The organism is Falsiroseomonas bella (assembly GCF_003173615.1).
GTDB lineage: Bacteria > Pseudomonadota > Alphaproteobacteria > Acetobacterales > Acetobacteraceae > Falsiroseomonas > Falsiroseomonas bella.
Window position 1 is genome coordinate 220,602 of sequence record NZ_QGNA01000004.1, and the last position, 53,635, is coordinate 274,236.

Consider the following 53,635-nt stretch of genomic DNA (forward strand, 5'->3'; position numbering starts at 1 on the left):
TTCCTCGACGCCGCCAACCCGGGCGCGGCGGAGACCGCGCGGCTTGCTGCGGCGCTGCTGGTGGTGGCCGGGCTGTTCCAACTGGCCGACGGCGTGCAGGCCGTGGCCTCCGGCGCGCTGCGTGGGCTGAAGGATACGCGCGTACCGATGCTGCTGGCCGGCTTCGGCTATTGGGTGGCGGGCCTGCCGCTCGGGCTGCTGCTCGCCTTTCCGGGCGGGCTCGGGCCGGTCGGCGTCTGGATCGGCCTGGCGGTCGGGCTGTTCCTGGTCGCGGGGCTCATGACCTGGCGCTGGCGCGGTCTTTCGCGCGGCGACCGCTTGACGGCGCGCCGCCGGCCCGCGTGACTGGCGCCATGACGGCGATCTGGCAGCGACAGGTAGACCTCGAGGCGATCAATGCGCGGCTCCAGCGCGGCGCGGCGGGCGTCTTCGGCATCACGGTGACGGCGCTGCTGCCCGATGCGCTCGAGGCCACGATGCCGGTGGAGGCGCGGCACCTGCAGCCGATGGGCGCGCTGCATGGCGGCGTCTCGGTGGTGCTGGCGGAGACGCTGGGCACGCTTGGCTGCATCCTGGCGCTGCCGGAGGATCGCCGCGCCGTCGGCCTGGAGGTGAACGCAAACCACATGGCGAGCGTCGCGCCCGGCCAGGTGGTGACCGCGCTCTGCCGGCCGCTGCATCTGGGCCGCACGACACAGGTCTGGCAGACGGAGATCCGGCGCGCGGACGGCAAGCTGGCCTGTGTCTCGCGCCTGACCTGCGCGGTGATCGAGGGGAGCATCACGTGAGCGGCATGTGCAAACCGAAAGTCGCGGTCATCGGCACCGGCGGCACCATCGCGTCCCAGGGCCGCGGGCCGCTGGACACGCAGGACTACGCCTCCTCCGGGCGGCCGATCCTGACGGCGGCGGAACTCGTCGCCGGCGTGCCGGCGCTGGCCGAGGTGGCGGATGTCGTGCCCGTGCCCTTCGCCAACATCCCCTCCACCGCGATCGGCTGGACGGAATGGCGCGCGCTGCTGGCCTGCATCGCCGAGACCAAGGCCGCGCATCCCGACCTCGCCGGCATCGTCGTCACTCACGGCACGGCGACGCTGGAGGAGACGGCCTATTTCCTCTCGCTGACCCTGCCCGACGAGATGCCGGTGGTGATCACCGGCGCGCAGCGGCCCTTCACCGCGCTCTCCTCCGACGCGCCGATGAACCTGGTGGATGCGGTGCGCGTCGCGGCCGATCCCCAATCGCGCGGCCTCGGTGTGCTGGTGGTGCTGAACGACGAGGTGCATGCGGCGCGCGAGGTGACCAAGACCTCGACCGGTCGCCTGCAGACCTTCCGCAGCCCCGATCTCGGCGCGCTCGGCCATGTGGATGCCGACCGCGTCAGCCTGTGGCGCCGCCCGGCGCGGCTGCTGCCGATGGCCGAGCATTTCGACGTGCGCGGGATCGAGACGCCGCCGCGGGTGGACGTGACCTATTCGGTCGCGGGCGGCGACGGGCTCGCGGTGCGCGCCTTCCTCGATGCCGGCGCGCAGGGCATCGTGGCGGCGGCCTTCGCGCCCGGCTTCACCACGCCGGCGGAGCGCGACGCGCTCGGCGTTGCCATCGCCGCGGGCTGCGTCGTGGTGCTGTCCTCCCGCGCCGGATCAGGCCGCGCCTTCCCGACGCGCCGCTATGGCGAGCAGGGCTTCGTCAGCGCCGACAACCTCAACCCGCAGAAGGCGCGCGTGCTGCTGATGCTGGCGCTGACCCGCACCCGCGACCGCGCGGCGATCGCGGAGCTGTTTGCGCGCGCTTGAGCGGCTTCCTCAGCAGCCGCCGGACAACGGCTGCAGTTCCAGCAGCTGGCCGGTGACGGAGAATTCGCCGAAATCCATCACGATCTCGTCCGCCACGCCGTTCTCGAAATACCGCAGCCCGACCTCGTATTCCGGCTGGCTCGCGCCACTGCCGGCGGCGCCGCGCTCGAAGAAGGCGATGCGGATGCGCGCGGAGGACAGATCCGCGAGCATCGGGAAGCGCGGCTGGCCCTGCGGCGGGCTCCAGGCGGAGATGATCGTCGTCGTGTCCTGCGCGCCTTCGTCCGTCGTGCCGTCGAACAGCGGCGCCGTCAGGATGCGACGGCCGGCGCGTGCCGTCTCGATCGAGAGCACGGTGTGGCGCGTCGGCAGGATGGTGCCGGCGGGCAGCTCCTCGGTGCGGCCGCTGGGCTCTGTGAAGGTGACGCGGCCGCTGCCGTCGGGCTGCAGCGACGCCTCGCCCGCGACGCGCTGGCTCACCGCGCCTTCCGTCGTCTGCGTCAGGGAGAAGCGCAGGGAGGAATTGTCCTTCGCCTCATAGGTCGCGTAGTCCGAGACGGTCTCGATCTCGCGCCCGTCGCGATCCACGATGGTCATCGTCATGCGCTGGCGCGTCGCCCAGCCCTCGCAGGCGTCCTGCACGTCGAACACCATCGCGCCGCGCACGCCGGTGATGCCGGAGTTGCGCGCCTCCCCGAGATCGAGGCGATAGGCGGCGCGATGCGCGGCCATCCGCTTGATGCCCGCCTCCATCGCCTCCGCGCCGACGCCATGGCTCGGCCCCGCCGCCTCCGTCGGCGTGGCGAGCAGGGCGAGGGCGGCGGCGGCGGCGATCACGGCGTGGCGTGCGGACATGGCGGCTCCTTCGGCTGCAGCGAGACTTAGGAAGCCTTCGGGCCGGCTGCACCCTTGGCGGGGGGAAGATCGATGCGGATGGAGAGTTCCTTGAGGCGCGCCGGCTCCACGGTGGAGGGCGAGCCCATCATCAGTTCCTCGCCCTGCTGATTCATCGGGAACAGGTTCACCTCGCGCAGGTTCGGCTCCTCGGCCAGCAGCATCACGATGCGGTCGATGCCGGCCGCCATGCCGCCGTGCGGCGGGGCGCCGTAGCGGAAGGCGTTCAGCATGCCGCCGAAGCGCTCCTCGACGGCCTCGGGCGGGTAGCCGGCGATGCCGAAGGCCTTCACCATGATCTCGGCCTTGTGGTTCCGGATGGCGCCGGAGGCCATCTCGTAGCCGTTGCAGACCACGTCGTACTGATAGGCCGGGATGGTCAGCGGATCCTTCGTCTCCAGCGCCTCCATCTCGCCCTGCGGCATCGAGAAGGGGTTGTGGCTGAAATCCACCTGGCCCGTCTCCTCGTTCAGTTCGTAGAACGGGAAGTCGGTGATCCAGCAGAAGCGGAAGGCGTCCTTCTCGGTCAGGCCGAGCTCGTTGCCGAGGCGCAGGCGCGTCTGGCCGGCGAATTTCGCTGCGTCGGCCTCCTTTCCGGCGGCGAAGAACACCGCGTCGCCGGCCTTCAGGCCGCAGGCGGCGCGGATCGCCTCGGCGCGGTTGGCTTCCAGGTTGCGCGCGATGGGGCCCTTCGGGCCCTCGGCGTCGAAGGTGATGTAGCCGAGGCCGCCGGCGCCCTGCTCGCGCGCCCATTCGTTCAGCTTGTCGAAGAAGCTGCGCGGGTTGCCGCCGGCGCCGGGCGCGGGGATGGCCCGCACCACGCCGCCCGAGGCCGCGATCTTCGCGAACAACCCGAAGCCCGAGCCGGCGAAATGCGGCGTCACGTCGCGGATCACCAGCGGGTTGCGCAGGTCCGGCTTGTCCGAGCCGTAGTCCAGCATCGCCTGGGCATAGGGGATGCGGCGCCAGGGGGTGCCGTCGGCGCCGTCCACCGCGCGGTGGCCCGCGAATTCCTCGAAGCAGCCCCGCATCACCGGCTCCATCGTGCGGAACACGTCGTCCTGGGTGACGAAGCTCATCTCCACGTCGAGCTGGTAGAACATCAGCGTCCGGTCGGCGCGGCCGGCCTCGTCGCGGAAGCAGGGGGCGATCTGGAAGTAGCGGTCGAAGCCCGCCACCATGGTCAGCTGCTTGTACTGCTGCGGCGCCTGGGGCAGGGCGTAGAACTTCCCCGGATGCAGGCGGGCCGGCACCAGGAAGTCGCGCGCGCCCTCCGGGCTGCTCACCGTCAGGATCGGGGTCTGGAACTCGTTGAAGCCGGCCGCGATCATGCGCCGGCGGATGCTGTCGATGATCTGCGCGCGCAGGATCATGTTGCGCTGCAGCCTCTCCCGCCGCAGGTCCAGGAAGCGGTAGCGCAGGCGCAGCTCCTCCGGCGCCTCCTGCTCCTGCGCCACCTGGAAGGGCAGGATTTCGGCCGCGGATTGCAGGACCAGTTCCTTCACGCGCAACTCGACGGCACCGGTCGGCAGCTTCTCGTTCACCGTGCCGGGCTCGCGGTCCACCACCTCGCCGGTCACGGTGATCACGCTTTCCGGGCGGAGCCGGTCGGCCGCGTCGAACACCGGGGAGCCCGAGGGGATCACGCATTGCGTGATCCCATAGTGGTCGCGCAGGTCGATGAAGAGCAGGCCGCCATGGTCCCGCTTGCGGTGCACCCAGCCGGAAAGCCGGGCGGTCTGGCCGGCATCGGCGGCGCGGAGCGCGCCGCAGGTATGGGTGCGGTAGGCGTGCATGGATCGGTCCGGGGTGCCTGGAATATCGGCGGAAACCGCACCAGCCCGTGCGGGAAGTCAAGCCGCGCGGCTTCCCGGCCCGCCCCCCGGGGCGTAAACCCCCGTCCATGAGCCGCCGCCCGCCGGCATATGCCGACCTCGTGCCCAGCCTGGTCACCGACACCGCCACGCTCGCCGCCCTGTGCGAACGGCTCCGGCAGGAGCCCTTCGTCACGGTCGACACCGAATTCATGCGGGAGCGGACCTATTGGCCCGAGCTCTGCGTGGTCCAGCTCGGCGGCGAGGACGAGGTGGCGGTGGTGGACGCCCTGGCGCCGGGGCTCGACCTCGGCCCGCTCGGCGCCCTGCTGGCGGATGACCAGGTGGTGAAGGTCTTCCACGCCGCCCGGCAGGATGTGGAGATCTTCCTTCTCAAGTTCGGGGCGGTGCCGACGCCGCTCTACGACACCCAGATCGCGGCCATGGTGGCGGGCTTCGGCGACCAGGTGAGCTACGACGCACTGGCCCGGGCGCTGGCCGGGGCGCAGATCGACAAGGCGCACCGCTTCTCGGACTGGACGGCGCGGCCGCTGTCGCCTGCGCAGATCGCCTATGCGGCCGCCGACGTGACCCATCTGCGCCGCATCTACACCGGCCTGACCGCCCGGCTGGAGCGGGAGGGCCGCACCGCCTGGGTGGCGGAGGAGATGGCCGCGCTCGCCGACCCCGCCACCTACATGCCGGACCCGGAGACGCAGTGGGAGCGGCTGCGCCCGCGCAGTCACAACCGACGCTTCCTCGGCATGCTGCGCGCCGCCTGCGCCTGGCGGGAGCGGGAAGCGCAGCGGGTGAACATCCCCCGCGGCCGGCTGGTGAAGGACGAGACCCTGCTGGAGATCGCCGCCACCGCACCCGCCACCCCGGCGGAGCTCGGCCGGGCGCGGGGCATCTCGGAGGGCTTCGCCAAGGGCAAGACCGGCGCCGCCCTGCTCGCCGTGCTGGCCGAGGCGCGGGACCTGCCCGAGGACGCGCTGCCCGAGGCCCCGCGCGAGCGCAACGGCCCGCCCGCCTCCCCGGCGCTGGTGTCGCTGCTGAAAGTGCTGCTGTCCGCGCAGAGCGAGGCGCATCACGTCGCGCCCAAGCTGCTGGCGAATGCCGAGGAGCTGGAACGGCTGGCGGCAGGCGAAGCCGACCTGCCCTGCCTGCATGGCTGGCGGCGCGAGGTTTTTGGTGAGTCGGCGCTGGCCCTGAAGGACGGGCGAGTGGCGCTGGGCGTGGACGGGAAGAAAGTGAAGCTGATCCCGGCGGGGTAGGGCGATCGCTCAGCGCCGTCCGCGGCGGCCCGTCTTGCGCTTGGCCGGTGCCTTGAACCGCTTTGCCGCCGGGGCGACGGGCATGGGCTGGGCCAGGGGGATGCCGTCCGTTCCGGTATAGCGCTGGAGCGTCGCGCCGGCTGCGAGGTGCGGATAGGCCTGCGGGCCTTTCGACCAGGTCCTCGCGAAGGCGGCGACTTCGGCGTGATCGTGTCCGCGGATGGTCTGGACCAGGGAAAACGCCGCCTGGGCCGGCCGCAACCGCTGTTCGCGCAGCAGGTGCAGGAGCCGTTCGCGGGCCCGCAGGGGACACCAGTCCACCAGGGCTTCCTGCAGGGCCCGGCGCACCTCGGCGGGCAGTTCCTCATACGCGCGGTAGGGATCGCCCTTCAGCTTGCTGTAGGGCCTGGTCGCCATGCTGTTGTCCATCGCCGGCTTCTACCGACGGGAAGAGTTTCGGGAAACCGTAGCGAACCGCCTGCTGACCGCCCTACGCCCCTCGAACAGAGGGGCCCGGGGACGATGATGGTCCTCGGCCGGGAGCGCCAGGGGCGGCGCCCCTCGCCCATGCCATTCGTCAGCCCTTGAAGTGGCGCCGCGTTGCGCCGAGGGCAACGAGGCCGAAGGCGAACAGGCCGAGCGCGCCCGGCGCGGGGACCACCGCCGGCGGGAAGCTGGGACCGGTGGTGCCCGTGGAGCCTGTGGAGCCGGTGGACCCGGTTGACCCCCCCGAGCCCGTGGGGCCGCTGGGACTGGTCGGATCGCTCGGGCCGTTCGGGTCACCGGGCGGCGGGGTGATGGGGGGCAGGCTGCCCATCTGGAAGTAGCCCGCGGGGATCGGCGTGCCGCTGGCGTCCACGAAGTTCAGGTCGGCCGAGGCGCCCTTGATGAAATATTGCTGGTTCGCCCGGTCGTTCGCCGTGGAGGTCAGGTTCAGGAAGTAGGTCTTGTAGGCGTCGAGCGTCGCCGGCGTGCCGAACAGGAAGTCGATCTCGTTGAACGACTGGCACTGGGCGACCTGCGCGCAGAAGGCGGCGTTGGTCAGCTCCAGGCTGGCGACCAGGGTGCCGGTGAAGTTCGTCCCTTCATAGACCGTGAGCTTGACCGGCGCGGTGGTGTTGGAGCCTTCCTTCATGGTGAAGGTGCCGCCGCCGAAGGACCAGGCCGCGCCGGTCGAGATCGTCCAGGTCGTGGAATGGGCCGCGTCGATCTGGGTCTGCGCACCCGTGATGTCGGTCTGGATGGCGAAGTAGACCGGGCTGGCCAGGGCGGCCGCCGGGCTGAGGGCGAGCATGCCGAACAGGCCCGAGATGACGAAGCGCATGTCTCATTATCCGTGCAAGTGCGAGGCTTATGGCACGGACGACTGCGAGACGGTCGTGCGGAACTGTCGTGCAGTGGGAGGATTTGCGCGCCGCATTGTCCTGCGGCACGCGACGTGGCCCGCATGACGAGACCCGGTCAGGCCGCCGTGACCTCAACGGTCGCGGGCAGGCCGGTAGCGGCGGCCAGCGCGTCCAGACGGCGCTGCACGCTCTCGCCGGCGAAGACGCCGCTGCCTTCGCGCAGCACAAGGCGCAGCTCGCCGCCGACCCGGCGGAGCTCGGTGCCGCCGAGCAGGGTCGGCGTGCCGCCCGAGAGGGTGAAGGCCAGGCGCAGCGCGGCGCCCAGGATCTCCGCCTGCTTCACCGCGGCGGCGTCGAGCAGCGCGCGTGCCGCGGCAAGGAACGGCGCGTCGTTCCCGGTCTCGTAGCGCAGCGCGACCACGAGGGCGAGGAAGGCGCGCTGGTGGTGGTCCACGCCGACGCCGGGCTGGCGCAGCACGCGGTAGAAGGCATGCTCGCCGCGATAGTCGGGATGGTCGTGGCTGCCGATGTCGGCGATCCAGCACGCGGCCTCGCGCAGCAGCGCGGCGTCCGGCGTCTCGGCGGGAAACAGCGTGTCGGTCCAGGCGCGCAGCGCCGGGGCGAGGTCGGTGTCGCGGCCGAATCGCGCGGCCAGGTCGCGCCCGGCGGCAAGCAGCGGGTCCTCCTCCCGCAGGCCGGGCGGCAGCAGGCGGGCGTACCAGCCCTCCCGCAGGCCGTTGGCGCTGAACACCACGCGGCGGGCGCCGGTGGCGCGCAGCAGGCGGCGCAGCACCACGGCGGCGAAGGGCATGTCCTGCAGGCGCTTGGCCGGCGCGCCGGGCATGCGCTCCAGCGCCTTGCGGTTCGCCTGCGCCACCACGCCGGCGAGGTCGCGCGCTTCCTCCCGCGTGATGACGTAGTGATGCACGATGGAGAGCGGGTAGCTGGTCTGCATCATGTGGATGCGCGCCAGTGCGCGCCAGGCACCGCCCACCAGATACAGGTCGCGGCCCTCGCCGCGCTTCAGCCAGGGCACGCGGGCGAGGTCTGCTTCCACGATGGCGCGCGCCTTCACCGGATCCGCCCCCGCGCGGTCGGCCAGCCGGATGGCGCCGAGCGGCAGCGATTCGATGCCGCGTGGCTGGCCGCGGTCGAGTTCCACCAGTTCGAGCGAGCCGCCGCCGAGATCGCCGAGCACGCCGTCGGCGCCGGAGAAGCCGAGCAGCACGCCATCGGCCGAGAGCGCGCCTTCCTCGGTGCCCGAGAGGATGTGGATCGGGATGTCGGGCAGGCGGGCCTTGATGGCGGCGATGAAGTCCGGGCCGTTCTCGGCGTCGCGCGCGGCGGCGGTGGCGAGGATCTCCACCGGGTCGGCATCCATCGCGGCGGCGATGGCGGCGTAGCGGGCGAGGACGGTGATGGCCGGCGCGATCGCCGCCTCGTTCAGCCGCCCGGTCTGCTGCAGTCCGCGGCCGAGCCCGAGCACCGCCTTCTCGTTGAAGACGGTGAGCGGGTTGCGCGACGCGCCCTCGAACACCACGAGGCGGACGGAGTTGGAGCCGAGATCCACCACGCCGAAACGGCGCGGCCTGTCGCGCCGCCGGCGGGAGGCGCGCGGCGGCGTGAGCGTGAAGCTGTCCATGCCGCCGTTCAGTCCTGCGCCACGCGGTCCTGCCTTCCCTGCCGGGTGAGGGGGACGCCGGCCGCATGCCGCGTGCCGCGCGTCCGCGGTCGCAACGCGCTGCCGCGGCCGGAGAGGGAGGGGTTGGTCATGAAGTATTCGTGCGCGGAAACCGGCTTCTCGCCCGGCGCGGTGCGGCGATAGACGGCGTCCGCGCCGAGCTCCCAGCTCTGCATCGTGTCCTGCAGGTTCACCATCATCACCTGGTCGAGGATCTGGGTGTGCACGGTCGGGTTCTCGATCGGCACCATCGTCTCCACGCGCCAGTCCATGTTGCGCGCCATCCAGTCGGCGGATGAGATGAAGACGCGCGCGCGCCGCGAGGGCAGCTTCTGGCCATTGCCGAAGACATAGATGCGGCTGTGCTCCAGGAAGCGGCCGACGATGGACTTCACGCGGATGTTCTCCGACAGGCCGGGCACGCCCGGGCGCAGGCAGCAGATGCCGCGCACCACGCACTCCACCTGCACGCCCGCCTCGCTCGCACGGTAGAGCGCGTCGATCAACAGCTCGTCCACCAGGGAATTCATCTTGAGCCAGATCGTCGCGGGCTTGTCTTCGCGCGCGAAGGCGATCTCGCGCTCGATCAGGCCAAGCAGCGCGGGTCGGATGGTCAGCGGGGCGAAGGCCAGCGCCTCCATCGTCTCGGGGCGCGCATAGCCGGTCATGTAGTTGAACAGCTTCTGGGCGTCGCGCGTCAGCGCCGGGTCGGCGGTGAAGAAGGACAGGTCGGTGTAGATGCGCGCGGTCACGGGATGATAGTTGCCGGTGCCGAAATGCGCGTAGCTGCGCAGTCCCTCGCGCTCGCGCCGGACGACGAGCGAAACCTTCGCGTGCGTCTTCAGCTCGACGAAGCCGAACACCACCTGCACGCCGGCGGCTTCCAGCTCGCGCGCCAGCGCGATGTTCCGCTCCTCGTCGAAGCGCGCCTTGATCTCGACGATGCCGGTGACGGATTTCCCCGACTCCGCCGCCTCGATCAGCGCCTTGACGATCGGGCTGTCGCGGCTGGTTCGGTACAGCGTCTGCTTGATGGCGACCACGTTCGGGTCGCGCGCCGCCTGGCGCAGGAACTGCACCACCACGTCGAAGGATTCGTAGGGGTGGTGGACGACGATGTCCTTCGCCGCGATCGCCGCGAAGCAGTCGCCGCCGAAATCCAGGATGCGCTCGGGGAAGCGCGGCGTGTAGGGCGTGAAGAGCAGGTCGGGCCGGTCGTCCACGATCAGCTGGCGCAGGTCGGCGACGCCGAGCAGGCCCTCCATCTTCAGGACGCCCTGCGGATCGGCGTCGAGCTCCTCGACCACCAGGTCCACCATGTCGGGCGGCATGCGGCCATCCACGGTCAGCAGGATGGCGCGGCCGCGGCGGCGGCGCTTCAGCGCGGTCTCATAGCTGCGGACGAGGTCCTCGGCCTCTTCCTCGAACTCGACGTCGGTGTCGCGGATCAGGCGGAACAGGCCGCTTTCCGCCGGCAGGAATCCGGGGAAGAGGCGGTCGAGGAAGAGGCCGATCAGGTCCTCCAGCATGACGAAGCGGATCGTCATGCGGTCGCCCTTCACGCCCGGCTCGCCGGGCAGGCGGATGAAGCGCTCGACCTGCGGCGGCAGCGGCAGCAGCGCGCGCATCGTTCCGCCGTCCTCGAGCCGCACGAGCTTCAGCACCATGCAGAGCGCGAGGTTGGCGATGAAGGGGAAGGGATGCGCCGGGTCCACCGCCAGCGGCGTCAGCACCGGGAAGATCCGGTCCATGAAGTAGCCTTCGAGCCAGCTGCGCTCGGCCGCGGTCAGCGTGCCGGGCTCGCAGACCAGCAGCCCGGCCTCGTCCAGCAGGCAGCGCAGCTCCCGCCAGGCCTGCTGCTGGCCGACGATCAGGTCCTGCGCGCGGGCATGGATGGCGACCAGCGCCTGGGCCGGCGTCAGCCCGTCGGCGGAGGTGGTGGCGATGCCCGCGCGTTCCTGCCCGATCAGCCCGGCGACGCGCACAGAGTAGAACTCGTCGAGGTTGGAGGCCGAGATCGCAACGAAGCGCAGCCGTTCCAGCAGCGGGTGGCGCGGATTGGCCGCTTCCTCCAGCACGCGGGTGTTGAAGGCCAGCCAGGAGAGCTCGCGGTTGATGAAGCGGGCGCTGTCGGCAGGGCCGACTTTGGCGGGCGGCTGGGGGGTTGGCAGGTCGGGGGCCAGCGTGTCCATGGCCCCGAGCCTAACCCATGCCGCCCGGCGGGGGCGAGGCGGCAGGTGGTTCGGCAACCGAACCGTCATCATCCCCGAACAGCCGTGCCAGCACGGCGCGGGCCAGCGGGCGGGTGATCGCCCCGCCGCCGGCCAGCGCCGCGGCATCCAGCGCGGCGACCGTGGTGGCGATGGCGGCGGCCTCGCGCGGGATGCGGGCGAGCAGCCAGGCATGCACCTCCGGCGCCACGCGCAGCTGCCGGTCGGCCAGATGCTTGGCCAACAGCGCGCCGAGCAGCGCCTCGGTCGGCGCGGCGATGCCGACGGCGAGCGTGGCGCGCAGGCGGGAGGCGAGGTCGGGCAGCGCCACCGGCCAGCGGGCGGGCGCCTCGCGCGCGGCCAGCAGCAGCGGCGCGCCCGCCTCCGCGCTGCGGTTGATCAGGTGGAACAGGGCGGGCTCGGGCGCGGCCTCGGCCTCGTCCAGCGCGGTGCCGGGGGCCTCGGCCAGGGCGAGGGCCTCGGTCAGCTCGGTCCCGCGCAGCAGCCGCCAGCCATGGTCGGACGCGGCGGCGCGCAGCATGTGCGACTTGCCGGTGCCGGGCGGCCCGAACAGCGCGAGGCGGTGCAGCGGCCAGTCGCCGGGCCGGTCGAGCCAGGCCAGCGCCGCGGCGTTGGAGGCGTCCGCCACCAGGTCGGCCCGCGCGGCGGAGGGCGCGACGGGCAGGGGGAGGGGCAGCTGGGCGGCTCGGTCGCGCTCGGTCACGGCAGGTTGCATAGCGCGTCGGCGTTGCGCCCGCCCAGGGCAGCGCGTGTCAGCGCGGGCTGCTGCGGCTGCGTTCCGAGTTGAAGGTGTCGGCGGCGGCGAGCGCGCTCGGCACCCGCGGTGGCGCGCTCAGGCGCTGCACCGTGCCGGCGGGGCCGGCGGTGAAGACCTCCTGTGGCAAAGCCCGGTCCAGTGCCGCGCGGTCGTTCGCCGCCAGCGCCTGCGAGGCGGCGGCCAGTCCGTTGATCACCTCCTGCGGCGGGGCGTCCCGCGGGATGGCCAGCGCGTCGCGCGCCTGGTTGCGGGCCAGGGCCAGCTGCTGCAGCCCCTGCCCGCCCAGTGAGGACCAGTTCTGCGCGTTGGGCACGGCCGTCGCCAACCATTCGAGCTCCGCGAAGGCCCGCGCGGCGGCGGCCGGCTGGTTGGGCGGGTTGCTGCGGAAGAAGCTGCCCGCGCTCTGGCCAACCATCACGATCGGATCGCGTCCCGGCGCGTTCGGCGCGATGGAGGCCGGCAGCGTCGCCTCCTGCGGCGGCCGCGGCAGGGGCTCGACGGCGGTGCAGGCCGCCAGCAGCGGCAGGATCAGCAGCAGCCGGGTGCGCATCAGGGATCTCCGGGCAGTCGGTTTGCCGCGTGATGCTACGCCCGGATCGGTGCTTGGGCGACGTGATTCGGCGCCCTCAGGACCCGGTGCGCGGCGGGTCGAGGTAGAGCGGGCTCTCCAGGTAGCGCCGCAGCCAATAGCGCGCGACCACGCCGATCGCGGCCGCCATCGGCACGGCCAGCAGCACGCCGAGGAAGCCGAAGGCGACGCCGCCGGCGAAGAGGGCGAAGATCACCCAGACCGCGTGCAGCTCCACCCGGTCGCCGAGCAGCCGCGGATAGATGAAGTAGCCCTCCAGGATCTGGCCGGCGACGAAGACCGCCACGACCAGGGCGATGCCCTGCCAGCTGCCGAACTGCGCCGCCGCCAGCAGCACCGCCGTGACGAAGCCGGTCAGCGAGCCGACATAGGGGATGAAGGAGAGCACGCCGGCCATCAGCCCGACGATCAGGCCGAGCTCCAGACCGACCAGCTGCAGGCCCCCGGCGTAGAACAGCCCGAGGATCAGGCAGCACAGCAGCTGCCCGCGCAGCCAGGCGGACAGCACGCGGTCCGTGTCGCGCGCCAGCTGGCGCAGCGTGTGGGCGGAGCGGCGCGGCAGCCAGCTGTCCACCCGCGCGATGATGCGTGGCCAGTCCCGCAACAGGTAGAAGGCCACGATCGGCGTGACGACCACCAGGGTGAAGACGTTGAACAGGGCCACGCCGCCGCCGATCAGCCGACCGACCGCGGTGCCGAGGAAGGTCACCATCGCACCAGCCTGGCGCACGGCGAGGTCGCGCAGCTGCGCGTCCACCACCTCGGGCCCGAAGGCTTCCTGCGCCCGCTCCAGCGCCTGCTGCACGAGGGTGCTGATGCCGGTGACATAGGCGGGCAGTCGCTGGATCAGGATGCCGATCTGCGCGATCAGCAGAGGATAGAGCAGCAGCACCGCCAGCAGGCACAGCGCGGCAAGGCCCAGAACCAGCAGGAAGGCCGCGAGGCCGCGCGGCACGCCGATCCGCCGCATGCGCGTCACCGGGGGATCGAGGAAATAGGCGACGCAGATCGCCAGCACGAAGGGCGTCAGGATCGCCGAGAACAGCCACAGCGCGAACAGGATGGCGGCCAGCGCGCCGAGCACCAGCGCCATGCGCTGCGAACGCGTGGCCGCGCGCGGGATGGCCGGCGCGGGCCAGGCGGGCGGGGGCTGCGTCGGCACGGCGGCGCCGCGCGGCGGCGGGACGGGCAGCGGCGGGCGCGGCTCCTCCGGCCTCATCGCGGGCGCCTCGCCGCCTGCCAGACATAGACGGCGCCCGAGGCGAAGGTGCTGGCCGCGACCAGCCAGACCAGCAGCGCCACCAGCTTCTGCCCTGGCAGGCCGAAGCCGGCGACGAGCAGCGCCAGTGCGGCCAGTGCGATCTGCAGCACCGTGTTCGCCTTGGAAAGCAGGATGGGCTGGATCGCCGGCGGCTGCCCCGCGAGGTAGAGCACGATGACGCCGCCGACGATCACGAGGTCGCGGAACACGACGAGGATCGCGAGCCAGTCCGGCAGCACGCCGATCGCCGCGAGGGTGACGTAGATGGAGACCAGCAGCGCCTTGTCGGCCACCGGGTCGAGGATGGCGCCAAGGCGCGAGCGGGCGTTGCGCACCCGCGCGAGCCAGCCATCCACGCCGTCGGAGATGCCCGCCGCGAGGAACATCCAGAAGGCGAGGTCGAGCCGATGCTGCAGCACCAGCCAGACCGTCGCCGGCACGGCGCAGAGGCGGGCGAAGGTGATCGCGTTCGGCAGCGTGAAGACCAGCGCCTCCGGGCCCGCGGCACCCGGGTCCGGAGGTCGCGCCGCCGGCGCCCCATGCCCGGGCGGCGGCTTCGGCTCAGCGTCCGCCGGCAAGGCCGAGGCGCCAGCCCTCGCTGCCTGGCGTCGCCTGGCCCGGCACCGGCTGGACCGGGGCGACCTGCAGCCCGGCGGCGGCGAGGTCCGCCGCGGCCTGCGGCGGCACGCTGCGGAGCGCGAGGCGCAGCCGTGCCATGTCGCCGGCGATGCCCAGCACCTCGACTCGCGCGACCGCCGGCGCGGCGCCGAGGCGGCGCTTGATCTCGAGATATTCGGGGAACGAACGGTAGAGCGCCGTCGCCTCGACGCTCGTGACCGCCGGGCCGCCCTGCACAGCCGGTCCTTCCGGTGTGGCGTGCGACGCTTCCGCCGACTGGCCGCCCTGGCCCGGATCGCGGAAATTCACCGTGATGCGGGCGCTGTAGCCGCGCTGCGTGACTCGCTCGCTCTCGATCACCAGGGAGGCGACGAGGGCCTCGATCTGCTGGTCGGAGAGGTTGGTCGGCAGCCCGAGCTCGGACGCCATGCGGCCATAGGCGATGCGCTGGCCCGAGACGAGCGCCCGGTCGCGCGCCACCACCGCATTCTCCGCCGTGGCCTCGGCCGGGACGTTGCTCTGCACGCGCGGATTGCCCTGCGCCAGGGCGCCCGAGAACGGCGCCAGCGCCAGGGCGAGCAACAGGAACAGCGCGGCGATTGCGCCCCGCGCGCCGCCGTGGTTGTTTCCCGCCCCCGCGCGGCCGGCAAGCCTGTCGCGCAATCCGGTGCCGTGCCGGGTGCGGTCGCCGTGTTGGGTGCGGTGCTGGCCGAACGGCATCCTGCCCATCCTGTCCCGACCCGCAGCGCATAGCCGATCGAGGGCCCTCATGACCAGCCTGACCTACCGTGATGCCGGCGTGGACATCGAGGCGGGGGACGCGCTGGTGGAGGCGATCAAGCCGCTGGCGAAGGCGACCGACCGCAGCGGCACGATGGGCGGGCTCGGCGGGTTCGGCGCACTGTTCGACCTGAAGGCTGCCGGTTTCCGCGACCCGGTGCTGGTCTCCTCCACGGACGGCGTCGGCACCAAGCTGAAGCTCGCGATCGACTCCGGCATCCACGGCACGGTGGGGCAGGACCTGGTCGCGATGTGCGTCAACGACCTGGTGGTGCAGGGCGCCGAGCCGCTGTTCTTCCTCGACTACTTCGCGACCGGCAGGCTCGAGGTCGCGCAGGCGCGGCAGGTGATCGCCGGCATCGCGGAGGGCTGCCGCATCGCCGGCTGTGCGCTCGTGGGCGGCGAGACGGCGGAGATGCCGGGCCTCTACAAGGGCGGCGACTACGACCTGGCCGGCTTCTCCGTGGGGGCCGCGGAGCGCGGCGCGCTGCTGCCGCGCGGCGATGTCGGGCCGGGGGACGTGCTGCTCGGCCTCGCCAGTTCCGGCGTGCATTCCAACGGCTTCTCCCTGGTGCGGCGGGTGATCGAGGCGGCCGGGCTCGCGCTGTCCGCGCCCGCCCCCTTCGCCGCGGGGCAGAGCCTGGCGGAGGCGCTGCTGGCGCCGACCCGGATCTATGTGAAGCCGCTGCTGGCGGCGCATCGCGCGGGGCTGGTGAAGGCGGCGGCGCACATCACCGGCGGCGGGCTGCCGGGCAACCTGCCGCGCGTGCTGCCGAAGGGCGTGGCCGCGGCGCTGGATGCGCGCGCCTGGCCGGTGCCGCCGGTCTTCGGCTGGCTCGCCCGCGCCGGCGGCATCGCGCCGGAGGAGATGCTGCGCGTCTTCAACTGCGGCGTCGGCATGGTGGTGGTGGTGCCGCCCGACCGGGCGGAGGCGGCGATCGCGCTGTTTGCCGCGGAGGGCGAGACGGCGCGGCGCATCGGCGTGCTGGAGGCGGCCGAGGGCGCGGCTTCGGTGCGGGTGGACCATCTCGGGGCGGGCTGGCCCGGCTGATGCCCCGGCCGGCCCGACGCCTGCGCACGGCGGTCCTGATCTCGGGCCGCGGCAGCAACATGGCCGCGCTGCTGGAGGCGGCGGCGAACCCGGACTACCCGGCCGAGATCGCGCTGGTCCTGTCGAACCGGGAGGATGCGGCGGGGCTCGATCATGCCCGGTCGCGCGGCGTGCCGACGGCGGTGGTGGAAAGCCGCGTCTTCGGTCGCGACCGCGACGCCTTCGAGCGCGCGCTGGAGGGCGAGGTCCGCGGGCATGGCGTGGAGCTGCTGGCGCTGGCCGGCTTCATGCGGGTGCTGACCGCCGGCTTCGTGGCCCGCTGGCAGGACCGGCTGGTGAACATCCATCCCTCGCTGCTGCCGGCCTTTCCGGGGCTCGACACCCATGCCCGCGCGCTCGCCGCGGGGGTGAAGCTGCACGGCTGCACGGTGCATCTGGTGCGCGCCGGGGTGGATGACGGGCCGATCCTGGCCCAGGCCGCCGTGCCGGTGCTGCCGGACGACACCGAGGCCGACCTCGCCGCCCGGGTGCTGGCGGAGGAGCACCGGCTCTACCCGGCGGCGCTGGCCTGGCTGGCCGCCGGGCTGGTGCAGGTGGAGGAAGCGGTGGCGCGGATCGCGGCGCCCTCGGCCTCCGGCGCGCTCGCCAACCCATTGCCCGACCCCTTGCCCGAGTGGGGCGGCGTTCCTAAAAGCGGCGCAGGAAGCTGAGCCTGCGGGGAACGACAATGGCCGACCATGGCCCGACGACGATGGAGCTTGTCGAGGTGAAGGCCGATGACATCATCGGCGAGCGCCGCTCCTTCTACGAGCATTTCCTCACCGGCACGACCTGGGCGGTGGCCGCGACGATCGTCGTGCTGCTGCTGATGTGGATCTTCCTGGTCTAGCCGACCGGCGCCGCCCGCCGGCCCTGCGCGCATGGCCGACATCGCCTTCCGCCGCGCCACGGAGGCCGACCTGCCGGCCATCGTGGCCATGCTGGCCGACGATGCGCTCGGGCGGCAGCGCGAGGATGCTGGGCTGCCGCTGAACGGCGCCTATCTCGGCGCATTCGCGGCGATCGCGGCCGATCCCAACCAGTTCCTGATGGTGGCCGAGGATGCGCAGGGCATCGCGGGCACGCTGCAGCTGACCTTCATCCCGGGCCTGTCGCACAAGGGCGCCTGGCGCGGGCAGATCGAATCCGTGCGCGTCGCCTCCGACCGCCGCGGATCCGGGCTGGGGCAGCGGATGATTGGATGGGCGGTGGAGCAGTGCCGCGCGAGGGGCTGCACGATGGTGCAACTCACCACGAACAAGTCGCGCGCCGACGCGCAGCGCTTCTATGACCGCCTCGGCTTCCGGGCGACCCATGAAGGCTACAAGCTGAGCCTGTAGCCGCGCGCTGGCCTCTCGCGGGGTGCCATGCCATAGGGGCGGGCATGCCGCTCAGCACACCCGCCGCACGCAAGCCCCTGCATCGCCGCCTGATCGAGATGCATGGCTACCAGCGCGAGGACGGGCTCTACGACATCGAGGCCTGGCTCGCCGACACCAAGACCTACGCCTTCGACAACCTGGACCGCGGCACGGTGCAGCCGGGCGAGCCGCTGCACGGCATGTGGGTGCGCCTGACGGTGGGCGAGGACATGGTGATCCGCGCCTGCGAGGCGGCGAGCGACTTCACGCCCTATGCGATCTGCCCGCAGGCCGCGCCCAACTTCTCGCGGCTGGCGGGCGTCTCGATCGGGCCGGGCTTCAACCGCGCCGTGAAGGAGCGCGTGGGCGGCGCGATGGGCTGCACCCATCTGCGGGAGGTGCTGGCGCAGATGGCGACCGTCGCCTTCCAGACCATCGGCCCGATGCGCTGGCGCAAGGCGCGGGAGGAGCGCGCGGCGGCGATCGCCCGCGGCGAGACGCCCCCGCCCGCGCGGCGCGTCCTGCCGATCAACTCCTGCTACGCCTATGCTGAGGGCAGCGAGGTGGTGCGTCGGCACGAGGAGGTGGCGGAGGAGTAGCTCCCCGAGATGTGCCGTGCGCGCCGTTGCCGGGGCGCGCATTGTCCTCTCCTCCGTCGGCCCTGCGGCCGTCCGTCGAGGCCCGGCCGCCGCTCCGCGGAGACGCAGGAGAGGAGGCACAGATGCGAGACGAGCTTTCCCGGAGTGCTTCGCTGCGGGTGCTGGCGGCCGCGGCGGCGCTTGGCGTGGCTTGGCAGCCCGGCCTTGGCGCGGCGCAGGGCACGCCCGCCGGGGACCGCGATGCGCTGATGCGCAGCGCGCTCAGCGCCGCGCCGCCGCTGCTGCGCGACCGCGTGCGGGTGATGGACCTGGAAGGCCATGTGCTGCGCGAGGGCGACGCGGCCTTCACCTGCCTGCCCGCGCCGCAGGGCTTTGCCGGCCCGATGTGCCTGGACGCGCAGTGGATGGAGCTGCTGGACGCGCTGACCCACAAGCGTGCGCCGAAGATCACGGGCATCGGCCTCGCCTACATGATGGCAGGCGACAGCCCCGACGGCGGCGCCAGCAACACCGATCCGGCCGCGGCGCAGCCCTCGGCGCGGAACGATTGGATCGTCGAGGGGCCGCACATCATGATCATCACGCCGGATGCGGCGACGATGGAAAACGTGCCCGCGGCCCATGCGGGTGGCGGCCCCTATGTGATGTGGAAGGGCACGCCCTATGCCCACATCATGATGCCGGTGGGCGAGCGGCCCGCACAGCGGCAGACCGCGGGACGCTGAGCGGGCGCCGGGGCGGGCGGTGCTACCGCGCTTCCTCCGGCGTCTTCAGCGTCAGCGCGAGCGCGTGCATACCGCCGGCGAATTCCGCCGAGAGGGCGTCATGCACGGCGCGGGATCGGGCGACGCGGCTCATCCCCGCGAAGGCCGGGGAGACGACGCGCACGCTGTAATGCGTCTCGCCTTCCGGCCGGGCGCCGGCATGGCCGGCATGGCGGTGGCTGTCGTCGGCGACCTCCACCTCGGCAGGCGGGAAGGCGGCGCGAAGGGCTGCGGCGATGCGGTCGGCGCGACGGGACATGCCCCTCTATATGCGCCTTGCTTCGCCGCTTTGCATCGGGGCCGGATGCATGAAACCCCCGCGCCGGCAACGCCTTGCGCGCCCTGGGGGCCACGCCCATAAACGGGCGATGGCGCGCAGGAGCGAGCGGATCTACCTGGGACTGGCCGACCCGCCGGAGGCGCCGATGCGCCCCTGCGAGCAGCCCGGATGCCCGAATGCCGGCGAGTTCCGCGCCCCGAAGGACCGCGCCCATCTGAACCAGTATCGCTGGTTCTGCCTGGACCATGTGCGCGAGTACAACCGCGCCTGGGACTACTACAAGGGCATGGGCCCGACCGAGATCGAGGCCGAGCTGCGCTCCGATTCCGGCTGGCAGCGACCGACCTGGCCGCTCGGGCGGCTCGGCGGCTTCAATCCGTTCGAGAGCGAGTATGTCCGCGATCCGCTGGGCGTGCTGCGCGACACGCCGCTGCACAAGGCGCGGCGCGACCGCGCGCCGAAGCGGGACGAGCCGCCGGCCGAACTGCGCGCCGCGCTGGACGTTCTGGGCCTCGGCTGGCCGCTCGACGCCGCCGCGCTGCGGGCCCGCTACAAGGAACTGGCGAAGCGCTTCCATCCGGATGCGAATGGCGGTGACCGCCAGGCCGAGGAGCGGCTGAAGGACATCAACCGTGCCTACAGCCTGTTGCGCCGCCGCCTGCAGGCCCGCCCCGCGGAGGCCGCAGCCGCCGCGCCGGCGGGCTAGGCCGCTCCGGCGGTGACGAAGCAGCTTCCGCGCCGCGACGGGTAGCCTCTGCCGCCCGCACGCCCTAGATTGCGCCCCCTCTTGCCACAGCCGGACCGCATCATGACCAAGGTCGCCCTCGCCGAGAACCGGACCACCACCGCGATCGACATGCCCGACACGCAGGTGAAGGTCCGCGAGGTCTTCGGGATCGACAGCGACATGGTCGTGCCCGCCTATTCCGTCCGCACGGAGCATGTGCCGGAGGTCGACGCCTCCTACCGCTTCGACCGGGAAACCACGCTGGCCATCCTGGCGGGCTTCGCCTTCAACCGCCGCGTGATGATCCAGGGCTACCACGGCACCGGCAAGTCCACGCATATCGAGCAGGTGGCGGCGCGGCTGAACTGGCCCTGCATCCGCGTCAACCTCGACAGCCACATCAGCCGCATCGACCTGATCGGCAAGGACGCGATCGTCCTGAAGGACGGCAAGCAGGTGACGGAGTTCCGCGAAGGGATTCTTCCCTGGGCGCTGCAGCACCCCTGCGCGCTGGTCTTCGACGAATACGACGCGGGCCGCCCGGACGTGATGTTCGTGATCCAGCGCGTGCTGGAGGTGGAGGGCAAGCTCACGCTGCTCGACCAGAACAAGGTGATCCGGCCGCACAGCCAGTTCCGCCTGTTCGCCACCGCCAACACGGTCGGCCTCGGCGACACGACGGGCCTCTATCACGGCACGCAGCAGATCAACCAGGGCCAGATGGACCGCTGGAACATCGTGGCGACGCTGAACTACCTGCCGCATGCGCAGGAGACCGAGATCGTCATGGCGAAGCTCGGCATGGACGCGAAGGACGCGAAGCAGAAGCGCCAGGTGGAGGCGATGGTCGCACTCGCCGACCTGACGCGCGCGGGCTTCATCGCCGGCGACATTTCCACCGTCATGTCGCCGCGCACGGTGATCACCTGGGCCGAGAACAGCCGCATCTTCGGCGATGTCGGCTTCGCCTTCCGCCTGACCTTCCTCAACAAGTGCGACGAGGCGGAGCGGAGCACGGTGGCCGAGTACTACCAGCGCTGCTTCAACGAGGAACTGCCGACCGGCCTGCTGCTGCGCAAGGCGGGCTGAACGGACTTCTCCCTCCCCCTTTCACGGGGGAGGGTCGGGGTGGGGGCCGACGCGACCTCCACGGCTTCCAGCACGGGTCCAGCATGTCGAACGCCTCGAAGGACCAGACACGCCAGGAAGAATTCAAGCGCGCCACCGCCGGCGTGCTGCGCGCCATCGCGCAGGTGCCGGAGGTGCAGGTCGCCTTCCAGCCCGGCCCCTCGGGCCTGGCCGGCAAGCGCGCCCGCCTGCCGCTGCCGACCCGTGCGCTGCCGCCGGGCGAGATGGCGAAGCTGCGCGGCGCCGCGGATTCCATCGCGCTCAAGCTGCGTCACCACGACGAGGGCGTGCACGCCGCCCGCCTGCCGTCCCGGCGCGAGGCGCGCGAGGTCTATGACGCGCTGGAGGATGTGCGCGTCGAGGTGATCGGCAGCCAGCACATGGCGGGCGTCGCGGCCAATCTGCGCGCGCGCCTCGCCGACCAGTGCGAGGCCGAGGGCTACGACCGCATGACGCGCAAGGACCAGCTGCCGATGGCCGCTGCCCTTGGCCTGCTCGCGCGCGAGAAGCTCTCGGGCGAGAAGGCGCCGGCGGCGGCGCAGCGCGTGCTGGATCTCTGGCGCGACACGCTCGGCGACAAGGCCGATGACGCGCTGGCGGAGATGGCGAATGCCGCCGCCGACCAGGACGCCTATGCCCGCGCCGCCCGCAAGCTGCTCGCCGCGCTCGACCTGGCCGAGGCCGAGGTCGAGACCGAGAGCGAGCAGGACGAGGAGGAAGGCGAGGGCGGCGAGACCAGCCCGCAGCAGGACCAGTCCGGCGAGGGCGAGGCGCAGGCCCAGGACACCGAGAGCATGCTCGGCGCCCAGCCCGAGACGATGCAGGGCGACGCCGCCGAGGACGAGACGGAGGAGGGCGAGGAGGAAGGTGCGGCGGCCGATGGCGACGACCGCCCCGGCGGCCCGACCCAGCGGCGCGAGGTGCCGCAGGTGGACGACCCCTCCGCCTACAAGGCTTTCGCGCGCAACTTCGACGAGATCGTCGAGGCCGAGGATCTGTGCGACGCCGACGAACTCGGAAGGCTGCGCCAGCAGCTCGACCAGCAGCTTTCGCATCTGCAGGGCGTCGTCTCCAAGCTCGCGAACCGGCTGCAGCGGCGGCTGCTGGCGCAGCAGCAGCGCGCCTGGGAATTCGACCTGGAGGAAGGGCTGCTCGATGTGGCGCGGCTGGCGCGTGTCGTGGTCAACCCGATGCAGTCGCTCTCCTACAAGCGGGAGCGCGAGGCGGATTTCCGCGACACCGTCGTCACGCTGCTGATCGACAACTCCGGCTCCATGCGCGGGCGCCCGATCACCGTCGCCGCGATGTGCTCCGACATCCTGGCGCGCACGCTGGAGCGCTGCGGCGTGAAGGTGGAGATCCTCGGCTTCACCACCCGCGCCTGGAAGGGCGGCCAGTCGCGCGAGCGCTGGGTGCAGGAGGGCAAGCCGCGCAATCCCGGCCGCCTGAACGACCTGCGCCACGTCGTCTACAAGGGTGCCGACGCGCCGTGGCGCCGCGCGCGCAAGAATCTCGGCCTGATGCTGCGCGAAGGCCTGCTCAAGGAGAACATCGACGGCGAGGCGTTGGAATGGGCGTACAAGCGCCTGCTCGCCCGCACCGAGCATCGCCGCATCCTGATGGTGATCAGCGACGGCGCGCCGGTGGACGATTCGACGCTCTCGGTGAACCCCGGCAACTACCTCGAGCGGCACCTGCGGAAGGTGATCACCGACATCGAGGGGCGCGAGCTGGTGGAGCTGATCGCCATCGGCATCGGCCATGACGTCACGCGCTACTACCGCCGCGCGGTGACCATCGTGGACGCCGAGGAGCTCGGCGGCACGATGATGAAGAAGCTGGCCGAGCTGTTCGACGAGGACGCCGCGCTCGCCTGGCAGCGGGCCTCCGCCGAGCGCGCGCCGGCGATCGCATGATGCGCCGGGGCCCGCTTCCAGGCTGTTGCGATCCGCGCGCCTGCGGCGCGACGCAGCGGGCCTCCGCCGAGCGCGCGCCGGCGATCGCATGATGCGCCGGGGCCCGCTTCCAGGCTGTTGCGATCCGCGCGCCTGCGGCGCGACGCAGCGGGCCTTCGCCGAGCGCGCGCCGGCGATCGCCTGAGCCAGGTTCCGCCGGCGACGACCCCCACCCCGACCAGCCTGCGGCCTTGCGGCAGTGCCGCAAGCCCCCGCAAGCGGGAGAGGGAGAGGTTTCTCCGATCCCCCTCTCCCGCTTGCGGGGGAGGGTGGCGAGCGGAGCGAGCCGGGTGGGGGTCTGCGCACCCTTCCTCCATCCAGCGCCGCGCGTTCCTCGGCGGGCTGCTCGCCACTCTCCCGGTCTGCGCCCCAGCCCAGTCCCGCCAGGTCGCAACCGCCTTCGCGCTGCCGGATCTGCCCGGCACGCCTGCGCTCCGCCCGCTCGGCGGCTTCGAGATCGACCCTGAGCAGCTCGGCTTCGGCGGCCTTTCCGGCCTGCATATCGCGCCCGACCTGACCGTCACCGCCATCAGCGATCTCGGCGGATTCGCGGAATTCGCGCTGACGCTCGGGCCGGGGCTGCGCCCCGCCGCGCTCGTGCTGCGGCGCTCAGGCTGGCTGAAGGATTGGGCGGGGCGGCCGCTGCCGCGGGGCCATGCGCGCGATGCCGAGGCGCTGGCACGGCTGCCGGATGGCAGCTGGCTGGTCGCCTTTGAGCGCTGGCACCGCATCTGGCGCTACGCCGACCTGGACGCGCCGGCGCGGCATTTTGACGCGCCGCCGGGAGTCGCCCGGGCTCCGCGCAATGCCGGGCTGGAGACGCTGGCCGTGCTTCAGGATGGGCGCTGGCTGGCCATCGCCGAGGACCTGCCGCTGCCGGACGCGCCCGGCGTCACCGCGGCATGGCTCGGCCGTCCGGGCGCCTGGACGCCGCTGGGCTGGCGGCCCGGGCCGGGGATGAACCCGGTGGACGCCACGCCGCTGCCGGACGGCGATGTCCTGGTGCTGGAGCGCGGCTTCACCTGGATCGCCGGGTTCTGGGGCCGCGTGGTGCGGCTCCGCGCCGCGTCGCTCGCCGCCGCCACCGCGGGGGCCGTGCTGCAGGGCGAGCCGCTGCTGCGGCTGGAGCCGCCCTTGCCGGTGGACAACTACGAGGGGATTGCCGCGCTGCGCCATGAGGGCCGCACGCTGGTCGCGGTCGTGTCCGACGACAACCAGAGCTGGCTGCAGCGCACGCTGCTGCTGTTCTTCGAACTCGCCGAATAGGGTTATGCTGCTTCCAGCAGGCGCTCCCGCGGGAGGGTGAGCCAGGCACGGGCGCCGATGCCGGGCGCCGTCTCCAGCCGGATGTCGCCGCCATGCGCCGCGGCCAGGGAGCGCGCGAGGCTGAGGCCGAGGTCGAGCCCGCGCGTGCCGCCCGGCGCGGCGACGGCCTCCGGCACAAGGTCGGCGGCGGACAGGCCGTCGCCCTCGTCCTCCACCACCAGCGAGACGGTCTCGCTGGCGACGACCCAACGCAGTGCCACCACGTCCCCGTCGCGGGAATGGCTGGCGGCGCGGCGCAGCAGGGCGGCCAGCGCCCCCTGCAGGGCGCGCCGGTCCGCATTCACGGTCAGGCGCCGCAGCGCGGGATCCACCTGCCAATGGCGGATGCCGGGCCGGATCTGGGCGCTGACCAGGGTCAGCGCCGCATCCACCATCGGGCCAAGCGGCGCCGGGGCAGCGTGGATGGCCCGCGCCGGACTGGCGGCCGCAACTTCCGCCAGGTCGTCGGCGAGGCGCAGCAATTGCTGCACCGGCCCGTCCACGGGCGGCGCGCCCGGCGCGGCCCAGCCGAGCGGCGCGCGCAGCGGCGCCTGTCCCTGGAAGCCGCCCATGGCGACGGCGATGCCGCGCAGCTCCTGCGTGGCGAGCGACATGGCGCGGCTGCGGATGGCGGCCAGTTGCTCGGCCTGGCCGGCCTCCATCCGCGCCACGGCAAGCTCGCGGCGCAGCCGGTGGACGGCGACGCCTGCGAGGACGACCACGGCGACCAGCGCGACCGAGAGCAAAGAGGAAAGGACGCTCACCTGCATGGTGGCGATCCTGCTTCGGTAGAGGTTGACGAATCGTTAACGGCGCCGCCGCAGGATCATTTTTGGCAACCTGCCTCGACGCAGCCTGTCAGCCTGGCTTGACGGCGGCATGGCGGCGGACGCGAAAAAAACCGGGCCGGGAAGGTCCCGGCCCGGCGGAAACCGCGCGGACAGCGCCGGCACGGGGCCGGCGCCGCGAAGGATCAGGCGGCGGCCTTGCGGGCCTGCGCCTTCTGCAGCCGCCGCTTCAGAACGATCGCCTCCTGCGGGAGGCGGCGGTCCGGCGTGCCGAGCAGGAAGCTGTCAAGCCCGCCATTGTGCTCCACCGTACGGATGCCGTTCACCGACAGCCGCATGCGCACGGGGGCGCCGAGGATGTCGGAGAAGAACGACGTCTCCTGCAGGTTCGGCAGGTAACGGCGGCGGGTCTTGTTGTTGGCGTGGCTGACGTTGTTGCCGGTCAGCACGCCCTTGCCGGTGACTGCGCAGCGGCGGGCCATGACACTGTATCCCGTTGAACACCCGCGAGGCCTGCCCCGGTGGGCCGGCCTGCTGCGGGCGGAGTGGTTCGGAGCGGGGCCGTATCGCGGAAACCGGGCCCGCCGTCAAGGCGCCGCGGGTTGCTAGCCCGGGCGGCCGCCTCAGCCGCCGGGCACGCCGCCATCGCGCATCTCGGCGAGCTCGCCGGCTTCCACCGAGCGCAGCGCGTTCCGCAGCACCTGCGCTACCGCGTGATCGTCCATCGAGCGCGCGAGCATCCCAAGCGCGCCGCCGAGCAGCGCGGAGGCGACCGAGATCGGGGCGATGTTCTGGCCGATCATGTACTCGATCGCCTTGTCCACCACGGCCCCGGCATGGCTGAGGTCATCGGGCGCCATGCCCTGGGGATCGAACTGCATGCCTGGGCCTCCTGTCATCGGCGGCAGATAGGCAGGGCGGCTGCGCGGCGAAAGCCCCGGCGGGCAAACCGCCGACCACCTGCGTCTTCACGGTCACGCATCAGGCGGGCGTGCGGGCCCGCGCGGCGGAGGCCTCGGCGGCCTCGGCGGCCGCGGCGGCGGCGGCGGCGGCTTCCGCGGCCTCCACCGCTTCCGACTGGCGGCGCCACATCTCGGCATAGAGGCCGTCCTGCGCGATCAGCTGGCCGTGGGTTCCGCGCTCCGCGATCCGCCCCTCCTGCAGCACGATGATCTCGTCGGCCTCCACCACGGTGGAGAGGCGGTGCGCGATGACCAGCGTGGTGCGCCCGCGCGCGGCGTTGCGCAGCGCGGCCTGGATCTCCTGCTCGGTGTGCGTGTCGAGCGCGCTCGTCGCCTCGTCCAGGATCAGCAGGCGCGGGTCCTTGAGCAGGGTGCGCGCGATGGCCACGCGCTGCTTCTCGCCGCCCGAGAGCTTCAGGCCGCGCTCACCCACGCGCGTGTCGTAGCCGTCCGGCAGGCGGAGCACGAAGTCGTGCACCTGCGCCAGGCGCGCGGCCTGCTCGATCTCCTCCTGGCTGGCGCCGGGGCGGCCATAGGCGATGTTGTAGCGGATGGTGTCGTTGAAGAGCACGGTGTCCTGCGGCACCACGCCGATCGCGGCGCGCAGGCTGTCCTGCGTCACGTCGCGCACATCCTGCCCGTCCACCCGCACGGCGCCCGCATTCGCGTCGTAGAAGCGGAACAGCAGGCGGGAGATGGTGGACTTGCCCGCGCCCGTCGGCCCGACGATCGCCAGCGTCCTCCCCGGCGGCACGACGAACGAAACACCCTTCAGGATCTCGCGGTCCGGGCGGTAGCCGAAGCGCACATCGTCGAAGCGGACCTCGCCGGCCGCCACCTGCAGCGCGGCTGCGCCGGGGCGGTCCGGCACCTCGCGCTCCTCCCGAAGCAGGCCGAACATCGCCTCCATGTCGGTCAGGCCCTGCTTGATCTCGCGATAGGCGAAGCCGAGGAAGTTCAGCGGCTGGAACAGCTGCAGCAGGTAGGTGTTCACCAGCACGAAGTCGCCGACGGTCATCTGGCCCTGCGCCACGCGATAGGCCGCGAGCAGCATCACCACCGTCAGCCCCACCGCGATGATCGCCTGCTGGCCGAAGTTCAGCGCGTTGAGCGTGACTTCCGACCGGACATAGGCGCCCTCGTAGCGCTGCATCGCCGCGTCGTAGCGGCGCGCCTCATGCGACTCGTTGCCGAAATACTTCACCGTCTCAAAGTTCAGCAGGCTGTCCACCGCCTTGGTGTTCGCCTCCTGGTCGGTCTCGTTCATCTGCCGGCGGAAGCGCAGGCGCCATTCGGTGAACAGCAGGGTGAAGGCGATATAGAGGCCGAGCGCCGCGAGGATGATGGCGCTGAAGGCGAAGTCGAACATCACCCAGAGGATGACCGCGACCACCAGGATCTCGAGCAGGGTCGGCGCGATGCGGAACAGCAGGAAGTCCAGCACGAAGGTCATGCCGCGCGTGCCGCGCTCGATCACGCGGGAGAGGCCGCCCGTCTGGCGATCCAGGTGGAAGCGCAGGGACAGGCGGTGCAGGTGCTCGAACACCTCGAGCGCGATGCGGCGCATCCCGCGCCCCTGCACCTTCGAGAACACGGCGTCGGAGGCCTCGGTGAAGGCCGAGCTCAGCAGCCGCACCATGCCGTAGGCGGCGACGATCGCGACCGGCACCGCGACCAGCGCCGCGGCGCCCTGCGTCGGCGTCAGGGCGTCCACCGCGCGCCCGAAGGCGATCGGGACCAGCACGTTCACGCCGCGGGCCGCGAGCAGCAGGCCGAGGCTCACGATCACGCGGGCGCGCAGGCCCGGCTCCCCCTGGGGCCAGAGATAGCGGGCAAGGGTCAGGAGGGTGCGCAGGTGGCCGCGCCCCTCCCCGGTTTCGGCAGGCTTCATCGCCGCAGGATGTGGCCATGCCCGGCCGGCACGGAAGGTGCCGCCTGCTTCCCGGCCATGCGCCCGGCGCGCTACAGGGCCGCATGAACCCCGAGCAGGACCTCTTCGGCCGTCTGTGGCGCCATGTGGAAGCGTGCAACAACGTCGCTTCCCCCGCGCATCTGATCCCGTTCCGGATCGCAGGCCAACAGGTGGGCTGGCTCGGCGCCGAGCTGGCGCGCGCGCTCGCCTTTTTCCCGCGGGACGTGCATTTCGACCGGGAGGGCGCGGCGCTGGCCGGGCGGATCCGGGGGGAGGCGGCCGCGACCGCGACTCTGGAGCGCCTGGCCCGGGCGCTGGCCGGGCGGGGGCATTTCCGCCTGCGCGACGAGGCCTTCGACGTGCGCGCAACGCCGGACGGGCCGGTGCTGGCGCGGATCGACCGCGGCGCCCTGCCGCCCTTCGGCATCCTCTCCCAGGGGGTCCATGTGAACGGCTTCGTCCGCCGCCCGGACGGCCTGCACCTCTGGGTCGGCTGGCGGTCGAAGCACAAGCCGGTCGCGCCGGGGCAGATGGACAACATCGTCGCCGGCGGGATCCCGGCGGGACTCGGCCCCGAGGAATGCCTGGTGAAGGAGGCGGGAGAGGAGGCGTCGCTGCCGGCGGAGGTCGCCACGCGCGCGGTGCCGGTGGGGCGCGTCGCCTATGTCATGGCGAATGAGGAAGGCCTGCGGCGGGACGTGCTGCATTGCTACGACCTGGAACTGCCCGAGGGACTGGTGCCCCGCCCGCAGGACGACGAGGTCGAACGGTTCGAGTTGCGCCCGGCGGCCGAGGTGCTGCGCGAGGTGGCCGAGGGCGACCGCGTGAAGTTCAACGTGAACCTGGTGCTGACCGACTTCTTCCTCCGCCACGGCCTGCTGGACGGGCTGCCCGAGGAGGCGCGGCGGCGCCTGCGCGCCGGCCTCTCCGCGGGATAGCCGGCCGCGCCTACCCCTGCGCCGCCGGCGGCGGCACGGAGAGGGGCACCGGGGCGGAGGGCGGGTCGCGCAGGCGGCCGGCGACGCCCTCGACCATCGCCTCGACCACGGTGAACACCGCCTCCAGCGCGAAGCCCACGAAGAAGGCAGCGGCCGCGAGGGTCAGGGCGAAGCCGCCGAGCTGCACCGGCGCATCGCCGCTCCAGACCACGCCGAGCAGCCCGCCCAGCATGGTGGCGAGCAGCACGCGCAGCACGGCATGCCAGCCGTCGCGCACCTCCAGCGTATTCTCCGACAGCTTGTGGTCCAGCCGGCGCAGCACATAGGCCGCGCCGCCGATGAAGCCCATGATCAGCGGCAGCACGAAACCCGTCAGGGTGGAGATCACCGCGGCGGTGCGCATCTCCGTCCGGTCCAGATGCTGCTGCAGCGGCACGCCGTACATCTTCTCATCGCCCTCCGGCGCGACGCAGGGATCGAGCAGCGGCAGGCCGCAGGAGAGGCGGTTCCAGCGCGTCAGGCGCATCACCACCAGCCGGTTGCGCAGCACCGCCTGGCCCAGCTCGTTGCAGAGCGCGTCGGCGCGTGCCCCTTCCAGGTTGTCGGCCGGCACCAGGCCCGTTCCGTCCTCCTGCGGGCACATCTGGCGATAGGCGCCCTCGCGCGGGGGCACTTGCGGCGCGATCCAGGCGGTCTGCGGCAGCTTCGCGAGCTCGCCTTCGATGGACCTGATCTCGGACCGCGTGTTCTGCAGCTGCTCCACCGCGCGCCGGCCGCTGTCCACATGGGCGAGCAGGCTGATGGCGATGACGACGAAGAAGACAACCAGCCCGATCAGCCCTAGGATCACGAAGCGCAGCCACATCACGCGGGCCTTCACCTCGGCCGATGGCTCGCCGCCTTCCGGCGTGCTGCGCAGATAGGCGCGCGTCAGGCGGATGGTGCTGGCATTGGCCGGCGCCGCCTGCCGGCTCAGCGCATCCACGCAGGCGGAGAGGGCGGCGAACTTGGCGCGGTCCCGCACGATCTCCAGCGGGTCCGCCGTGAGCATGGCGAGCTCCGTGATGCCGGCGATGCCGGGCGCCGTGCCGAGGACGCGGTCCGACCGGCGCGCCACATGGCGCAGCAGCAGGCGCCCGTCCCGCTGCAACTCGCGCACATAGGCGATCGCGGACTCTTCATCGTCGTTGAAGGGCCGCCCGTCCTGCCGAACGACTGCCGTGTCCATGCTGCCCTCCGCGACCGGCGCGGTGACAGAAGACTGCGCAGGTCGCCAAGGGGCCGTCCAGCACGAAACATGCCACTTGCCGATTGGACGTGTTCCGTTCCTGCCGTCCGCAGCCGAGCGGGCAGGGGCGGCGCGCCTACTCCGCCCGCTGCGCCTCGGCGCCAGGGGAGGCGAGCGCCGCCAGGGCGGCGAGCGCGGCCACGGCCTCCGTCCGCACGCGCTCGGCGAGGTCGCGCGGCGGGGCGAGGAAGGGCTGTTCCAGCGCGGCGCGTGCCGCCGCCTCGAGCCGGCTTGCGCCGATCGCCGCCGCGGCGCCGACCAGGCTGTGCGCGGCGCGGCGCACGCCGGCCTCGTCCGCGTCGCCGGCAGCCCGCACGCAGTCGGCGGCGAGCCGGCCCAGATCGGCCTCGAAGGTGTGGAGCAGCCGGCGGAACTCCTCCTCCGGCAGCGAGGCTGCCAGCTGACCGGCGACGGAGGGATCGAGGGGGCTCACCCGACCCCTCTCGCATCGCCGGCCCGCATGGTCAATTCGGCGTGCGTCGGCAGGTCCGCGCGGGCGTCACTGCGGCGTGCCGTAGCGCATCAGCATGGCGCGCAGCGGGTCGGCGCCCGGATTGTGCGCCTCCATCTGCAGCACGATCTGCCGGGCCGAGGCGTCCTTGCCGTAATAGGCGCGGGCGTAATCCGGCAGGTAGGTCAGCAGGGAGCCCTGCAGGGACATGCCGGCGAACAGCCCGCGGGCGCGCGCGACGGCGACGATGTCGGCGCCGGCCGCGGCGGTGGTCGCGCCCTGCACGGCGCCGCCGAGCGTCGCGAAGGCGATGGAGGCCTCGGCGCCGACCTTGAACTGGCTGTTCATCAGCGCCTGCAGGCCGCGGTCGCTCATCACCATCAGGACCAGGGTCATGTCCTGGATGCCGGCCTGCAGCCCGACGCTGCCAGAGGTCATCTGGTAGAAGGCGGGCGACGACCAGGAGCCGCCGCCATCCCGGCCGAGCAGGGCGCAGGTGCCGCCCTCGCCGCCGATGATGAAGCCCGCGCGGAAGATCCGCGGGCAGACGAGCGCGGCGCGGGCGCGGCGCAGGAAGTCCTGCGCGTCCTGCGGCCGGTCTCCGGAGGTCATGACCTCCTGCACGGCGAGCGCCGCGCGGTCGACCAGCGCCTGCTGCTCCTGCTGCGCGGCGGCGGGGCCGGCGGCGAGGAGCAGGACGGCCAGGAAGATGCCACGGAACATGAGCGGCCTCCGGCAAGACATTGTCACAGGCCCATCTCTACAGGCTTGCGACTCGGCTGTCCAAGGCGGCGGCAAGGCATTTCGGGGGCGGCGCGTGGCGCGCCCGCGGCCTGCGCGCCAGCCAAGCCCCCGGAGGGGGCGCCGGCGCCTGAGGCGATGAAAAACAACGCCGGCGCTTGAGGCCAACTAAAGAGTGAACATTTCCTCGTTCACGGCGGCGACGCGCCAGTCGGGGCCGACCTTCTCCAGCCGGGTCAGCGAAAGGTTCTTGATCGAGAAGCTGAGCACCGCGAGGCCCGGCGCGCCCATCGCATGGGCCAGCGCGGCCCGGATCGAGCCGCCATGCGCGACGATCACCACGTCGCCCCCCTCGTTCTCCGCCACCAGCCGGTCCACCGCCGGGCCGACCCGGGCGATGACGTCGGCAAAGCTTTCGCCGCCCGGCGGCCGTTCCTCGACGCTGATGGACCAGAAGGGGTGCGGTGGATGGCGCAACTGCTCGAGGAAGGCTTCGTGCGGCAGCCCCTCCCATTCGCCGAGGCGCTGCTCGATCAGCTGTGGATGGGTTTCGAGCTCGGCCTCCGGGTAGCCGGCGGCGAAGATCGCGGCGGCGGTCGCGCGGGTGCGGGACAGCGGCGTGACGGCCCAGCGCGCCGGCTGCGGCAGCCGTGCGGCAAGCCAGCGATAGGTCGCCGCCTCCTGCCGCAGTGCAAGCTCGCAGAGCCCGACATCCATCGCGCCGTACATGGTTAGCCGGGCCGAGGGCTCCACCAGCGCGTGGCGGACGAGGAAGAGGCGGGTGGTGGTCACCCGGCCCCTCTACCCCGCGGCAGGCGGGGCGGCTACCCGCGCCGCCGCGCCGCCTGCATCGCCCAATAGGCCTCCGGCAGGCCATCCGTGTCGTAGGCGCTCGGCATCACGATCGGCACCTGCAGGCAGAGCGACTGGGCGGGCAGCACTTCCCGCCACTGCTCGACCAGCCGTTTGTAGGCGCGGCCGACGGGGCGGATGTTGCGGTCGAGGTCGTAGAGGCCGACCTTGTCCACATGGCCCCTGGCCTCGCGCAGCGCCGTGTCCCAGTCGACCTGGTCGGTCAGCGAGTACCAGGTGAAGCCGATCACCGGCACGCCGTCGTTGCGCACGCGCAGCACGTTGGCCCATTGCTTCCACAGCCATCGCTCCGCGTCGCCCTCGTTGTCGTCGCGGAGGTTGGTCTCGGTGTGCATCACGGGCAGCCCGTAGCGGTCGTGATACTGGCGCGTCAGCACGGCGTAGCCGAACACCTCGCCGGAGGCGCGGGTGCGGCCGTCCTCGTGCACCAGGTGCTCGTTGGTCCAGTAGTAGTCGTTGCCCATGATGCAGTGGCGCTTCAGCGGCGAGTGGGCGAGGAAGAAGTGGTACTCCTCCCGCGTCAGGCCGGAATCCATCAGATACTCGTACATGCCGCTGTCCACGCGACGGCCGTAGTTGAGGTCGAGGGAGAGGAAGCGCTCCTGGTTGCGGATCTCCGCGGGGGCGATGGCGGCGGGGCTCTCGGCGTGGAAATACTCGGTGCTCTCGGACTGGATGAATATGGCGTCCGGGCGGACCTTCAGGATCTCCCGCATCGCGAGCAGGTTGGCGCCGACGATGTGCTTCAGCGCGGTGACGAAGGCGCGGTCGGAGGAGAGCTGCTCGTTCCACCAGCCGTAGCGGGCGGAGAACAGGGCGCAGATGTACATCTCGTTGACCGGGGTGTAGAGCTGCACCCAGGGGAAGCGGCGCGCGAAGCAGCCGGCATAGTCGGCGAAGAGCTTCGGGAAATCGGGGTTCTGGAAGTCGCCGATGAAATCCGGCACGCCGAAATGGCATAGATCGACGATGGGCACGATGTCGCGCCGGTGCAGCTCGCCGAAGGTCTGGTCGGCGAAGTCCCAGTCGTGGCGACCGGGACCGAGCAGCGTGCCGTGCAGCGGCGGGCCGTAGCGCAGGAAGCGCAGGCCGAGCTCCTCGACGAGTGCGAAATCCTCCCGCCAGCGCGCGTAGTGGCCGCAGCGCTCCATCTCGTCCACCCGCAGCGCGCCGTTGCGGATGCGTGGGTTGGAGTTCTCGATGCCGGTGGCGAACAGGAAGGCGGGCGGCTGGGGGCGCTGCATCCGGCGCAAACGCGCCGGATGGGGCGGGGTTATTCGCCGATGTTGAGCAGCGCGCCACGCACCCGCGCGCCCTGGAACTGGCGCAGGAACAGCCAACCCATCCCGGCCAGCCACACCAGGTTCAGCGCGAAGGCGGCGGCGAGGTGGCCCCAGGCCACCACGCCCTGCAGCAGCGCGGCGCGCATCCCTTCGAAGACATGCGCCGCGGGGATCATGTAGGCGAAGGGCTGCAGCCAGTCCGGCAGCACGCTGACCGGGTAGAACACCGCGGCGAAGGGCGTCAGGCCGAACAGCACCGACCAGGCCAGCGGCTCCGCCCCTGCGCCGTGGCGCAGGATCAGCGCGGTGACGCCGAGCGCCACCGCCCAGCCCATCATCATCAGGGACGCGAAGAACAGCACCAGTACCGGGCCTATCGTCCACAGGCCGAAGCCGTAGAGGGCGAAGGCGAGGAACATCGCGGGGATCACGCCGCAAAACATGCGCAGCATGCTCATGCCCACCAGCCCCGCGACCAGCTCCAGGGGGCGCACCGGGCTGACGAAGACATGGCCGAGGTTGCGCGACCAGATCTCCTCGAGGAAGGAGATGGCGAAGCCCATCTGGCTGCGGATCGCGACCTCCCACAGCAGCACGCCGCCGAGCAGCACGCCGGCGGCCACGGAGGCGACGTTGTTCTGCAGCCCGGCGAGATAGGCGGTGACGAAGCCCCAGACGATCATCTGCAGCACCGGCCAGTACATCAGCTCCAGCAGCCGCGGCCAGGAGCGGCGGTAGAGCGCGATGTGGCGATACATCAGCCCCCACACGCGTCGAGCGGACTGCACGCCTGCGGCGTGACGGAACGCGAGGGCGGTCACGACGCCGCCTCCACACGCTGGCGGTCGCGCGCAATGTCCAGAAAGACCTCCTCCAGGTCGTCGCGGCCGTAGCGTGCGAGCAGGTCGGCCGGGCTCCCCTGGTCCACGACGCGCCCCTGCTTGAGCATCAGCACATGGTCGCAGAGGCGTTCCACCTCACCCATGTTATGGCTGGCGAGCAGGATCGCGCAGCCGGTCTCCTCGCGGTAGCGCTCGAGCCAGCTGCGCACCCAGTCGCCGGTGTCGGGATCGAGGCTCGCGGTGGGTTCGTCCAGCAGGAGCAGTTCGGGGCGGTTGACCAGCGCCTTGGCCAGCGCCACGCGCGTCTTCTGGCCGGCCGAAAGCTCGCCCGCCGGGCGGTCCAGCAGCTCCGTCAGCTGAAGCTGCTCCGCCAGCTCCCGGATGCGCGCCTCGGCGCGCTTCACGCCGTAGAGATGGGCATAGACGCGCAGGTTCTCCGCCACGCTGAGCCGATGCGGCAGCGCCACGTAGGGCGACGAGAAGTTCATCCGTGCGAGGGCGGCGAAACGGTCGGTCGCCATGTCGTGACCGAGCGCCACGATGCGGCCGGAGGTCGGCACCAGCAGGCCGAGCAGCATGGCGATGGTGGTGGTCTTGCCCGCGCCGTTGCCACCGAGCAGCCCCCAGGTGGCGCCGCGCGCCATCACGAAGGAGAGATCGGCGACGGCCGTCGGCGCATCGGGGCGGTAGCGTTTGCTGAGCGCCTCGACGCGCAGCGCGGGTGTGCCATCCATCGCGCCGGCATAGGCGAGGCACGGTGCCGGCCGCAACGGGGCCGGGCTTAACGCTCCCTTCAGCGGCGCGACGCATCCTGTGCGGGGGCCGCGCAGGGCGGTCCGGGCCACAGGGGACAGGACCCATGCTTCGCCGCCGTTTCCTTGCGCTGCCCGTGCTGGCAGCGGCGCCTCCGGTCCTTGCCGAGACGGAGGCGCCGAGGGGGCGGCCGATCCTGCAGGTCACCGGCCGCATCGGCGCGGCCGAGGGCGTGCGCTTCGACCTTGTCGCGCTGGAGGCGCTTGGCCGCGCCGACCTCGTCACCCGCACGGCCTGGACCGGCGACGCGCCGCGCCGCTTCGCCGGCGTGCCGCTTGCCCGGCTGCTCCAGCATGTCGGGGCGCAGGGCCAGATGCTGCGCGCGGTGGCGCTGAACGACTACGCGATCACCGCGCCCGTCCCGGAGCTGCTGCAGCACGGCGCCTTCCTGGCGACGCGGGAGGACGACCAGCCGCTGCGCATCCGCGATCGCGGGCCGGTCTGGATGATCTTTCCCTGGTCGCAGCGGCCCGAGCTCGACGTCGCGCTGGTGCGCGAGCGGTCCATCTGGCAGCTCCGGGCGATCACGATCGCCTGATCCCGCGCGATGCCCAATCCGCTGCGCCGCCGCGCACCGCTGCTGGTCGGCGCGGCCGCCGCGCTGCTCTTCGCCGGTTCCGTCGGGATCGCGCTGCAGCAGGCGGTGCAGCAGTACAAGCTCGAGACCCAGACGCAGCGGATCTCGGTCTGGTACAGCAGCCAGGCGCTGGTGGAGCTGCATCGCACCCGCAGCGTGCTGCTGCGCATGGGCGAGCCGGATTCCGACGACGCCGACGAGACGCTGCTCGACCGCTACGAGATCCTGCTGAGCCGCGTCGCGCTCATGACGCCGGAGAATGTGGAAGCGGCCGAGGCGCTCTACGGCCGTCTCGACATGGTCGCGGGCCTGCTGCAATCGCTGGAGGGCATCGAGGGCGACATCCTCGGCTTCCGCCCCGGCGATGCGGCGGCGCGGGCGCGGATCGGCGCGGTGCTCGACGCGGCGGAGCAGCGGCTGACGCGCCTGAACGTGACGCTGCACACCGACCGGGCGGAGGCCGTGACGCGGGCCCAGGCCAGCGCCTCGCGCCTGTCGCTGATCTTCACCGCCTGCATCCTCGGCATCGCGCTGAGCTCTGCGCTGCTGATGGTGCTGCTGCGGCGGGGCATGCGGCGCGCGGAGGAGACGGAGCGCACCTTGCGTGTGCTGGTGGAGGCGCTGCCCGTCGCGGTGACGGCGGTGGACACCGATGGCCGGGTGGTGCTGGCCAATGGCGCGGCGCGCGACATGTTCGCGCTGCCCGGGCCGGACCAGAAGCTGATCGGCCGCAGCGCCGCGGAGATCGGCGCCGCGCCCTGGCTGCAGCAGGACGCCGCCGCGGTGCTCGCGGCCGGCGAGGCGCGCGGCGCTTCGGAGCGGGAGGTCGCGACGCCGGATGGCGGAAGGCGCACGCTGATCACCAGCGCGGCGCCGGTGCTGGCCGCCGGCAACCAGGTGGTGCGCGTGGTCTCCGTCGGCCTCGATGTCAGCGAGCGGCGCGAGGCCGATGCGCGCATCCGCTTCCTCGCCGAGCACGACGTGCTGACCGGGCTGCCCAACCGCGTGCTCTTCGCCGAACGCCTGCGTGAGGCGCTGGCGCCGGAGCGGCTGCGGCGGATGGTCGCCGTGCACTGCCTCGACCTCGACGACTTCAAGGGTGTCAACGACAGCCTGGGCCATCCGGTGGGCGACCAGCTGCTGGTCGCGGCGGCGACGCGCATGGCCTCCACGTTGCGCGCGGGCGATGTGCTGGCCCGACTTGGCGGCGACGAATTCGCGGTGATCCAGCCCGACATCGCCGGCCCGGAGGAAGCGGCCGAAACGGCGGCGCGGCTGGTACAGGCGCTCGGGCGCCCCTTCTGCATCGCGGGCTACACGCTTCGCAGCGGCGGATCTGTCGGCACGGCGCTGGCGCCGCTGCACGGCATGACCGCGGAGGCGCTGCTGCAGCGCGCCGACATCGCGCTCTATCGCGCCAAGTCCGGCGGCCGCGGGCGCAGCATGCTGTTCACCGCGGACCAGGAGGAACGCCTGGTCGAGCGCCGGCGCCTGGAGGAGGACCTGCACCAGGCGGTGCAGGGGCGGCAGATGGTGCTGGCCTACCAGCCGAAGTTCCGGCTGCGCGATGGCGGGCTCGACGGGGTGGAGGCGCTGCTGCGCTGGCAGCACCCCGAGCGCGGCTGGATCCCGCCGGGTCTCTTCATCCCGGTCGCCGAGGAGACGGGCCTGATCCACAAGCTGACCCGCTTCGTGCTGGAGGAGGCCTGCCGCCAGGCGCTGCGCTGGCGCGCCGAGGGGCTGGAAGTGCCGGTTGCCGTGAATCTCTCCGCCGCCGAATTCGGCGCCGGCCAGGGCACGCGCCTCGTGCAGGAGGCGCTGGAGGCGACCGGCGGCGATCCGCGGCTGCTGGAGGTGGAGGTGACGGAAGGCGTCTTCCTGCGCAAGGCGGAGCGCGCCGCGGCCGAGGTCGCGGCGCTGCGCAGGCTCGGCGTACGGGTCGCGCTCGATGATTTCGGCACGGGCTATTCCTCGCTGGGCTACCTGCAGCACCTGCCCTTCGACGTGATCAAGGTTGACCGGCAATTCGTGGACCGCATCGAGGAGGCGGGGCCGAGCCTGCACATCGTGGATGCGGTGATCCGCCTGGCGCATGGCCTGTCGGCCAAGGTGGTGGCGGAGGGCGTGGAGCGGCGCGGGCAGTTGCAGGCGCTGGCGGAGCTCGGCTGCGACCAGGCGCAGGGCTTCTTGCTCAGTCGCCCGCTCGCGGCCGAGGCGTTGCCCGCGCTCATCGCCCGCCGTCGGCCCGGCCAGGACGTGACGAAGCTCGAGGCGGCGTAGGGCGCGATCCGAGCGACTGGTCCGGGCCTCGTCCTGTGCCGGTCGAGCGGGCGGTCGCGCGCATGCGATCGGCGCGCGACATCCGGTGAAGTCGGAGCGGGCCGAACGTGCCGCCGTTCATGCCCGCTCCCTCGCACGGATGGACTTGCTGGCGCGTGGCCTAGGCGTGGCGGCGCGTCGCGATGCCGAGCATGCCGAGCAGCGCGGTGGCGAACAGCGCGACGCTGCCGGGTTCGGGCACCTCCACCAGCGGGGAGTTCTGCACGTCGGCGTAGGTACCGCCGAGCGTAACGATGTTGCAGCCATTGATCCAGGCACCGTTGACCGGCGGCGGGGATCGTCCTTCCGCGCAGGGCCACTCGCTGACACCCAGCATGGCGCTGGTGTGCAGCCCGTAGCCGAGTGTCACATCGACCGCGATGTCCGGATCCCAGGTTGTCACATAGATCGAACCGGACAGTGTTTCGGTCTCGGGCTTCCAAGTGATGTTGATGCGGAAGTCGCCGAACATCTCGTCGGGCGTCCTGAGGTCGAACAGGTTCGTGTTGAAGAGCCACAGCCCGGTGCGCCCACCCCTGCGCGCGATGATCGAGAGACCAAGCACGCCGGCGGCCTTGAGGTCGTGGAATGTCGTGTCCCGCTCCCAGAAGTTCTCGAGCTCGAAACTGACGCCATTCGCCTGCGCCTCAGGAGTGAGTGAGAGATAGGCGCGGACGTAGTAGTCTGGTTCGGTGCGCGGCGTCTGGAACAGCCACGCCGCCTCGGCGTGCGGCGCGGCGAGGGCGAGGCAGGACGCGAGCAGGGCGGTCCGCTGAAATGCGCGCAAGATGAAAATCCTTCGTTGCGTGCCGCACTGCGCGGCACGCGCGATGATGCCGCGGGCGCAGCGCCGCGGTGCGCGGACTCGACAATTTGATGCTGTAATGAGTCCGGTTCCGACGCGCCGCTCGCGCTCACACGCCGCGGCGGCGGCGCTCGACCAGCGGGCCCTGGAACAGGCGGATGCCGGCCTCCCAGCCCCAGGCGATCGCCGCGGGGCGGTCCACGCCGGCCAGCACCACGCGGTCCGACGCCGCCTGCAGCAGGCGGCGCACCGGCTCCGGGATGGCGGAGGGCAGGTCGGGCGACCAGCGCAGCCGCACCAGGTCGAGGCCGAGCCGCTCCGGCGGCAGCAGCGCGATCAGCGCCGGCGTCGCATCGTCGAGCGCGAGGCGGAAGCCGCGCTGGTGCAGCATGGGCGACAGCCGCCGCATCGCACGCGGGTCGGCCAGCACATCGAAGGGGCGCAGGCCGATGATCACCTCGGCGCGGCGGCCGGCCGGCAGCGCCTCCGCGAAGCGGGCGAAGATGCCGCCATCCAGCGTCGCCGGCGCGAGCGGCAGCCCGACCGGCCGCCAGGCGAGCTGCGCCGCGGGGCGGGCCATCTCGATCAGCATCCGCCCCTCCGCCATGCGGCCGAGGCGGCGCAGCAGGCCGGGCGCGGCATCCAGGTCGCGGCCGGGCAGCACCACGGCGTTCAGCGCGGGCCAGGAGATGCGGCGGTCCTCCCAGACCGGCTCGGGCGCGCCGCCCTCGGGGTCCAGCCGGCAGACCGACTGGGCGAGCGTGACGGGCTCGAGGTCGGCGGCGGCGAGCGCGCGCTCGGCGGCTGCGAGCTCGGCGCTGCCGAAGGGGGCGCCGGGGCCGTCCACAGGCGCGGTCTCCGCCGCCTCGACCGGTTCCATGCCGAGGCTCTCGGCGGCGGCGCTGAGCAGCCGCGCGGCTTCCTCCGGCAGGCGCATCCGACGCACCGCGCCGGCCGAGGCCGCGTCCAGGCTGCGCAGCAGCGCGGCCTGCGCTTCCTCCAGCGCCGGGGCGGGCAGGCGCGCCACGGCGACGACGTCGCCATTCGGCAGGTCGAAGATGTTGGCGCGCGTGGCCGCCAGCGCGCTGTCCAGCGCGTCGCGCAGCAGGCGGCGATGATGCGGCCGGCGCAGCGCGGGGGCGAGGGCGGCGAGGCGCAGATGCAGCACCTCCCGCGCCGCATCGGCCGCGACGCTCTCGCGCACCAGCGTGGCGAGGTCGAGCGCGGCGCGCGTGCCCGCGCGGGCTGCGGCGTCGCGCAGCGCCGTCATGCCGCGACGCCTTCGACCTGAACGATGCCGACCGCCGCGGCGAAGCGATGCGCCGCGGCGTCCTCCGCGCCGGCCAGCACGATCCGCGCGGGATCGAGCGCGGCGAGGGTGGCGCGCGCATCCGGCGCGGCCAGCGCCGCGGACCAGCGCAGGCGCAGCAGCACCGGCGGCAGGATGCGCGGATCCAGCAAAGCGAGGCTTTCGGCGTCGAGCCCGTCCAGCTCCAGGCCGATGCCGGCCGCTTCGAGGCGCGCGCGGCTGGCCTCCAGCGCTGCGGGATCGGCGGCGGCGGCGAGCGGCAGGGTGGCCACCAGCGTGCCGGGCGCCGCGCCGGCGCCGGGGCGGGTGGGCAGGTCGGCGGGAAGGGGCAGGTGCAGCCGCGCCGGCCCGCCGGCGCCGAGCAGCGCCCGCGCCTGCTCCGGCCGCGCCAGGGCGGCGAGCAGCCGCGCGGCGAAATGGCGCGCCGCGTGGTCCAGCAGGTCGGCATCGCCGCCGAGCAGCCCCATCGCGCCGGCGAGCCGCGCGCGGTCGGGCTCGAGCCGCAGGAAGCGCGGCGCGGGCCTGCCGCCGGGGTTCGGGCCCTGGGTGCGGCGGGTGAAGGCGGTTACGTCGAGGCCGGCGAGATGGCCGTCGAGCGATGCGAGGGAAGGTCCCGCCGGGGCCTGGCAGGGGGCCGCGGCGGGCGCGCCCTCCGCGTAGTCGCGCAGCGCCGCCCCGTCATGCTCCAGCGACCAGGTCAGCGTGCCGGCCGGGCCGACCAGGCGTTCCAGCAGCCGGCGCAGGCGCTCCGCCCGCCCCGCCTCGGCGCCGACCAGCAGCAGGTCGCCGCGCGGCCCGTCCAGCACCTGGCCGCCGGCGGCGAGCGCGCCTTCCTGCAGCAGCGCGCGCGCCACCTTGCGCCGGTGCGGCGCGGCTTCCTCCACCCGCAGCACGACGCGGCCGGGCGCGCCCTGCATGCGGCGCAGCGCCTGCAGCAGCCGATCATCCGCGGGGGCGGCACCGGGCGGGGGCGCCGGGTCGCGCAGGGCCTTGCCGATCATGTGTCTCCCGCCCCGGCCGGCGGATGGCGACGTCCTGCCGCGGGCGCGCTAGCCTGGGGCCGGAATGCTTGCGGAATCCTTGTCGCCGGGCTGGCTGCCGCCCGGGCTGCGCGTCTACGCGATCGGCGATGCGCATGGCTGCGCGGCGCGGCTGGCCGTGCTGCATGCCGGGATCGCGGCGGATATGGCGGCGCGCCCCGGGCCGAAGCCTCTGCTGCTGCATCTCGGCGACTATGTCGATCGCGGCGAGGACAGCGCCGGGGTGGTCGCGCTGCTGCGCGGCAGGCCGCCCGTGCCGGGCGCCGAGATGATCAACCTCGTCGGCAACCACGAGCAGATGATGCTGGCGGCGCTCGACGCCGCGGCGGATGCGCGGCGTGTCGGCTTCTGGCTCGACAATGGCGGTGCGCCGACGCTTGCCAGCTACGGCGCCGACCCGGAGGACAAGGAGAGCTGGGCCCTGGTGCCGGAGGGGGACATCGCCTGGATGCGCCGGCTGCGGCCGAGCTTCACGCTGGGCGGCTATCTCTTCGCCCATGCGGGGATCAGGCCGGACCTGCCGCTCGACCGGCAGGACCCCTTCGACCTCGCCTGGATCCGCGAGCCCTTCCTGTCGTGGCGCGGCGAGCTGCCGGCGGTGGTGGTGCATGGCCACACCCCCTCCGACTGGCCGGAGGTGCTGCCGCACCGCATCGGCGTGGACACCGGCGCGGTCTATGGCGGGCCGCTGAGCTGCGCCGTGCTGGAAGGCGATCGCGTCGGCTTCCTGTTCGCCTGACAGCCGCGCAGCAGCGGCGCGGCCGCACGCTCACTGTCCCGGCGTGACCCGCCAGATCGTGTTGGAGAGGTCGTCGGCGACGATCAGCGCGCCGCGCGGATCCACCGAGACACCGACCGGCCTGCCGCGGGCGTTGTTCTCCGCGGTGAGGAAGCCTGTCACCACATCCACCATCTCCCCGGCGGGGCGGCCGTCGCGGAAGGGAACGAAGACCACGCGGTAGCCCACGGGCTCGTCGCGGTTCCAGCTGCCATGCTGGCCGACGAAGACGCCTTCCGCGAAGCGCTCGCCCATCGCGGGGGTGGAGAAGGCGAGGCCGAGTGCGGCGACATGCGCGCCGAGCGCGTAGTCGGGCTCGATCGCCGCCGCCACCTTCGCCTGGTCGATCGGGCGCACGCGGGTGTCCACGTTCTGCCCCCAGTAGCTGTAGGGCCAGCCATAGAAGGCGCCTTCCTGCACCGAGGTCAGGTAGTCCGGCACGAGGTTCGGGCCGATCTCGTCGCGCTCGTTCACGACAGCCCAGAGCTGGCCGGTGCCCGGCTGGATCGCGAGCGCGGTCGGGTTGCGCAGGCCTGTCGCATATTGGCGGTGCCGGCCGGTCTCGGCGTCGATCTCCCAGATCATGGCACGGTCTTCCTCGGCCGCCATGCCGCGCTCGGTGATGTTGCTGTTGGAGCCGATGCCGACATAGAGGAAGCGGCCATCGGCGCTCGCCGTCATCGCCTTCGTCCAGTGATGGTTGATCACCGACGGCAGGTTGGTGACGAGGGTGGGCGGGCCGCTCGCCTCCGTCTGACCCTCGGCGTAGTCGAAGCGCACCAGCGCATCCTGGTTGGCGACGTAGAGCGCGCCGTTCGCCAGCGCGAGGCCATAGGGCGCGTTGAGGTTGTCGGCAAAGACGGTGCGCATTTCATAGGTGCCGTCGCCATCGGCGTCGCGCAGCAGGGTCAGCCGGTTGCCGCCGGGGACCGACGACTTGCCCAGGCTCTTGATGTAGCCGGCGATGACGTCCTTCGGGCGCAGCGCCGGCGCGCCGCCCCCCGATCCCTCGGCCACCAGGATGTCGCCATTCGGCAGCACCAGGGTCTGGCGGGGGATGCGCAGCCCCGTGGCGATGGGCTGGATGCGGTAGCCCTGCGGCACGGTCGGGAGCGCGTCGCCCCATTCCGCCGGGCGGGGGATCGTCATGGAGGGCAGCAGGCCGCGCTGCGGCGCCGGGAGGTCCGGCGCCGCACCGCGCGGGTCGCCGGCGGGGTCGCCGTCGCAGGCCACGAGGGCGATGGCGGCGAAGGGCAGGATGGCGGCGCGCATCATGCCACGCGCTCCGCACGGGCGCCCGCATAGCCGAGCCAGGACGCCACCAGCGCCAGCAGCACGACCGCGGCCGAGAGGTAGAGCGCCTCCGGCATGACCGCGAAGGCGTCCTTCCCATGCACCAGCGCGCTGAAGATCCCGACCACCCAGGTGGCCAGCAACGCCATGAAGTAGAGCGCCGCGTGGCGGCGACGGGGCGGGCGGCTGCGGATCAGGCTGATCAGCGCCCAGAGCAGGGCGAAGCCGCCGAAGAACAGGGCGCCGGCGATCAGCCAGGAGGCGAAGTTCGTCCACTGCACATGGTAGGTGCGCCAGTAGGCGACATCCGCGAGGAGCGCGCCCAGGAAGAGCGGCAGCGGGAAAGCCAGCAGGATCGCATGCAGCGGATGCAGGGGCCTTCCCTGCACGGGCGACCGGTGCAGGGTCCTCGGGACGGCCGGGGCGGTGGTTGCAGACACGGCGTGTCCTCTCGTTGCTGTGTCCGGCTGCGCGGGGATCGGCCGCGGCGCGCGAGGCCGGGGGCTCGGTGGGGGAACGAGGCAGATGCGGGCCGGTTTCTTGCCGCGCGCGTGATGCCCGGCGTGCGACCGGGGCCGAAACCTGCAAGGCGTGCCTTGCGCAGGATGCAAGGGGTGGGGTAGGCGATCTGTCATGCAAGGCCCCGCGCCCGGCGATCGCCCGATGCCCGAGATTCCAGCGGGCGACCTCGCGGATGCCGTCCGCCAGCTTCGTCGCGCCTCGGTGCTCGTGGTGGGCGACGCCATGCTCGACCGCTACGTCTATGGCAGGGTGCAGCGCGTCAGCCCCGAGGCGCCGGTGCCCGTGATCGCCGTGGAGCGCGAGGTCGCGATGCCCGGCGGTGCCGGCAACGTGGTCCGCAACCTGACCGCGCTCGGCGCGGCGGTGGCCTTCGTCTCCGTGGTGGGGGACGACCAGGCGGGCAGCGACCTCACCGGCCTGATCGGTGGCCAGCCCAATGTAGAGCCCTGGCTGCTGGTGCAGGGCGGCCGCGCCACCACCACCAAGACCCGCTTCATCGCCGCCGGCCAGCAATTGCTGCGCGCCGACCACGAGCAGTCGAGCGCCATCCATGAGCGCCTGGCCGAGCGCCTGGTGCGGATCGCGGCCGACGCGGTGGCGGCGACGACGGTGATGGTGCTGTCCGACTACCAGAAGGGCGTGCTGGCCGGCGACACCTGCCAGCGCCTGATCACCGCGGCACGGGCGGCCGGGCGGCGCGTGGTGGTGGACCCGAAGGGCGGCGACTACGGCCGCTATGCGGGCGCCGACCTGATCACGCCGAATCGCGCCGAGCTCGCCCTGGCCACCGGCATGCCGGTGGAGAGCGAGGAGGCGATCGTCGCCGCCGCGGAGACGCTGCGCACGCGCCACGGCTTCGGCGCCGTGCTGGTGACCCGCAGCGAGGACGGGATGACGCTGGCGGATGCCGACGCGGTGCGTCACTTCCCGGCCGAAGCGCCGGAGGTGCACGACGTCTCCGGCGCCGGCGACACGGTGGTGGCGGTGGTGGCGGCGGGAATCGCGGCCGGGCTTCCGGTGCCCTTGGCCGCGCGGCTCGCGAACATTGCGGCGGGCATCGTGGTGGGAAAGATCGGCACCGCCGTCGCCCGCGAATCCGACCTGCTGGAGGCGCTGACGCCGGAGCGCGGCGCACTGCGCAAGGTGATGGGCCGCGCCCAGGCGGTGGAGCAGGTGGAGCGCTGGCGCCGCCGCGGCTGGCGGATCGGCTTCACCAATGGCTGCTTCGACCTGCTGCATCCGGGCCATGTCCATCTGCTGGAACAGGCGCGCGGCTGGTGCGACCGGCTGGTGGTGGGGCTGAACGCCGATTCCAGCGTGAAGCGCCTGAAGGGCCCGTCCCGCCCGATCCAGGGCGAGGCGGCGCGTGCCGCGGTGCTGGCGAGCCTCGCTTCGGTGGACTGCGTGACCCTGTTCGAGGAGGACACGCCGGTGGAGCTGATCCGGCAGTTGCGGCCTGACGTGCTGGTGAAGGGCGCGGACTACACGGTTGCGCAGGTGGTCGGCGGCGACCTGGTGGGCGAGTGGGGTGGCGTGGTGAAGCTCGCGGCGCTGCTGCCCGGCCAGAGCACCACGGCGACGGTGGCCAAGATCAAGGGCTGATGGACTGGGCGCTGCTGTTCCGCGACGACCGCTTCGAGGGCGGCGCGCGGCGGCCGGACGACAACCGCAACGCCTTCCAGATCGACCAGGACCGCATCGTCTTCTCCCGCCCCTTCCGGCGGCTGCAGAAGAAGACGCAGGTGCATCCGCTGCCGACCAACGCGCATGTGCGCAACCGCCTGGTCCACACGCTGGAAGTGGCGAGCGTCGGCCGCTCCCTCGGTTTCGCGACGGGCACGGCGCTACGCGAGGCGGGCGTGGACTTCGGGCGCACGCCGGACGACCTGGGCTACCTGGTGCAGGCCACCTGCCTCGCGCATGACATCGGCAACCCGCCCTTCGGCCATGCGGGGGAGGAGGTGATCGCGGAGTGGATGGCGGGCTTCCTGGCGCGGAGCGGGTCGCTCGGCCTCGATCCCGACCTCGCGCATTTCGACGGCAATGCGCAGGGTTTTCGGATCCTGACGCGGGCGGATGGCTACCGGCAACGCGGCGGGATGAAGCTGACCCTCGCGACGCTCGCGGCCTTCCTGAAGTATCCCTGGGACGCCGGCGATCCGCGCGCGGCGCGCGGCGGCCGGCCGGGCGTGAAGTTCGGCCATTTCGCCACCGAGGCGGCGGCCTTCGCCGCGGTGTGGCAGGCGGCGGGGCTCGCCGGGGAGAACCCGCGCCACCCAGCGGTGTGGCTGATGGAGGCCGCGGACGACATCGTCTATTCGCTGGCGGATCTCGAGGACGCGGTCGAACTCGGCATGATCGGGTACGGCGAGTATCGCGACCTCGTCGCGCCCTGCTGCACCAGCACACGCAGCCTGGAGGCGGAGGAGACGGTGCCGCAGCGCATCGCGTATCTCCGCGCGCGGGCGATCGGCACGCTGATCGAGGCGTGCAAGGACGCCTTCCTGGCGAACCGCGAGGCGATCCTGGCGGGGGCGGTGCCGCCGCGGCAGGGGTTGCTCGATCTCTGCGACGGCGCGGGGCGGCCGCATGCGGCGGCGCTGGCGGCGATCAAGGCGCACAATGCGCGGGTGATCTATTTCCATCCGCGCAAGATCGAGTTCGAGATCGGCGCGCAGGACGTGCTGGGCAAGGCGCTCGACGTCTTCGTGCCCGCCTGCCTCGCCTTCGTCCGGTCGGGCGGCGACCGCGCGGGGCTGACGCACCGGCAGCGGCAGGTTCTCTCGCTCATGCAGGACTACGAGCCGCGGGCGGATTTCTCGCCCTCCGAAAACATTCGCTGCGCGATCGACTTCGTCGCGGGCATGACGGACGACTATGCGAGCTACCTGGCGGCGCGGCTGCGGGGGCTCGATCCGGCGCTGTAGCGGGGTAAGGGTGCGCTACTCCACCCTGAGCGCCGCCCGCAGCTCCGCCAGGCCCGCCGGATCCTGCATGGCCGCCAGCCGCCCCGCCGCCGTCACCGCATAGCGGTGCAACAGCGCCTTGCGGCGGGCGCCCGCCAGCCGATGGTCCGGTGCCTCCCGTACGCGCGTCGCATCGGTGCCATCGGTCACCAGCAGCCCCACCTCCTCCGGGATCAACTCCTGCGGGAAATCCAGGTCCACGGCGAAATACAGCCGGTCGCAGAACTCCCGGTACTCCGGCCATTTCTGGTCCGAGAGAAAATCGCGGGCGCAGGACTTCACCTCGATCACCGCGAAGCCGCCATCGGGCAGCAGCGCCAGGATGTCCGCGCGGCGGCCATTGGGCAGCGGCATCTCGGTCACCGGCGCCCAGCCGAGCCGTGCGCAGAACCGCGCGGCGGCCCGGCAGACGGCCAGGGTGCGGGCCGCCGGCGGCGGCGCGAAGGCAAGGGACATGGGCGCATGTTCGCCCTCCGTTCGCGCAACGGTCAAGCCTCGGGCAAACAGCCGGGAACCTCGGCACGCATCGCGCGTGTTGGGCTGACCATGGTCGCCACGCGCTTCGCCGTTGCCATCCACATCCTCCTCCTCCTCGCCACCGAGCCGGGCGGGCAGGCGACAAGCGGCCGGATCGCGGGCAGCGTCGGCACCAACCCGGTGGTGATCCGCCGCCTGGCCGGGCAGCTCGCCCGGGCCGGGCTGCTCAGGGTCCGGCGCGGGCCGGGCGGGGCGGAGCTCGCCCGCCCGCCGGAGGAGATCACGCTGGCCGAGGTCTGGATGGCGATGCGCCGGCCGGGCCTGCCCCTTCTGCCGAATCATCCGGGGCCCCGGATGAACGGCGACGCTCTCGGCCGCGCGGTGCCCGGGCTGCTGCGCGGGGTGCTGGACGACGCGGAGCGCGCCATGGAGGACCACCTCTCCGGGGTCACGCTGCGGGAATTGCATGCACGGGTGGTCGAAGCGTGAGCAGTCCGGCGGCGCGGCCGGCTCGCACGCCGCGTCAGGCCGCGAATTCCAGGTTGAAGACGCCGCCGCGACACGGCCATGCTGCGCAACCCGACCGGGAGACGACGCCCCGATGGATCCCCTGGAGTTCGTCACGGACCGCAGCATCCGCCGCGCGCTCGGCTTCGCCGGGCTCGGCGTCGGGCTCGTGATGCTGTCGCTGTCCTATGACCTGCCGCTCGCTTTCCGCAGCGGCGCCGACCTGGCCGCGCTGGTGGCGGTGACGCTGCTGGTGATGGCCTGGCGCACGCCGGGGCGGGACATGCGGCACAGCGAGCCCCTGATGATGCTGCAGGAACTTGCGCCGGAGACGGTTCAGGGAATGGCGCGGGCCGAGGTGCAGCGGCGCCTGAAGGAGGTGCTGCGCCGCCGCCTGCTGTGGCATGCCGAGCGCGTCGGGCTGCTGGCGGTGGCCCTGTGGGCGGCGATGCTGGTCGTTACCGCCCTGCGGTAGGGAATTCAGCCCGGCAGGCTGCGGTCACCCTCGCCGAGCGGCTTCTGCATGACGACGAGGTCCACCCAGCGGCCGAACTTCAGGCCCACGGACTTCACGATCCCCGCCTGCCGGAAGCCGAGCGAGACATGCAGCCCGATCGAGCCGACATTCTCGGCATCGCCGATCAGCGCCAGCATCTGGCGGAAGCCCGCTTCCTCGGCGCGGTCGAGCAGCGCCTGGACCAGCGCCTTGCCGACGCCCTGGCCGCGCACGTCGTCGCGCACATAGATCGCGTTCTCGGCGCAGTGCCGATAGGCGGAGCGGTCGCGGAACTGTTCGTAATGGGCGTAGCCGAGCAGCGTGCCGTCCGGTGCCTCCGCCACCAGCCAGGCCCAGCCATGGGCGCGGATGCGGGTGAGCCGGGCGGCCATCTGCGCGGCGTCGGGCGGCACCTCCTCGAAGGTGCCGGCGCCGTGCAGCACGTGATGCGCGAAGATCGCGGTGATCGCGGGCACGTCGGCATCGGTGGCGTCGCGGATCTGCATGGGGCAGGCGCTTACGTCCGGTCGCGCGCGGCGGCAAGCTTCGCGGGCGTGATTGTAGCGCGGGCCGATTCAGACCTGCGGGGCTTCGCCCCTTCGGTCATCGGGTAGCTTTGCATGCGTAGCGGGCCGATTCAGACCTGCGGGGCTTCGCCCCTTCGGTCATCGGGTAGCTTTGCATGCGTAGCGGGCCGATTCAGACCTGCGGGGCTTCGCCCCTTCGGTCATCGGGCCGCGTCAACCCGGCAGCTGCAGTGCCTCGGCCACGCGCTCGGCCAGAGCCAGCAGCGCGCGGTCGCGGCCCGGCGCGGCAACCAGCGAGAGGCCGACCGGCGCGCCCTCCGCCTTTGCCGCCGGCAGGCTGACCTCGCAAAGCCCCGCGAGGCCGGCGATGGCGGTGACACCCATGGTCCGCTCGCGCACCGCCTGCTGCATGTCCATGGCCGAATCGAGCCGCGGCGCCGGGATGGGCGAGGTCGGGTAGACAAGCACGGCGCCGCCCGCGAGCAGCGCGCGCACGCGCTGGCGCACCGAATCCCGCAGGCGCCTTCCGGCCGCCGCCGCCGCCGGGTCCACCGCCTTCGCCGCGGCGAAGCGTTCGCCCACGCCGGGGCCGAACTGCGGCTTCGTCGCCTCGATCCAGGAACCGAGGCTCGCCCAGGCTTCCTCGGCCTGCACCACGCGGAAATTCTCGTAGAGCTGGTCGAGGGTCTCGGGCACCAGGTGGATGCCCATGGCCGGGCCGAGCACGCGCTCCGCCGCGCCCAGCGCGCCGGACAGCGCCGCGGCGGTCGCCGGGACGGCGTTGATCCAGGCCTCCTGCACCTTCAGCAGCGGGCCGAGCGGCGCATCGCCGCCCGAGGGCAGCAGCACCTCGCCGACCCGGCGCAGCACGGCGGCGTCGCGGGCGAACCAGCCCGGCGTGTCGAAGGAGGGACCGAGCGGGCAGGCGCCGGCCAGGCTGATCACCCCCCAGGAGGGGCGGATGCCGAAGACGCCGCAATAGGACGCCGGGATGCGCACCGACCCGCCCGTGTCGGACCCCAGCGCGAAATCCACCAGCCCCGCCGCGACCGCCGCGGCCGAGCCGCAGGAGGAGCCGCCGGGGAAGCGGTCGGGCGCCGCCGGGTTGGTCGGCGTGCCGTGCCAGACATTCTCGCCGGTCAGGCCATAGGCCAGTTCCACGGTCTTGGTCTTGCCGCGCAGGCTGGCGCCGGCCTGCAGCAGGGACTGGACGATCGGCGCCGTGGCGGCGGCCGGGGGATGGGTGCGGGCCCAGTCCGGGTTGCCATAGGTGGTCGGCGCGCCGGCGACGTCGAACAGGTCCTTGACCGCGAAATCGAGCCCGGCCAGCGGCCCTTCCGCCGCACCGGCGAGTTCCACGCGCGGCCCCGGCACGAAGGCGCCCACCCGGTCCTCGATCTCGCGCGGCATGGCAGGCCTGTCCCCGATCAGTTCTTGTCGCAACGGAACCTGCGGCAACTGGGGCGCGAAGACAATGCCGGGCGCGGCCCGCCTAGCCCGCCAGCCCGGCCGTCGCGGCCGAGAGGCTGCTGCGCGGCGCGCCCAGATGGTCCCAGTTCGAATCGTCCAGCCAGGCGGCGATGGCATCCCGCCGTGCCGGCCATTCCTCGGCCAGGATGGAATACCAGGCGGTGTCGCGGCGCCGCCCTTTCACCACCAGATGGGCGCGGTGCTCGCCCTCGAAGACGAAGCCGAGCCGGTCGGCGGCGGCGCGGGAGGGGGCGTTGAGCGCGTTGCACTTCCAGACCAGGCGGCGGTAGCCGAGGTCGTCCATCGCGTGGCGCATCAGCAGGAACATCGCCTCGGTCGCCGCCCGCGTGCGCTGCATGCGGGGCGAGAACCAGATGTTGCCGAGCTCGATCGCGGCGTGGGCGGGCTGGATCTCCATCAGCGTCAGCCAGCCCTCGACCCGGCCGGAGCGGAGCGGGCGGACGGCCCAGGCCATCGGGTCGTGGGTGGTGGCGAAGGCGGCGACATGGCGGCGCATGGCGGCGGCGTCAGCGAAGGGGCCGTAGCCCATATAGGCCCAGGAATGGCCCGCCGCGTCCGATTGCGCGGCCTGCCAGAGATCCTCGGCATGGCGCAGCGCCAGCGGCTCCAGCACCACCGCCCCGCCGCGATGCGGGATGCGGGCGGGGAGGGGGCGTGGGGTGGGGTCCAGCTCGGGGCCGATGGGCGGCTCTGTCATGCGTGGCGTTCCGCTGGTGTTTCGCGCGGGGCAGGATGCGCTCGCCGCGGGAGTTGCGCCATCGCAAGGCGCGCCGCCCTTCCGCGTTGCAGCATGCGCCCGCCGCAGGCATCTAGGAGACCCATGAGCACCTCCGCCCCCGACATCACCGCGCCCGCCCCGCTGCCCGCGGCGCCCCCCGGCTTCTTCATGGAGCGGGTGCTGACGGTGCATCACTGGACCGACCGGCTGTTCTCCTTCACCTGCACGCGCGACACGTCCTTCCGCTTCGGCGCCGGCCAGTTCGCGATGATCGGGCTGGTGGTGGAGGGTAAGCCGCTGGTCCGCGCCTATTCCATGGTCTCCCCGCCCTGGGAGGAGCACCTGGAGTTCCTCTCCATCAAGGTGCAGCACGGGCCGCTGACCTCGCGCCTGCAGCACATCAGGCCTGGCGACGGCGTGCTGATCGGCAAGAAGGCGACCGGGACGCTGGTGAACGAGAACCTGCTGCCCGGCGGCGTGCTGTGGCTGTTCGCGACGGGCACCGGGCTCGCCCCCTTCATGAGCCTGATCCGCGAGCCCGAGACCTATGACCGCTTCGACCGGATCGTGCTGGTGCATACGGTCCGGCAGGTGGCGGAACTGGCCTATCGCGAGCTGATCTCGAAGGACCTGCCGGAGCACGAGCTGCTCGGCGAGATGGTGGCCGGCAAGCTCACCTACCTGCCGAGCGTGACCCGTGAGCCCTTCGGGACGACCGAGCGCATCACGACCATGATCGAGAGCGGCAGCCTGACCGGCCGCTTCGGCCTGCCGCCGCTTTCGCCCGAGCGGGACAGGGCGATGCTCTGCGGGTCCGAGGCGATGAATGCCGATGTCAGGGCGCTGCTGGAGGCGCGGGGCTTCGTCGAGGGTTCGAACAGTAACCCCGGCAGTTACGTCGTCGAAAAGGCCTTCGTCACCAAGTAGCCGCCGGGCGGATCGGCGGCGGCCTCAACCGGGCATTGCGTTGCGCCGCTTCCCTCCGTTAAGGAAGCGCACGTCAACCCGCCGGATCGCAGCAAAAGCAGCCGGCTGCTGGGAGGAATCGTATGTCCGAAGCCACCAAGACGCCCGGCCGTCGCGGCCTGCTGAAGGCGGCCGCCGTCGGGACTGCCGGCGCCGCGGTCCTGGCCACCCCGAATGTGAGCCGCGCGCAGACCGTCGTGCTGCGCTTCCAGTCCACCTGGCCGCAGCGCGACATCTTCCACGAATTCGCGCAGGACTACGTCACGCGCGTGAACAACATGGCGGGCGGCCGCCTGCGGCTCGAACTGCTCGCGGCCGGCGCGGTCGTCGGCGCCTTCCAGCTGCTCGACGCGGTGCATGCCGGCACGCTGGATGGCGGCCACGGCGTCTCGGCCTACTGGTTCGGCAAGAACAAGGCGTTCAGCCTGTTCGGCACCTCCCCGCCTTGGTTCGGCGACGCCAACCAGCTGCTCGGCTGGTTCTACTACGGCGGCGGCGAGGCGCTGTACAATGAGCTGATGCACGACATCCTGCGGCTCAACGTCGTGGGCTTCCAGACCGGGCCGATGCCGACGCAGCCGCTCGGCTGGTTCAAGAACCCGATCGAGCGCGTCGAGCAGATCCGCGGCCTGCGCTACCGCACGGTCGGCCTGGCCACCGACCTGTTCAACGAGATGGGCGCCGCCGTGGTCGCGCTGCCGGGCGGCGAGATCGTGCCGGCGCTGGAGCGCGGCGTGATCGACGGCGCGGAGTTCAACAACCCGTCCTCCGACCGCGTGCTCGGCTTCCCCGATGTCGCCAAGAACTACATGATCCAGTCCTTCCACCAGCGCACCGAGAGCTTCGAGGTGCTGTTCAACAGGGCGAAGTTCGACGCCCTGCCGGCGGAGCAGAAGGCGATCATCCGCACCGCGTCGGAAGCCGCTTCGGCCGACATGTCCTGGAAGCTGCAGGACCGCTACTCGCGCGACCTCGTCGCCCTGGCGCAGGCCGGCGTGAATGTCCGCCCGACCCCGCGCCCCATCCTGGATGCGCAGCTGCGCGCCTGGGACAACGTCGTCCGCCGGCTCGAGGCCGACACCTCCTCCCCGGCGGCGGGGCCCTACTTCAAGAAGGTCTGCGACAGCCAGCGCGACTGGTGCCGGCGCGTCGGCGGGTTCTTCCTCCGCTACGAGGCGAGCCCGGTGATCAGCTACAACCACTTCTTCGCCCGCGGCTGATCCGGGCGGCGTGACGGTGCGGGCCGGTCCGGGGGCAGCCCCGGACCGGCCTTTCTTCGCGGAGGGGAGCGCGGCCGGATGACGGACAGAGGCGCGGTCTATCTCATCGCCGCCATCGTGGCGGCGGCGGTGGTGGCAGGCATCATCTTCTCGAAGCGTCCCGGCATGCTGAAGGTGGCGCTCGGCATCGACCGGCTGTCCACCTTCGTCGGCCAGTTCGGCTCCTGGGCGATCCTGCTGCTGACGGCCGCCATCGTCTACGACGTGACGGCGCGCCGCTTCTTCCGCGCGCCGACCGACTGGGCCTACGACGTCTCCTACATGCTCTATGGCGGCCTGTTCATGCTGGCCGGCGCCTATGCGCTGAGCCGCAACGGGCATGTGCGCGGCGACTTCCTCTACCGGAACTTCCACCCGACGCTGCAGGCGAAGTTCGACCTCGTCCTCTACATGCTGTTCTTCTTCCCGGCGATCATGGCCTTCA

57 protein-coding genes (2 of these 57 only partly in view) are annotated in these 53,635 nt (G+C 72.4%); 25 read left to right on the top strand and 32 right to left on the bottom strand.

Annotated features, from left to right (window positions below; translation table 11 throughout):
• The 3 genes in view from DFH01_RS17915 to DFH01_RS17925 are tightly spaced (at most 8 nt apart) and all read left to right on the top strand, a layout consistent with a single transcriptional unit that may run on beyond the window.
• Nucleotides 1-345, top strand: the 3' end of a protein-coding gene (locus tag DFH01_RS17915; protein WP_233256168.1) for an MATE family efflux transporter. Its footprint begins 1,071 nt before the window's first position; the window shows 345 of its 1,416 coding nt (coding positions 1,072-1,416); its start codon lies beyond the left edge, outside the window; the stop codon is at nt 343-345.
• 8 nt (nt 346-353) lie between these two features.
• The gene (locus DFH01_RS17920) at nt 354-788 is read left to right on the top strand and encodes a PaaI family thioesterase (protein ID WP_109871853.1); all 435 of its coding nucleotides are present in this window, start codon (nt 354-356) and stop codon (nt 786-788) included.
• Nucleotides 789-793: 5 nt separating this feature from the next.
• On the top strand, nt 794-1,795 hold the full coding sequence (locus DFH01_RS17925) for an asparaginase (protein WP_109871854.1): 1,002 nt from the start codon (nt 794-796) through the stop codon (nt 1,793-1,795).
• Nucleotides 1,796-1,804: 9 nt separating this feature from the next.
• On the opposite strand, the gene DFH01_RS17930 is transcribed toward DFH01_RS17925, so the two are convergent.
• Nucleotides 1,805-2,650 carry an EipB family protein gene (locus tag DFH01_RS17930; protein WP_233256169.1) on the bottom strand — a complete coding sequence of 282 codons (846 nt, stop codon included), beginning with the start codon at nt 2,648-2,650 and terminating at the stop codon, nt 1,805-1,807.
• Nucleotides 2,651-2,676: 26 nt separating this feature from the next.
• Nucleotides 2,677-4,485 carry an aspartate--tRNA ligase gene (gene aspS, locus DFH01_RS17935; RefSeq protein ID WP_109871855.1) on the bottom strand — a complete coding sequence of 603 codons (1,809 nt, stop codon included), beginning with the start codon at nt 4,483-4,485 and terminating at the stop codon, nt 2,677-2,679.
• Between the two features lie 107 nt (nt 4,486-4,592).
• Between aspS and rnd the strand changes: the two genes are divergently transcribed.
• A complete protein-coding gene (gene rnd, locus DFH01_RS17940) occupies nt 4,593-5,777 on the top strand; it encodes a ribonuclease D (RefSeq protein WP_109871856.1) in 1,185 nt (394 codons plus the stop codon).
• Nucleotides 5,778-5,786: 9 nt separating this feature from the next.
• Here the strand turns inward: rnd and DFH01_RS17945 are convergent, their stop codons facing one another.
• From DFH01_RS17945 to DFH01_RS17985, 9 genes are all read right to left on the bottom strand, one after another.
• A complete protein-coding gene (locus tag DFH01_RS17945; RefSeq protein ID WP_109871857.1) occupies nt 5,787-6,206 on the bottom strand; it encodes a DUF6525 family protein in 420 nt (139 codons plus the stop codon).
• A gap of 148 nt (nt 6,207-6,354) precedes the next feature.
• Nucleotides 6,355-7,101 (bottom strand): PEP-CTERM sorting domain-containing protein, encoded by a 747-nt coding sequence (locus DFH01_RS27860; RefSeq protein WP_146217085.1) that lies wholly within the window; start codon nt 7,099-7,101, stop codon nt 6,355-6,357.
• A gap of 137 nt (nt 7,102-7,238) precedes the next feature.
• A complete protein-coding gene (locus DFH01_RS17955) occupies nt 7,239-8,765 on the bottom strand; it encodes a Ppx/GppA phosphatase family protein (RefSeq protein WP_109871859.1) in 1,527 nt (508 codons plus the stop codon).
• Between the two features lie 8 nt (nt 8,766-8,773).
• On the bottom strand, nt 8,774-10,996 hold the full coding sequence (locus tag DFH01_RS17960) for an RNA degradosome polyphosphate kinase (RefSeq protein WP_109871860.1): 2,223 nt from the start codon (nt 10,994-10,996) through the stop codon (nt 8,774-8,776).
• Between the two features lie 10 nt (nt 10,997-11,006).
• Nucleotides 11,007-11,738, bottom strand: coding sequence for an HdaA/DnaA family protein (locus DFH01_RS17965; RefSeq protein WP_146217086.1), 732 nt, complete (start codon nt 11,736-11,738; stop codon nt 11,007-11,009).
• Nucleotides 11,739-11,787: 49 nt separating this feature from the next.
• Nucleotides 11,788-12,342, bottom strand: a complete 555-nt coding sequence (locus DFH01_RS17970) for a hypothetical protein (RefSeq protein ID WP_109871862.1) — start codon at nt 12,340-12,342, stop codon at nt 11,788-11,790.
• A gap of 76 nt (nt 12,343-12,418) precedes the next feature.
• The gene (locus DFH01_RS17975) at nt 12,419-13,600 is read right to left on the bottom strand and encodes an AI-2E family transporter (RefSeq protein ID WP_233256170.1); all 1,182 of its coding nucleotides are present in this window, start codon (nt 13,598-13,600) and stop codon (nt 12,419-12,421) included.
• Nucleotides 13,597-14,220 carry a CDP-alcohol phosphatidyltransferase family protein gene (locus DFH01_RS17980; protein ID WP_109871863.1) on the bottom strand — a complete coding sequence of 208 codons (624 nt, stop codon included), beginning with the start codon at nt 14,218-14,220 and terminating at the stop codon, nt 13,597-13,599. Before DFH01_RS17980 ends, DFH01_RS17975 begins: the two co-directional genes overlap by 4 nt.
• Nucleotides 14,204-14,980: a hypothetical protein gene (locus DFH01_RS17985; RefSeq protein WP_109871864.1), complete on the bottom strand. Its 777-nt coding sequence runs from the start codon at nt 14,978-14,980 to the stop codon at nt 14,204-14,206. The genes DFH01_RS17980 and DFH01_RS17985 overlap by 17 nt, the downstream gene beginning before the upstream one ends.
• A gap of 49 nt (nt 14,981-15,029) precedes the next feature.
• Here DFH01_RS17985 and purM point away from each other — a divergent pair, with 49 nt between their 5' ends.
• From purM to DFH01_RS18015, 6 genes are all read left to right on the top strand, one after another.
• On the top strand, nt 15,030-16,091 hold the full coding sequence (gene purM, locus DFH01_RS17990; protein ID WP_109871865.1) for a phosphoribosylformylglycinamidine cyclo-ligase: 1,062 nt from the start codon (nt 15,030-15,032) through the stop codon (nt 16,089-16,091).
• Complete coding sequence (gene purN, locus DFH01_RS17995) at nt 16,091-16,801, top strand: phosphoribosylglycinamide formyltransferase (protein ID WP_109871866.1); 711 nt, start codon at nt 16,091-16,093, stop codon at nt 16,799-16,801. Before purM ends, purN begins: the two co-directional genes overlap by 1 nt.
• Before the next feature lie 17 nt (nt 16,802-16,818).
• Entirely contained in the window at nt 16,819-16,980 is a 162-nt protein-coding gene (locus DFH01_RS18000; protein WP_109871867.1) for an aa3-type cytochrome c oxidase subunit IV, read from the top strand.
• Nucleotides 16,981-17,011: 31 nt separating this feature from the next.
• Nucleotides 17,012-17,470: a GNAT family N-acetyltransferase gene (locus DFH01_RS18005; protein ID WP_109871868.1), complete on the top strand. Its 459-nt coding sequence runs from the start codon at nt 17,012-17,014 to the stop codon at nt 17,468-17,470.
• A gap of 44 nt (nt 17,471-17,514) precedes the next feature.
• Complete coding sequence (locus DFH01_RS18010; protein ID WP_109871869.1) at nt 17,515-18,090, top strand: DUF2889 domain-containing protein; 576 nt, start codon at nt 17,515-17,517, stop codon at nt 18,088-18,090.
• Nucleotides 18,091-18,212: 122 nt separating this feature from the next.
• Nucleotides 18,213-18,815 carry a hypothetical protein gene (locus DFH01_RS18015; protein WP_199231282.1) on the top strand — a complete coding sequence of 201 codons (603 nt, stop codon included), beginning with the start codon at nt 18,213-18,215 and terminating at the stop codon, nt 18,813-18,815.
• Nucleotides 18,816-18,837: 22 nt separating this feature from the next.
• Here DFH01_RS18015 and DFH01_RS18020 read toward each other — a convergent pair whose 3' ends face one another.
• On the bottom strand, nt 18,838-19,113 hold the full coding sequence (locus DFH01_RS18020; protein ID WP_109871870.1) for a BolA family protein: 276 nt from the start codon (nt 19,111-19,113) through the stop codon (nt 18,838-18,840).
• 109 nt (nt 19,114-19,222) lie between these two features.
• Here DFH01_RS18020 and DFH01_RS18025 point away from each other — a divergent pair, with 109 nt between their 5' ends.
• From DFH01_RS18025 to DFH01_RS18040, 4 genes are all read left to right on the top strand, one after another.
• A complete protein-coding gene (locus tag DFH01_RS18025) occupies nt 19,223-19,840 on the top strand; it encodes a J domain-containing protein (RefSeq protein WP_109871871.1) in 618 nt (205 codons plus the stop codon).
• Nucleotides 19,841-19,942: 102 nt separating this feature from the next.
• Complete coding sequence (gene cobS / locus DFH01_RS18030; RefSeq protein ID WP_109871872.1) at nt 19,943-20,950, top strand: cobaltochelatase subunit CobS; 1,008 nt, start codon at nt 19,943-19,945, stop codon at nt 20,948-20,950.
• An 83-nt stretch (nt 20,951-21,033) separates the two neighbouring features.
• On the top strand, nt 21,034-22,905 hold the full coding sequence (gene cobT / locus DFH01_RS18035) for a cobaltochelatase subunit CobT (protein WP_109871873.1): 1,872 nt from the start codon (nt 21,034-21,036) through the stop codon (nt 22,903-22,905).
• A gap of 117 nt (nt 22,906-23,022) precedes the next feature.
• On the top strand, nt 23,023-24,210 hold the full coding sequence (locus DFH01_RS18040) for an esterase-like activity of phytase family protein (RefSeq protein WP_158287806.1): 1,188 nt from the start codon (nt 23,023-23,025) through the stop codon (nt 24,208-24,210).
• A 2-nt stretch (nt 24,211-24,212) separates the two neighbouring features.
• Here DFH01_RS18040 and DFH01_RS18045 read toward each other — a convergent pair whose 3' ends face one another.
• The 4 genes from DFH01_RS18045 to DFH01_RS18060 form a co-directional block, all read right to left on the bottom strand.
• On the bottom strand, nt 24,213-25,019 hold the full coding sequence (locus DFH01_RS18045; protein WP_109871875.1) for a sensor histidine kinase: 807 nt from the start codon (nt 25,017-25,019) through the stop codon (nt 24,213-24,215).
• A gap of 203 nt (nt 25,020-25,222) precedes the next feature.
• The gene (gene rpmB, locus DFH01_RS18050) at nt 25,223-25,519 is read right to left on the bottom strand and encodes a 50S ribosomal protein L28 (protein WP_109871876.1); all 297 of its coding nucleotides are present in this window, start codon (nt 25,517-25,519) and stop codon (nt 25,223-25,225) included.
• Nucleotides 25,520-25,660: 141 nt separating this feature from the next.
• Entirely contained in the window at nt 25,661-25,918 is a 258-nt protein-coding gene (locus DFH01_RS18055) for a hypothetical protein (RefSeq protein ID WP_109871877.1), read from the bottom strand.
• 100 nt (nt 25,919-26,018) lie between these two features.
• Nucleotides 26,019-27,890 (bottom strand): ABCB family ABC transporter ATP-binding protein/permease, encoded by a 1,872-nt coding sequence (locus tag DFH01_RS18060; protein WP_109871878.1) that lies wholly within the window; start codon nt 27,888-27,890, stop codon nt 26,019-26,021.
• 17 nt (nt 27,891-27,907) lie between these two features.
• Here DFH01_RS18060 and DFH01_RS18065 point away from each other — a divergent pair, with 17 nt between their 5' ends.
• Entirely contained in the window at nt 27,908-28,849 is a 942-nt protein-coding gene (locus tag DFH01_RS18065; RefSeq protein WP_233256171.1) for an NUDIX hydrolase, read from the top strand.
• 10 nt (nt 28,850-28,859) lie between these two features.
• On the opposite strand, the gene DFH01_RS18070 is transcribed toward DFH01_RS18065, so the two are convergent.
• The 7 genes from DFH01_RS18070 to DFH01_RS18100 form a co-directional block, all read right to left on the bottom strand.
• On the bottom strand, nt 28,860-30,077 hold the full coding sequence (locus DFH01_RS18070) for a hypothetical protein (RefSeq protein WP_109871879.1): 1,218 nt from the start codon (nt 30,075-30,077) through the stop codon (nt 28,860-28,862).
• A gap of 136 nt (nt 30,078-30,213) precedes the next feature.
• Nucleotides 30,214-30,570, bottom strand: a complete 357-nt coding sequence (locus tag DFH01_RS18075; RefSeq protein ID WP_158287807.1) for an Hpt domain-containing protein — start codon at nt 30,568-30,570, stop codon at nt 30,214-30,216.
• 66 nt (nt 30,571-30,636) lie between these two features.
• Entirely contained in the window at nt 30,637-31,311 is a 675-nt protein-coding gene (locus DFH01_RS18080) for a lipid-binding SYLF domain-containing protein (RefSeq protein ID WP_233256172.1), read from the bottom strand.
• A gap of 186 nt (nt 31,312-31,497) precedes the next feature.
• Entirely contained in the window at nt 31,498-32,121 is a 624-nt protein-coding gene (locus DFH01_RS18085) for a histidine phosphatase family protein (protein ID WP_109871882.1), read from the bottom strand.
• 32 nt (nt 32,122-32,153) lie between these two features.
• The gene (locus DFH01_RS18090) at nt 32,154-33,446 is read right to left on the bottom strand and encodes a family 1 glycosylhydrolase (RefSeq protein WP_109871883.1); all 1,293 of its coding nucleotides are present in this window, start codon (nt 33,444-33,446) and stop codon (nt 32,154-32,156) included.
• A gap of 29 nt (nt 33,447-33,475) precedes the next feature.
• Nucleotides 33,476-34,306 carry an ABC transporter permease gene (locus tag DFH01_RS18095; protein WP_442899709.1) on the bottom strand — a complete coding sequence of 277 codons (831 nt, stop codon included), beginning with the start codon at nt 34,304-34,306 and terminating at the stop codon, nt 33,476-33,478.
• Nucleotides 34,303-35,061 carry an ABC transporter ATP-binding protein gene (locus DFH01_RS18100; protein ID WP_109872378.1) on the bottom strand — a complete coding sequence of 253 codons (759 nt, stop codon included), beginning with the start codon at nt 35,059-35,061 and terminating at the stop codon, nt 34,303-34,305. The genes DFH01_RS18095 and DFH01_RS18100 overlap by 4 nt, the downstream gene beginning before the upstream one ends.
• Nucleotides 35,062-35,186: 125 nt before the next feature.
• Between DFH01_RS18100 and DFH01_RS18105 the strand changes: the two genes are divergently transcribed.
• Nucleotides 35,187-35,678, top strand: a complete 492-nt coding sequence (locus DFH01_RS18105) for a putative pterin-binding protein (RefSeq protein WP_109871885.1) — start codon at nt 35,187-35,189, stop codon at nt 35,676-35,678.
• A 9-nt stretch (nt 35,679-35,687) separates the two neighbouring features.
• Complete coding sequence (locus DFH01_RS18110) at nt 35,688-37,997, top strand: putative bifunctional diguanylate cyclase/phosphodiesterase (RefSeq protein WP_109871886.1); 2,310 nt, start codon at nt 35,688-35,690, stop codon at nt 37,995-37,997.
• A gap of 160 nt (nt 37,998-38,157) precedes the next feature.
• Here the strand turns inward: DFH01_RS18110 and DFH01_RS18115 are convergent, their stop codons facing one another.
• From DFH01_RS18115 to DFH01_RS18125, 3 genes are all read right to left on the bottom strand, one after another.
• The gene (locus DFH01_RS18115; protein WP_109871887.1) at nt 38,158-38,823 is read right to left on the bottom strand and encodes a PEP-CTERM sorting domain-containing protein; all 666 of its coding nucleotides are present in this window, start codon (nt 38,821-38,823) and stop codon (nt 38,158-38,160) included.
• 127 nt (nt 38,824-38,950) lie between these two features.
• Nucleotides 38,951-40,111 carry an EAL domain-containing protein gene (locus tag DFH01_RS18120; RefSeq protein WP_109871888.1) on the bottom strand — a complete coding sequence of 387 codons (1,161 nt, stop codon included), beginning with the start codon at nt 40,109-40,111 and terminating at the stop codon, nt 38,951-38,953.
• Nucleotides 40,108-41,151 (bottom strand): hypothetical protein, encoded by a 1,044-nt coding sequence (locus tag DFH01_RS18125; protein ID WP_109871889.1) that lies wholly within the window; start codon nt 41,149-41,151, stop codon nt 40,108-40,110. The genes DFH01_RS18120 and DFH01_RS18125 overlap by 4 nt, the downstream gene beginning before the upstream one ends.
• Before the next feature lie 64 nt (nt 41,152-41,215).
• Between DFH01_RS18125 and DFH01_RS18130 the strand changes: the two genes are divergently transcribed.
• Entirely contained in the window at nt 41,216-41,929 is a 714-nt protein-coding gene (locus DFH01_RS18130; RefSeq protein WP_109871890.1) for a metallophosphoesterase, read from the top strand.
• A gap of 30 nt (nt 41,930-41,959) precedes the next feature.
• On the opposite strand, the gene DFH01_RS18135 is transcribed toward DFH01_RS18130, so the two are convergent.
• Complete coding sequence (locus DFH01_RS18135) at nt 41,960-43,243, bottom strand: PQQ-dependent sugar dehydrogenase (protein ID WP_109871891.1); 1,284 nt, start codon at nt 43,241-43,243, stop codon at nt 41,960-41,962.
• On the bottom strand, nt 43,240-43,650 hold the full coding sequence (locus DFH01_RS18140) for a DUF2231 domain-containing protein (protein WP_233256173.1): 411 nt from the start codon (nt 43,648-43,650) through the stop codon (nt 43,240-43,242). Before DFH01_RS18140 ends, DFH01_RS18135 begins: the two co-directional genes overlap by 4 nt.
• A 274-nt stretch (nt 43,651-43,924) precedes the next feature.
• Here DFH01_RS18140 and rfaE1 point away from each other — a divergent pair, with 274 nt between their 5' ends.
• Nucleotides 43,925-45,385 (top strand): D-glycero-beta-D-manno-heptose-7-phosphate kinase, encoded by a 1,461-nt coding sequence (gene rfaE1 / locus DFH01_RS18145; protein WP_109872380.1) that lies wholly within the window; start codon nt 43,925-43,927, stop codon nt 45,383-45,385.
• The gene (gene dgt / locus DFH01_RS18150; protein WP_109871892.1) at nt 45,385-46,710 is read left to right on the top strand and encodes a dGTP triphosphohydrolase; all 1,326 of its coding nucleotides are present in this window, start codon (nt 45,385-45,387) and stop codon (nt 46,708-46,710) included. Before rfaE1 ends, dgt begins: the two co-directional genes overlap by 1 nt.
• A 15-nt stretch (nt 46,711-46,725) precedes the next feature.
• On the opposite strand, the gene DFH01_RS18155 is transcribed toward dgt, so the two are convergent.
• Nucleotides 46,726-47,205, bottom strand: coding sequence for an MmcB family DNA repair protein (locus tag DFH01_RS18155; RefSeq protein WP_109871893.1), 480 nt, complete (start codon nt 47,203-47,205; stop codon nt 46,726-46,728).
• 6 nt (nt 47,206-47,211) lie between these two features.
• Here DFH01_RS18155 and DFH01_RS18160 point away from each other — a divergent pair, with 6 nt between their 5' ends.
• Both DFH01_RS18160 and DFH01_RS18165 read left to right on the top strand, forming a co-directional pair.
• The gene (locus DFH01_RS18160) at nt 47,212-47,715 is read left to right on the top strand and encodes an Rrf2 family transcriptional regulator (RefSeq protein ID WP_199231283.1); all 504 of its coding nucleotides are present in this window, start codon (nt 47,212-47,214) and stop codon (nt 47,713-47,715) included.
• A 112-nt stretch (nt 47,716-47,827) separates the two neighbouring features.
• A complete protein-coding gene (locus tag DFH01_RS18165; RefSeq protein WP_109871895.1) occupies nt 47,828-48,208 on the top strand; it encodes a hypothetical protein in 381 nt (126 codons plus the stop codon).
• A gap of 5 nt (nt 48,209-48,213) precedes the next feature.
• Here the strand turns inward: DFH01_RS18165 and DFH01_RS18170 are convergent, their stop codons facing one another.
• The 3 genes from DFH01_RS18170 to DFH01_RS18180 all read right to left on the bottom strand — a co-directional run bounded on the left by DFH01_RS18170 (nt 48,214) and on the right by DFH01_RS18180 (nt 50,944).
• Complete coding sequence (locus DFH01_RS18170) at nt 48,214-48,735, bottom strand: GNAT family N-acetyltransferase (RefSeq protein WP_109871896.1); 522 nt, start codon at nt 48,733-48,735, stop codon at nt 48,214-48,216.
• A 234-nt stretch (nt 48,736-48,969) separates the two neighbouring features.
• Entirely contained in the window at nt 48,970-50,166 is a 1,197-nt protein-coding gene (locus DFH01_RS18175) for an amidase (RefSeq protein ID WP_109871897.1), read from the bottom strand.
• 82 nt (nt 50,167-50,248) lie between these two features.
• The gene (locus tag DFH01_RS18180; protein ID WP_109871898.1) at nt 50,249-50,944 is read right to left on the bottom strand and encodes a GNAT family N-acetyltransferase; all 696 of its coding nucleotides are present in this window, start codon (nt 50,942-50,944) and stop codon (nt 50,249-50,251) included.
• A gap of 189 nt (nt 50,945-51,133) precedes the next feature.
• Here DFH01_RS18180 and DFH01_RS18185 point away from each other — a divergent pair, with 189 nt between their 5' ends.
• From DFH01_RS18185 to DFH01_RS18195, 3 genes are all read left to right on the top strand, one after another.
• A complete protein-coding gene (locus DFH01_RS18185; protein ID WP_109872381.1) occupies nt 51,134-51,892 on the top strand; it encodes a ferredoxin--NADP reductase in 759 nt (252 codons plus the stop codon).
• A 122-nt stretch (nt 51,893-52,014) separates the two neighbouring features.
• Nucleotides 52,015-53,151 (top strand): TRAP transporter substrate-binding protein, encoded by a 1,137-nt coding sequence (locus tag DFH01_RS18190; protein ID WP_109871899.1) that lies wholly within the window; start codon nt 52,015-52,017, stop codon nt 53,149-53,151.
• A gap of 78 nt (nt 53,152-53,229) precedes the next feature.
• Nucleotides 53,230-53,635, top strand: the 5' portion of a protein-coding gene (locus tag DFH01_RS18195; protein ID WP_233256174.1) for a TRAP transporter small permease subunit. Its footprint extends 374 nt past the window's final position; 406 of the gene's 780 nt are visible here — the first part of the coding sequence; its start codon is at nt 53,230-53,232; its stop codon lies off the right edge, out of view.

Excerpts from the sequence above, each read along its gene's own strand:
- DFH01_RS18105 (WP_109871885.1), top strand. The coding sequence starts at position 35,187 with ATGCTTCGCCGCCGTTTCCTTGCGCTGCCCGTGCTGGCAGCGGCGCCT.
- DFH01_RS18160 (WP_199231283.1), top strand. The coding sequence starts at position 47,212 with ATGTTCGCCCTCCGTTCGCGCAACGGTCAAGCCTCGGGCAAACAGCCG.
- DFH01_RS18000 (WP_109871867.1), top strand. The coding sequence starts at position 16,819 with ATGGCCGACCATGGCCCGACGACGATGGAGCTTGTCGAGGTGAAGGCC.
- DFH01_RS18110 (WP_109871886.1), top strand. The coding sequence starts at position 35,688 with ATGCCCAATCCGCTGCGCCGCCGCGCACCGCTGCTGGTCGGCGCGGCC.
- cobS (WP_109871872.1), top strand. The coding sequence starts at position 19,943 with ATGACCAAGGTCGCCCTCGCCGAGAACCGGACCACCACCGCGATCGAC.
- rnd (WP_109871856.1), top strand. The coding sequence starts at position 4,593 with ATGAGCCGCCGCCCGCCGGCATATGCCGACCTCGTGCCCAGCCTGGTC.
- DFH01_RS18005 (WP_109871868.1), top strand. The coding sequence starts at position 17,012 with ATGGCCGACATCGCCTTCCGCCGCGCCACGGAGGCCGACCTGCCGGCC.
- DFH01_RS17925 (WP_109871854.1), top strand. The coding sequence starts at position 794 with ATGTGCAAACCGAAAGTCGCGGTCATCGGCACCGGCGGCACCATCGCG.
- DFH01_RS17930 (WP_233256169.1), bottom strand. The coding sequence starts at position 2,650 with ATGTCCGCACGCCACGCCGTGATCGCCGCCGCCGCCGCCCTCGCCCTG.
- DFH01_RS18120 (WP_109871888.1), bottom strand. The coding sequence starts at position 40,111 with ATGACGGCGCTGCGCGACGCCGCAGCCCGCGCGGGCACGCGCGCCGCG.
- DFH01_RS18170 (WP_109871896.1), bottom strand. The coding sequence starts at position 48,735 with ATGCAGATCCGCGACGCCACCGATGCCGACGTGCCCGCGATCACCGCG.
- DFH01_RS18100 (WP_109872378.1), bottom strand. The coding sequence starts at position 35,061 with ATGGATGGCACACCCGCGCTGCGCGTCGAGGCGCTCAGCAAACGCTAC.
- DFH01_RS17955 (WP_109871859.1), bottom strand. The coding sequence starts at position 8,765 with ATGGACAGCTTCACGCTCACGCCGCCGCGCGCCTCCCGCCGGCGGCGC.
- DFH01_RS18190 (WP_109871899.1), top strand. The coding sequence starts at position 52,015 with ATGTCCGAAGCCACCAAGACGCCCGGCCGTCGCGGCCTGCTGAAGGCG.
- DFH01_RS27860 (WP_146217085.1), bottom strand. The coding sequence starts at position 7,101 with ATGCGCTTCGTCATCTCGGGCCTGTTCGGCATGCTCGCCCTCAGCCCG.
- rfaE1 (WP_109872380.1), top strand. The coding sequence starts at position 43,925 with ATGCCCGAGATTCCAGCGGGCGACCTCGCGGATGCCGTCCGCCAGCTT.
- DFH01_RS18010 (WP_109871869.1), top strand. The coding sequence starts at position 17,515 with ATGCCGCTCAGCACACCCGCCGCACGCAAGCCCCTGCATCGCCGCCTG.
- DFH01_RS17985 (WP_109871864.1), bottom strand. The coding sequence starts at position 14,980 with ATGCCGTTCGGCCAGCACCGCACCCAACACGGCGACCGCACCCGGCAC.
- DFH01_RS18080 (WP_233256172.1), bottom strand. The coding sequence starts at position 31,311 with ATGTTCCGTGGCATCTTCCTGGCCGTCCTGCTCCTCGCCGCCGGCCCC.
- DFH01_RS17920 (WP_109871853.1), top strand. The coding sequence starts at position 354 with ATGACGGCGATCTGGCAGCGACAGGTAGACCTCGAGGCGATCAATGCG.
- DFH01_RS18155 (WP_109871893.1), bottom strand. The coding sequence starts at position 47,205 with ATGTCCCTTGCCTTCGCGCCGCCGCCGGCGGCCCGCACCCTGGCCGTC.
- DFH01_RS17945 (WP_109871857.1), bottom strand. The coding sequence starts at position 6,206 with ATGGACAACAGCATGGCGACCAGGCCCTACAGCAAGCTGAAGGGCGAT.
- DFH01_RS18020 (WP_109871870.1), bottom strand. The coding sequence starts at position 19,113 with ATGTCCCGTCGCGCCGACCGCATCGCCGCAGCCCTTCGCGCCGCCTTC.
- DFH01_RS18055 (WP_109871877.1), bottom strand. The coding sequence starts at position 25,918 with ATGCAGTTCGATCCCCAGGGCATGGCGCCCGATGACCTCAGCCATGCC.
- DFH01_RS17970 (WP_109871862.1), bottom strand. The coding sequence starts at position 12,342 with ATGCGCACCCGGCTGCTGCTGATCCTGCCGCTGCTGGCGGCCTGCACC.
- DFH01_RS18025 (WP_109871871.1), top strand. The coding sequence starts at position 19,223 with ATGGCGCGCAGGAGCGAGCGGATCTACCTGGGACTGGCCGACCCGCCG.
- cobT (WP_109871873.1), top strand. The coding sequence starts at position 21,034 with ATGTCGAACGCCTCGAAGGACCAGACACGCCAGGAAGAATTCAAGCGC.
- DFH01_RS18065 (WP_233256171.1), top strand. The coding sequence starts at position 27,908 with ATGCCCGGCCGGCACGGAAGGTGCCGCCTGCTTCCCGGCCATGCGCCC.
- aspS (WP_109871855.1), bottom strand. The coding sequence starts at position 4,485 with ATGCACGCCTACCGCACCCATACCTGCGGCGCGCTCCGCGCCGCCGAT.
- DFH01_RS18015 (WP_199231282.1), top strand. The coding sequence starts at position 18,213 with ATGCGAGACGAGCTTTCCCGGAGTGCTTCGCTGCGGGTGCTGGCGGCC.
- purN (WP_109871866.1), top strand. The coding sequence starts at position 16,091 with ATGCCCCGGCCGGCCCGACGCCTGCGCACGGCGGTCCTGATCTCGGGC.
- dgt (WP_109871892.1), top strand. The coding sequence starts at position 45,385 with ATGGACTGGGCGCTGCTGTTCCGCGACGACCGCTTCGAGGGCGGCGCG.
- DFH01_RS18175 (WP_109871897.1), bottom strand. The coding sequence starts at position 50,166 with ATGCCGCGCGAGATCGAGGACCGGGTGGGCGCCTTCGTGCCGGGGCCG.
- DFH01_RS18185 (WP_109872381.1), top strand. The coding sequence starts at position 51,134 with ATGGAGCGGGTGCTGACGGTGCATCACTGGACCGACCGGCTGTTCTCC.
- DFH01_RS17960 (WP_109871860.1), bottom strand. The coding sequence starts at position 10,996 with ATGGACACGCTGGCCCCCGACCTGCCAACCCCCCAGCCGCCCGCCAAA.
- DFH01_RS17975 (WP_233256170.1), bottom strand. The coding sequence starts at position 13,600 with ATGAGGCCGGAGGAGCCGCGCCCGCCGCTGCCCGTCCCGCCGCCGCGC.
- DFH01_RS18165 (WP_109871895.1), top strand. The coding sequence starts at position 47,828 with ATGGATCCCCTGGAGTTCGTCACGGACCGCAGCATCCGCCGCGCGCTC.
- DFH01_RS18180 (WP_109871898.1), bottom strand. The coding sequence starts at position 50,944 with ATGACAGAGCCGCCCATCGGCCCCGAGCTGGACCCCACCCCACGCCCC.
- DFH01_RS18135 (WP_109871891.1), bottom strand. The coding sequence starts at position 43,243 with ATGATGCGCGCCGCCATCCTGCCCTTCGCCGCCATCGCCCTCGTGGCC.
- DFH01_RS18060 (WP_109871878.1), bottom strand. The coding sequence starts at position 27,890 with ATGAAGCCTGCCGAAACCGGGGAGGGGCGCGGCCACCTGCGCACCCTC.
- DFH01_RS18125 (WP_109871889.1), bottom strand. The coding sequence starts at position 41,151 with ATGATCGGCAAGGCCCTGCGCGACCCGGCGCCCCCGCCCGGTGCCGCC.
- DFH01_RS18090 (WP_109871883.1), bottom strand. The coding sequence starts at position 33,446 with ATGCAGCGCCCCCAGCCGCCCGCCTTCCTGTTCGCCACCGGCATCGAG.
- DFH01_RS18045 (WP_109871875.1), bottom strand. The coding sequence starts at position 25,019 with ATGCAGGTGAGCGTCCTTTCCTCTTTGCTCTCGGTCGCGCTGGTCGCC.
- rpmB (WP_109871876.1), bottom strand. The coding sequence starts at position 25,519 with ATGGCCCGCCGCTGCGCAGTCACCGGCAAGGGCGTGCTGACCGGCAAC.
- DFH01_RS18130 (WP_109871890.1), top strand. The coding sequence starts at position 41,216 with ATGCTTGCGGAATCCTTGTCGCCGGGCTGGCTGCCGCCCGGGCTGCGC.
- purM (WP_109871865.1), top strand. The coding sequence starts at position 15,030 with ATGACCAGCCTGACCTACCGTGATGCCGGCGTGGACATCGAGGCGGGG.
- DFH01_RS18070 (WP_109871879.1), bottom strand. The coding sequence starts at position 30,077 with ATGGACACGGCAGTCGTTCGGCAGGACGGGCGGCCCTTCAACGACGAT.